The organism is Bacillus sp. F9_6S_D1_P_5 (assembly GCF_054823925.1).
In genome coordinates, this window is the sequence record NZ_JBTREW010000020.1 from 1 (window position 1) to 56,701 (window position 56,701).

A 56,701-nucleotide genomic window follows, 5' to 3' on the forward strand; every position below is an offset into this window, starting at 1 on the left:
TGTATCGAAGTTGTTCCTCCCTAATTTATAAGACATTCCCCAGTGTCTTGAACAACTTCCATCCCTAATTAAATTGACATAAATTGTCCCCTTCCTTTGACCATCATTTGTGATGGTCTTATTTTTTGTTTACTCTACCGCTTATTTAAAACTTCCTCTCTCTTTCACTCTATGTTCACATAGGGGTCACATCCACCTTTTATAGTATATGTATCGAAGTTGTTCCTCCCTAATTTATAAGACATTCCCCAGTGTCTTGAACAACTTCCATCCCTAATTAAATTGACATAAATTGTCCCCTTCCCTAGACCATCCTATGCGATGGTCTATTTTGTTTTCTAAATAGATTATTTAACTTTTTCTGCTTACTTTAGCAAAGGCAATCTATATTTAAATAGACATTATTATACAAAATATTCAGAAAAAAACTGTCAAAATAGGTAGTTTTTCGGTACAATTAATTTAGAAAGTAATTTCACAAAAATAAGGAGGGGGTTTTATTGAAACAAACAAAAGCAATCTTAATTGCATTATTTCTCGGTTTAGTTGTCGGACTCACTTTAAATTTAGCTGCACCATCCATTTTTGAACCATTAAATCAATATGTGTTCAATCCACTTGGTCAATTGTTTATTCGCCTCATTAAAATGCTAGTTGTTCCTGTTGTATTCATTTCTATCGTACTTGGAGCTGCTGGGCTTGGGGACCCGAAGCAACTTGGAAGAATCGGCTTAAAATCAATTTCATTCTTTCTTGTAACTACAGCCGTTGCCATCTCTATTGCAGTTACATTTGCACTTATTATACAACCAGGATCTGGTGGTAATTTTAAAACCGAAGGGCTTAAATATGAAGGTGCAAAAACCGAAACATCTTTCGTCGATACATTGCTAAATATCGTACCAGATAACCCAGCAAAAGCGATGGCGGATGGAAACATGTTACAAATTATTGCCTTTGCCGTATTAATTGGACTTGGTATAGCTATTTTAGGAAAACGGGTCCAAGGTATTCATTCATTACTTGAACAGGGCAACGAATTAATGATGTATCTTGTTAATCTCGTTATGAAATTAGCTCCAATCGGAACATTTGGGTTGCTTGCTTCATCCGTTGGTAAAATGGGTCTTGCAGGCGTCGCTGCGATGTTCAAGTATATGATTGTCGTTATGCTAGTACTTATTATTCACGGCGTCTTCGTCTATGGCGGATTATTAAAGGTATTAGCAAAAGAAAGCATTGTCCGTTTCTTTAAACATTTCGGACCGGTAATGGCAATTGGATTTAGTACATCTAGCTCTAATGCATCTCTTCCGTTTGCAATGAAAACAGCACAAGAAAAACTTGGCGTTCCAAAAGCGATAAGTTCTTTTGTACAACCACTAGGTGCAACGATTAATATGGATGGTACTGCCATTATGCAAGGCGTAGCAACTGTGTTTATCGCTCAAGTATACGGGGTCGAACTTACTGTGTCCCAATTAGCTGTCGTCGTATTAACTGCTGTACTAGCTAGTATCGGCACTGCGGGTGTACCAGGTGTTGGACTCGTAATGCTGACGATGGTTTTAAATCAAGTAAATCTACCAGTAGAAGGTATTGCCTTAATTATCGGTATTGACCGTATTCTAGATATGTCACGAACAGCTGTAAACATTTCTGGTGATGCAATTTGCGCAATGATTGTTGCAAAATCAGAAGAAAAATATAATACAGATCAATCTGCAGCATCTTAAATCAAAAAAGGAGTGAATTAATTCACTCCTTTTTTGATTTACTTCCTTTTTTCGAACGATATTCTTTTCCTTTATTATCATTACCAGTCTCAAATTCAGAACTAAACTCTTGCTGAAATTGACCTGATTTCGGTGAACCTTGATTTCCGCTCCCTTTACTACCATTACGATTTGTCATATTTCTGCCCCCTTTCTTTACTAGTAGTATGTTACATATTTTCTTTTTTATAATCTTTTACATACGAAAGAAGACCTTCCTCATATAAGGAAAGTCTTCACCTTTTTCGCGTAAACGTTTTCTTACTAATAATGACTTAAATAAGTTTTTTAGAAATAGATATCATTATATTCATTTCTTCTTCTGAAAGCGTAGAAAATCTTTCTTGTAAATATTGTTTTTTCGCACCTTCCATTTTCGCAACTAAATCTTTTCCTTGTTCTGTAATCTCCAAATATACAACTCGTCGATCTGACGTAGAACGTGAACGAGTTACAAAACCTTTATTAATTAATTTTTCTGTAACAGCTGTAATATGACTATTCGACACATTTAACTCATTCGCTACACGTGATACCATTTCTTTATTCGTACGATTCAATATTCTAAGGACGATGAACTCATTCCACGGTATGTAACCACCAAATATTTTTCCGATATCATTACGCAACGTGCGGAACATAGCAAAAACATTTGTCGATAGTTCTTCCATTAATTGCTCTCGATTTTGAGACAACTTTGACAGCCCCTTTTATTTCATTTAGTTAAATAAAAACCTTATTAATAATCTTACATGAAATCTTACTTTTTGTCACCTTATTTCCCTACAATTCGTAGTTTTTTAATATACATTTCATGATACAATAAAGTTGAATTCCCAAAAAAAGGAGTTGTAATAGTGGAGGAAGAAGACAAGTTTTCTAATCTTAATCTAAAAGATAAGACTTTGATTATTGTTTTTGTTATTGTATTTCTCATTATATTTTTTGCATTTATATTTTTTGTATATGTAGGAATCTTTCAAATTACAGGTATAGAATATTCATCCAAAACAGCTCTACTACTCTTTTTTTTACTTATTCTATTATTAGATGGTATTACATATTTTATATTCATTTTCTTTAAAGCGCTCCTACATCCAATGATGGAAAGTATGCCTAATTGGCTCTCAATCGCCCTACTCTCCATCATTGAAATTACGCTAGATTGGTTTGTCATACATACCGCCGACGAATGGATAGAGAGCGTACAACTGTCCAACATAGCTGAATTATGTGTCGTACTATTCTTTTTCCTATTAAATAAATTATTAAGCGACAAGAAAGAGTAAGAATACAAGCTTTTCTATATAAAAATTGGTACAATGAAAATAAATCATACTAAAGAGGTGTTATTTATGAACTTACTACAATGGGCTGATAAAGGTATGTCCTTTGATACATATGTGAATGAAATGAAAGTAAATCAATACGAGCTACTGCATATTTACAATAACTTTTTAATTCCAAATGAGTTACTTCCTGTATTAGAAGAACGTCAAAACGATGGCTGGCGTGTTATCGTATTAACAGCTGATTGGTGTGGTGACGCTCTTTTATGCGTACCTGTTATGAAACGAATTTCTGAAGTTGCAAATATTGAAATGTCACTATTAATTCGCGATGAAAACTTAGAATTAATGGATCAATATTTAACAAATGGAACAGCTCGTGCGATTCCAATCTTTATTTTCATTAATAAAGATGGAAAGGAACAAGCCGTTTGGGGACCACGCGCTCCAAAAGTACAAGAGTTAGTAACTTCAATGCGTGCTACGTTGCCTGAAAAAGAAGATCCAACATTCGAAGAGAAACAGAAAGAAATGTACGCTAATTTCCGAGCTACGTTAGCGGATGATACTTCTCTTTGGGAACATGTAATGGAAAGCATGATGGAAAAAGTAGTAAAATAAAAAAACTGCCGAACTCGGCAGTTTTTTTATTACATAATGAAGAAATAGAATACCGCAGCTAAAATGAAACGGTAGTAAGCAAACGGTGTTAGTTTTACACGAGATAATAATTTTAAGAATGAAACAATTGCAAGCATCGCAACAATGAATGCTGTAATAAATCCTGTTGCAAATAACGGTATATCAGCCGCACTTAATATATCCCAGCTTTTAATTAAATCTAAGCCACTTGCAGCTACCATCATTGGTACTGCTAAAATGAATGTATATTCAGCTGCCGCTGTATGTGACACGCGAGCTAATAACCCACCACTTATTGTAGAACCAGAACGAGAAAATCCTGGCCAAAGCGCTAAACATTGGAACATTCCGATTGTAAATGCTTGCTTATATGTGATTTCATCTAATGTTCTTGCTGTACTTGGTTTTGAAAACTTCTCAGCAACAATCATTAAAATACCACCAGCCACTAAGCTAATGACAACTGGGCCTGGCCCAAATAAAACTTCTTTAATCGCACTATGAAACAATACGCCAAGTACGCCGGCAGGAATCATTCCGATAATAATATGTAATAAATTTAACGATGGTCCTTCTGTTACTTTCCCTATACCTACTAAAGACCATAGACGCTTCCAAAATATAACGACAACTGCTAAAATCGATCCCAATTGAATAACAACTTCGAAAACTTTCGCTCTCTCGTCGTCAAATCCAAGTAAATGACCTGTTAAAATCATATGTCCTGTTGATGATACTGGTAAAAACTCTGTTAAACCTTCAACAGCACCCATGATTATTCCAATTAACCAATCAGCCACGAGTAGTGCCTCCTTAATAACGAATATATAATTTTTCACACCTTATCATAATACCTTATCCCCTTTTAAAGTGCATCTTTTTTTTATTGATTGTACATGTTGTATACGCGTATTTCTTTTCTATTTTTTGATTAAATTGTATGATAGTAAGAGTTTGTTTTTTTTAGCGGAAAGGGGATTTTATGAAAGAAACTAATTCATTCTCACAAAAATTAAAGCAATTTGTATTACTATTTTTCCCGATTTTCGTAACGCAAATGTCATTATTTGCAATGAGTTTTTTCGATACGACAATGTCAGGACATGCAAGCCCTATTGATTTAGCAGGTGTCGCGATTGGAACAAGTATATGGATTCCAGTTAGTACGGGATTAACAGGAATTTTGATGGCCACTACTCCAATTGTTGCACAACTCATTGGATCTAAGAAAAAAGAGGATGTTCCTCACGTTGTTATACAAGCAGTATATTTAGCAATCTGTGCTAGTTTTGTTGTTATCCTTATCGGATTCTTCGCTGTTTCGCCTATTTTAAACGGCATGCGATTAGAAGAACCTGTGGAACGTATTGCAGCACAGTTTTTAAGTATTATTGCAATTGGAATTATTCCTTTATTTACTTACACTGTTTTACGCGGATTTATTGATGCATTAGGAAAAACTCGCACAACGATGATTATTACATTACTATCTTTACCAATTAACGTAGTATTAAATTATGTATTAATTTTCGGTCATTTCGGTTTTCCAAAACTCGGTGGTGTCGGAGCAGCAATTGCTTCTGCCGCAACCTATTGGTGCATTTTAATTATTACCGTTATAATTATTCGTACGAAAGAGCCTTTCGCATCTTTCCATATCTTTAAACAATTATATCGTCCTTCTCTTTCAAGTTGGAAAGAATTCTTGCAACTTGGCGTTCCTATCGGATTTGCTATCTTTTTTGAAACGAGTATTTTCGCTGCGGTAACACTTATGATGAGTAATTTTAGTACGACAACAATTGCAGCCCACCAAGCAGCTATGAACTTCGCTTCCTTGTTATATATGACTCCTTTAAGTTTAGCAATGGCAATGACCATCGCTGTTGGATTCGAAGTTGGAGCAAAGCGATATAATAACGCAAAACAATATGGATTTATCGGGATTGTCTTAGCACTTGCATTCGCGCTATTGTATTCCATTCTTCTTTACTTCTTTGATGATGAAATTGCTTCTATTTATACGACAGATGTACAAGTTCATCATTTAGCAAAAGAATTTCTTATATTTGCGATTTTATTTCAAATTTCAGATGCAATTGCAACGCCTGTACAAGGAGCTCTACGTGGTTATAAAGACGTAAACGTTGCCTTAATTATGACATTAATCGCTTATTGGGTAATCGGTCTCCCTCTCGGTTACATATTAGCAACGTATACGGACTGGGCAGCAAAAGGATACTGGATCGGTCTTATTATCGGTCTAGCATTTGGCGCCATCTTCCTTCTTGTCCGTCTCTTTCAAGTGCAAAGACAATATACAACAGAAAACCACCACTCACGATAGAGGGTGGTTTTCTTTATGCATATTTTTTCTATGAACGTATAACATAATGAAAAAGAAAGGTGGATGTATATGGACGAAAAAGAAAAGAAGCAATCATTCGATGAAGAATTCGCCCCTGAAATTTCACCTGGATATCGGCAAGATGTACATAAGCCACCGAAATATAAAAACACTTCGTTTTTAATGGGTATTACCATCTTTGCTGCTGTATTACTCGTGCTTATCATTTTCGTTTATTTTTGATGGAAGGTGATTTATTATTATGAAGAAACAAAATTCCAATCGTTCAAAAAGAACTGTAAAAACAGAAAAAGGATATGCAGGTGATTCTGTTCTTACTCAGAAACAAGTCGAGCAAGGGAATTTATATATTGCTCAAAAAGAAATTGGTCAACAAAATGAAAACCTTTAGAATCCCTCAAAGAACTGGGGGATTTTTTTATCCCGCTATTTATGATACTGATTCATATTTCACTTTATTGTACATACTGTTTTTGTTCTAACACCTTAAATGTATGATTAACCTTTACAATTTTCATTTCATAATTCAATTTCATTTCGCTTCTCTTACCATTTTCAATACCCGCCACGTACGCTACAGTTTGATAGAGAAAACTTTCATCCGTCACTTCACGTATCTCCTCGTTTGTAAATTTATACTCTAAATCCCGAAAACGATTTGGATAATAATTTTTCATTAATTGTTCATACCCACTATTCACAAATATTTCTTCACCTTTTCGTTTCACATCTTCTTTATCATGAAATTCAAACACTGATAGTTGTTCTGTCACAAAATGTTCTCCTACCTTTTTCATTTCATTATGAGTTAAAGTTTCTATGCTTTTGTTCTTTAATTCCTTATTTAATCCGTACTGATCAATCGGTTTATAGCTAGCAAAAACTTCTCCTTTATATGACCAAAACAGTCCAAAAACGATACATAGAGAAATGATTACTATTCTTTTCTTCGTAATACTCCCACCCTTCTTCATAATGATAGTTATATTTTAACATATAGAAAGAAAATTCTGATATCATAAAGCAGAATAACTTAAATCAGAAACGAGGAACAAGTATGGACTCTTACAAACAATATATAAAAGAAGCTTTGCCTAATCTTTCTATACACTCATATAAACAAAATGAAGAAGGATGGGATAATGTAGCGGTTATTGTAAATGATGAGCTATTGTTTCGTTTCCCGCGAAAACAGGAATATGCAATGCGAATTCCGTTAGAAAAAGAACTATGCACACTCCTCTCTTATTCACTACATGAAATTAAGGTTCCACACTATCACCTATTATATAGAAATGATGCTGATGCGGTTCCACTTTGTAGTTACTACACGCTCATTCATGGTGAACCATTAAAAACAGACACAGTTACCAAGCTTGAGGATAAAGAACTGAAAACTATTATTACACAATTAGCTGCCTTCCTTGCAACTCTACATAGTATTCCTTTAAAACAAGGTACAACGTTAGGGTTCCCTGTTGAAAAAACACTTACCTACTGGAAAGAGCTACAAACTAAGTTAAATCAGTATGTTACTAACAGTCTTACTTCGTTACAGCATTCATCTTTAAATCGGTTATTTGAAAATTTCTTTACATGTATCGATACATCCACTTTTCAAAATACTATTATTCATGCTGACTTTACACATCATCACATTTTATTTGATAAACAAAATAAAACCATTTCAGGTATTATCGATTTTGGTGATGCTCAAATGGGAGATCCCGCCTTTGACTTTGCTGGGCTATATTATGATTTCGGACATGAATTTACTACATCAGTATATGAACAATACAACATGCTTATTTCACACCATGATCCATTACTCATTCACCGTATCACTACCTTTTATCAATACAGCCCTTTACTACATAATATTATTTATAACTTTGAAACAAAGAATGAACTTGAATTCCTAGCAGGTACTAAAAAACTGAAACTAATACTACAGGGATGAGATTATATTCTCTCCCTATACTCTCTCTCCTCATACATCATTAACTTTTTATCCATTTCAACAATGACTTTATACAGTTGAAATGCTTGTAAAATTTGTAGTTGAATCCCAAAAGGAGCATTCTGTTCTTTTAACCATTGAAATACTTTCATTTCATCTTTCATTGATTGTTCCTCCCTTAATTAAAATCTGCTACAAATATACGGTAAATGATGAAAAGCTTTTCATGTCAATAACAAAAAAGGATGCAACATTGCATCCTTTAATGTACGATATTTTTCTTCTGCTTCGCTTCTTTCTGTACTTCTTCCCTTTGGCATTCACTACGAAACGCACAACTTATACACTCAGAACGAAAATGACGCTCTGTATAATGCTCAGGCTGTTGCAACATTTCTTTCATTCTAGATAAATCAGCCATTCCAGTTATAATATCTTCCTGTTTCGGAATGTACTCATACTTAGTTCCTTCTATTAAATTAATTACTTCAATTTTCCCTGGAAGAATGCCGAAAGCTTTATAACTAAATACTGTCATTAACTTTTGACAAAGAGCAAGCATTTCCTCATCCGCATCGACAACATACTTTTTAATTACAAACGACTCAGTACTCCACTCACCAACTTCTAATGTCAATGACATGTGGACACCTAGCTCTTCCATATATGTTTGAAATTTTTCATATAAAAATAACGGCGGTGTCTGACTATCATCTCTTTCAACAAACTGTAATAAGTGATCTGTTAGCTTCGCTAACACAATATAATACTCCGCCTTCGAAGCAAACATATTAACCCTTACTTTTTTCCAATACTTTTCTATTAATATTAAAAGTACAATTTTCGTTTGTTGGCCCGCAGGTAGCGTGTAATATTCGTTAATAATTCGATTCACAATCATTTGTGCGATTTGTTGCCATTCAAACGAAGAAGGTTCTCTTCTTTTTATATGACGAAAATAAAATTTATGCGGACAACGCATAAAATCATACAAATGATAATCTGTCATCGTTTTGATTGCGATTTTCTCATGCACTTGCTCTTCATCTCCCTTCTGCCATTAAGAAAGGTGTTTTACAAATTCAGCTCCAAACTGTAAACATTTTTCTACATCTTCATCTTCTGGCGTTAATTCTACTTTTAGTCCTTCTAACACAACTGCAGCTCCGCGTTCTTGTAGCTTTTCTATTAAAATGTCAACCGCCACACCGTACTTCGGATAAGCCGAATCACATGATCCGAAGACTGCCGCTTTTTTCCCAGTTAAATCAATAGAATCCATTGCTTCATAAAAATCTAAGAAATCATCAGGAAGGTCACCGTCTCCCCAAGTGTATGCACCTAAAATAATTCCATCATACTGTTCTAATATAGAAGCTTCTGGTGAATCCATAATATCAATAACTTCAATTTCATTTTCTGTTTCACGAATTGCACCGGCAATATGGTCAGCCATTTCCTCTGTATTTCCACTCATACTTGCAAAAATCATTACTAACTTACTCAACTGAACCTCTCCCTTTACTTTGTATCTCTTTTTCTGTCTGAATGCTCTTCTTCTCATCTACATATTCTGAACGAATTACATTTCGTTGCCATTCCATATGCTGATCAACTTCTTTATTTTTATCTTTTAATCCCCTCCGCAGAAGGTGAAATTTTTTTCTCATTAACATGTCGCATCCATCCTATTGATAATAATTATCAATTTCAACTACTTTTAGATTAATTGACATTGATTATCAATGTCAACAACTATTTTAAAAAAAATGATTAAAAGGTACAAGCTTGTCCGTTAGCTATTCATATACTATAAATGAGCATAGTTCTTTCTCAGCCCTCTCTGACGGAAAGAAATAAAAGCAACTGCGATAGAGCGCAGTTGCCTTTTTTTATACTTTTTTATGATTTTAGTAGTCTTATCGCTGTCTCTAGAAATAATTCCACTCCATAAATTAAAGCTGATTCATCCACATCAAACTTTGGATGATGATGCGGGTAGCAAGTATCTATCGTTTCATTACCTGTTCCTAATTTAATGAAACAACCAGGTGCTTTTCTTAAATATGCTGAAAAATCTTCTCCTCCCATAGAAGGTTCCAGCTTCACAACACGCTCATTCCCAAACAAATGTAGTGCACTTTCTTCTACTACTTTCGTAATATATTCATCATTAATAACCGGATCATATCCATATCGATATGAATATGTATACTCCCCTCCATGTGCTTTTGTAATTCCTTTCACGATTTTCTCAATTTTCTCTTCTGCTTCCACCCTTAATGCTTGATTAAATGAACGAACAGTTCCCATTAAAGTTGCTGCACTAGGAATAATATTATCAGCCATTCCCCCATGAAACTGCGTAACTGAAACGACTCTTTGCATGAAAGCACTTGTATTTCTTGATACGATATGTTGTAGATTTGTAATAATCTGCGCTCCGATTGCAATAGGATCTATCGTTTCTTCTGGCCTCGCTGCATGCCCTCCTTTCCCTTGAATTTCAACTGTAAATACGTCTGGTGCCGCCATCATCGGCCCATATGCAATTCCAATCTTCCCGCTCTCAAGTCCTGACATAACATGTAAACCAATTACATAATCAACACCATCCATCACGCCTGCCTCAACCATTTCTTGTCCGCCGCCAGGATATACCTCTTCTGCATGCTGAAAAAATAGACGAATCTCACCTGCAAAATCTTCCTTTATATTTGATAGTACTTCTGCTGTACTTAACAAAATAGCGGCGTGAGCATCATGTCCACATGCATGCATCACTCCCTTATTCGCAGACGTATAAGATTTCCTTGTCTCCTCTTGAATTGGCAAAGCATCTATATCAGCCCGAATCGCAACTACTTTCCCTTGTTCCGTTCCTCTTTTAATTGCTAGTACACTATACTTCGTCGGTCTCGTTACTTCAAAAGAAGAAAATGAGCACAATGTATCATATATAAATTGCGAAGTTTCTTTTTCATGAAATGATAATTCCGGATGTTTATGAAAATACCGTCTCCATTTAATAATGTTTTCTTCTGAAATAAAATCCTTCCACATCCTCTTCATCAGAAATTCCTCCTTTTACGAAACTTTAACAATCCATACATGAACTATGAAAAGCTCAAAAATTCAAACAAATATTACATTCCTATCCATTCTCCCAGACCACTTTTATACATTCACACAATCCACTTTCTATTTACATATCAAACCCATTACAAATTGGTGCTGAATGTAATATAATTGCTAAGTTAGGGATTTTCTTTTTTAGTATTTAGTGCTAATATCAGAAAAGAGCCTTTTGACTTATTTTTACCTAAAATGTGGAATTTTGTTTTTTTCACAATAATGTAGGACATGATACCTACAAAGAGCTATTATTTCATTAAGAGAGGGAAAGACATGGAAAGATTAAAAGAGATATGGTCTCGACCACTCACACAATGGGTTGCAAAGACGGTTTATTACCTTGCAATTTTATTTGCATTACTTTGGTTGTATGGATTCCATGATACAAACACAAGTACATTTATTTACAATGAATTCTAGGGTGGGAACGTTATGAAGTTATTAGAACAAATTGAAAAGTGGGCTATTGAAACGCCTGATCAAACTGCTTTTGTTTGGCGAGATGCGAAAATTACGTACAAACAATTAAAGGAAGATTCTGATGCGTTAGCACATTGGATTTCTTCTGCGTATCCAGATGATCGTTCACCAATTATGGTGTATGGCCATATGCAACCTGAAATGATTATTAACTTTTTAGGATGTGTAAAAGCTGGACATGCTTATATTCCTGTAGATTTATCTATCCCAGTTGATCGTGTACAACGTATCGCTGAAAATTCTGGTGCGAAACTACTTTTATCAGGAACTGAAGTAACTGTAACTGATTTACCAGTTCGCATTGTAAGTGAAGACAACTTAAAAGATATTTTCTTTACTCATAAAGGGAACACTCCAAATCCTGAACATGCGGTAAAAGGTGATGAGAACTTCTACATTATTTACACATCAGGAAGCACAGGTAATCCGAAAGGGGTTCAGATTACTTATAACTGCCTTGTAAGCTTTACAAAATGGGCTGTAGAAGATTTCAACTTACAAACAGGGCAAGTATTCTTAAATCAAGCACCTTTCTCATTCGATTTATCTGTCATGGATATTTACCCATCATTAGTAACAGGTGGTACACTTTGGGCAATCGATAAAGATATGATTGCACGTCCAAAAGACTTGTTTGCTTCTTTAGAGCAATCGGATATACAAGTATGGACTTCAACACCATCTTTCGCAGAGATGTGTTTAATGGAAGCATCTTTCTCTGAGAGTATGCTACCGAACATGAAAACATTCTTATTCTGCGGTGAAGTGTTACCAAATGAAGTAGCTAGAAAATTAATTGAGCGTTTCCCGAGAGCAACAATTATGAATACGTACGGTCCAACAGAAGCTACTGTCGCTGTAACAGGTATTCACGTTACAGAAGAAGTGCTTGATCAATACAAATCACTTCCAGTTGGTTACTGTAAATCAGACTGCCGCCTTCTTATTATGAAAGAAGATGGCACGATCGCACCTGATGGTGAAAAAGGTGAAATCGTAATTGTCGGTCCAAGCGTAAGCGTTGGATATTTAGGAAGCCCTGAATTAACAGAAAAAGCATTTACTATGATTGACGGTGAGCGCGCCTATAAAACAGGCGATGCTGGCTATGTTGAAAATGGTCTTCTATTCTATAATGGTCGTCTTGATTTCCAAATTAAGCTGCATGGTTATCGAATGGAATTAGAAGAAATTGAGCATCACCTTCGTGCGTGTTCTTACGTAGAAGGAGCAGTTATCGTTCCAATTAAAAAAGGTGAGAAATACGATTATTTATTAGCGGTTGTTGTTCCTGGCGAACATTCATTTGAAAAAGAATTCAAATTAACATCTGCAATTAAAAAAGAACTCAATGAGCGATTACCAAACTACATGATTCCTCGTAAATTCATGTATCAATCTTCTATTCCAATGACACCAAATGGAAAGGTAGATCGCAAAAAATTATTGAGTGAGGTTACAGCATGACCGCATATGGATCATTTTATTTTTTCGCTATAGTGGGCATTTTATTAATACCTACTATCATAGCTGGATTAAAAGGTAAAATGTTGCGTAAATATAATGCCGTATTAACATTAGTCATGATTGCTATTATCTTCTCTGATAAACCGAAGCAAGCGATTATGTTAGCCGCATTTATTATTTGGCAATATGCCCTAATTAAAGGCTATTTAATTTTAAGAAAACAAAATAATAGTACATTCATGTTTTGCATAGCTGTTATTTTATCGATTTTGCCACTTATTTTGGCAAAAATCGCACCATTTGTACCTGAATTACATTTTATTGTTTTCGCAGGTATGTCTTACGTAACATTTAGAGCTGTACAAATGGTCTTTGAAGTTCGTGATAATTTAATTAAAGAACTTTCCTTCTTTAATTTCTGGGAGTTTGTTTTATTCTTCCCTGCGATTTCAAGTGGACCTATTGATCGTTACCGTAGATTCCAAAAAGATATTCAAAAGCCGCCTAGCGCTGAAGAATATCAAAAGTTACTATATACAGGGCTTAACCGTATTTTCCAAGGTTTCCTGTACAAATTTATAATTGCGCACTTGATAACAACATATCTTGTAAAGGCCGTATTCGCCAATCAAGATACACTTTTATCTAATGCGATTTTTATGTACGCTACTAGTATGCAGTTATTCTTTGACTTTGCAGGTTATAGTGCGTTCGTAATTGGTATCAGTTACATGATGGGAATTAAAACTCCAGAAAACTTTAATAAGCCATTCCTTAGTCGTAACATTAAAGACTTCTGGAACCGCTGGCACATGAGTTTATCATTCTGGTTCCGTGATTTTATCTACATGCGTTTCGTCTTTTTTGCAACGAAGAAAAAGTTAATTAAGAACCGTTACACAATTTCGTATATCGGTGCATTTTTAAACTTCTTCATTATGGGAATTTGGCACATCCAAGGAAGCGCTGTTGCACAATATGTTATTTATGGTCTCTATCATGCCGCACTGTTCATTTTATTCGACATTTTCGAACGAAAAAACAAGAAGCATAAGTTTTGGCCAAACAATAAATTTACACACGTCCTTGCGATTGTAATTACGTTCCACGTTGTATGTTTCGGTTTCCTAATTTTCTCTGGACACCTTAACAGATACTTTTAATGCACCCTTCTTATAACTAGTAAGAAGTTGCACATATAATATATTTCGGATATAAAGGAGATTTTAAAAATGGCAGAATTCAAAGAGCAAGTATTAGATATTTTAGAAGAAGTATGTGAAAACGATATTGTGAAAGAAAACTTAGATGTTCAATTATTTGAAGAAGGTATTCTTGATTCTTTCGCTGTAGTATCTTTATTAGTTGAATTCCAAGAGCGTTTAGATATTGAAGTTTCTATTTCTGATTTTGACCGTGACGAGTGGGCTACTCCAAACATGGTTATTAAGAAGTTGGAAGAAATCCGATGAACAAAGCAAAATTTGGTCCGATGCTTTTAGCATTGGCCCTTTTTGCTGTATTCTTACTTATTCCAACGCGCTTCCTACTTCCACTTTTAAGTGATGAAAAAGTAGAACAAGCTGCCACTTCTTTAAAAGAAGAAAAAATTCAAAGTATGATTTTACAGCAAAAGATGTTAGCAGACTCAAAATACCTTCCGATGTATGGATCATCGGAATTCGCACGTATGGATGCTTACCATCCATCAAATTATTTCAAAGTAAAGCCTGAAGGATTCACACCATTCCTACTTGGACGCGGTGGAACACAAGACCTTGTACATGTATTAAACTTTGCATCTACAATGGATCAATTGAAGGATAAGAAAATGGTATTCGTTCTTTCCCCGCAATGGTTTGTGCCACAAGGTATTGATGAAACACACTTTGCACCTAACTTTTCAAAACAGCAAGGTTACCACTTCATTTTCAACGATGATGTAAAACCTGAAATGAAAAAGCAAATTGCAAAGCGTTTATTAAACTTTGAGATTGTTAAGAAAGAAACTTTATTTAAAATTTCGCTTGAAGGTATCGTTTACGATGATACAAAGCATAAAGTAAAAGCACTTGCAGCTAAACCTTTCGCTTATATTTATCGTAACATTTTAGATCGCAAAGATTTATTTACAGCAATGTTTGATATTAAACCGCATAAAGAAAAACTTGACCCTTCATTAAAACAAATGAACTGGGATGAAACTCGTAAACATGCAGATCAAACAGGTGCAGCAGAATCTGGATCTAATGAATATGGTATCGAAGATGGTTACTTCAACAGCAAAATCAAGAAGAAATTAAAGCAACGTGAAGGCTACTTAAAAAATGATGCTTATGATCAATCGCCAGAATATGAAGATTTACAAATTGTACTTGATTTATTAAAACAATCTGGTGCAAAACCGCTCTTCATTTCTGTTCCTGTAAAAGGTCCTTGGTACGATTACGCTGGCTTCCCGAAAGAACGCCGCGAATTGTACTATAAAAAAGTTCATGAGCAAATTGAGAAAGCTGGCTATCCAATTGCCGACTTCTCAAATCATGAGTATGATAAATACTTCTTAAAAGATCATATGCACTTAGGTTGGAAAGGCTGGGTTTATATCGATGAGGCCGTCCAACAATTTTATAAAGCAAACTAATGAAAAGACCGCTTGAATTATTCAAGTGGTCTTTTTCTATATACATTTTGCAATTGTTCGATTACGTTATCTGCTTCTTTCATCACTCGCTCCACAACATGCTGAGCTGATTCTATTCGTGCTAATGATGACGCTTGCCCTGCCCAAAGCGACATGTATTCTCCTTTATTTTGTTTTGCTGCTTCTTGGCGTATTTTAGAGGTTAATACATTTTGCACTGGATACATCGGAAGCCCTTCTTCTTTCCCTTCATGTCTCTCTATAAATTCATTACGAATACCCCGTGCATATTTCCCGGAAAACGCACGGGTCACAGTTGTACTCGTATCTGTACTACGTAAAACTGCTTCTTTATACACATCATGCGTAATACTTTCTTCACTCGTTAAAAAGGCTGATCCCATTTGAACAGCTTCTGCCCCCAGTGTAAATGCCGCAACAAGCCCTTGTCCGTTCATTACACCACCTGCTGCAACAATTGGGATATGCGGGACTGCTGCTACTAACTGCGGAATTAATGCAAACGTCCCAATCATAGCGTCCTGTTCTTTCCCAATAAACGTTCCTCTATGCCCTCCTGCCTCACTACCTTGACCGACAATAATGTCTACTCCTAATTCAGCAAGTACTTTCGCCTCTGCCACATGAGTAGCTGTTCCAATGACTTTTATTCCTCTTCTTTTTAAGTCATCTATTTCTTCTTTTTCTAACGTTTGAAATGCAAAGCTAACGGCTGGCACGTTTTCTTCTACTAACACTTGTAATTGTTCTTTATAACTTTTCGGAAGCTTTAACTGCTCTTCTTCCTCTATACCGAATTCTCTATTCACTCCGCTAAGTAATCCTTTTGCCAAGGTTACCTTCTCTTCTTCTATCTGTATCTCTTTCGTTAACAGTAAGTTAACACCGAAAGGCTTATCCGTTCGTTCCCTTATTTTATAAATCGCCTCACGAATTTGTTCAGGGCTCATATAGCCTGCTCCAAGCGTTCCTAATCCTCCGCTATTACTTACAGCTGCAACAAGTTCTGGCGTCGTAATCGCACCTGCCATACCTGCTTGAATGATTGGATACTTAATTTGTAATATATCTAACACTCGACTTGTAAACATTATTTCTCCTCCTATTCCCCTTATATCTTCTTTATTTGACAAACTTTCCCCTTCTTTTACAAGGGTTGAATTTCCTATGAAGCGAATATATTGAAAGTGAAGGAGGCTGAAAACAATGATATATCCAAATGCGTTACAACAAGGTGATACAGTAATGATTATTGCACCGTCTGGCCCACCAACAATTGAAAATGTATTAAAAGGTGTAAACGTACTACAAGAAATGGGGTTATCTGTAGTAATCGGGAAGAGTGTTTATGAGAAATATGGATATTTAGCTGGAAGTGATCAAGTTCGTCTCGATGATATACATGAAGCTTTTTCAAATCATGAAATAAAGGCCATTTTCTGTGCACGAGGTGGTTACGGAAGTGCCCGTCTCCTCCCTCACATTCAATATGAAATCATTCGGCAAAATCCAAAAATCTTTTGGGGATATAGCGATATTACAGCTTTACATACTGCCTTTTCACGTTATGCAAAGCTCGTTACTTTTCATGGCCCAATGGTGGAAGAGTTAGGAAAAGGGGTAGATTCTCTTTCTTTATCTTCTTTCAATCAACTATTCCATCCGTATTCCACCATCTTATCTGCTTCAGAATGTATCGTCCCTACCTCTTCCTGTACCGTTACAGGCACATTGGTGGGAGGGAATTTAACTGTATTAACGAGTATAATTGGCTCATCCTATGAGCTAAATACGGCTAATAAACTTTTGCTCCTTGAAGACATTGGGGAAGAACCGTATCGCATTGACCGTATGTTAAATCAGCTATTTTTATCTGGAAAATTCAATGAGTGTAGTGGTGTTATTTTTACAAGTTGTCACGACTGTACTCCTTCTAAACCATCTCAATCATTACAAACAATACTATATGAATATTTCGCACCACATCATATACCTGTTCTATTCAGTTTACCGATCGGTCATATAAGCCCAAACATCGGGATTCCTCTTGGAACCACAGCGACAATAAATACAAATAATAAAACACTCTCTATTTCCTCTGGCATAGCCACTCCGTTTTCAAATTAAAAAGGAAAAGCGATTCCGCTTTTCCTTTTATTTATAATAATTAAAAATTCGTCCAGATGCGATATCTGCAATTTCTTCTGGAATAAATGTTTTACTTATATCAGTTCCAACATTTAATACTGCTGTAGCATCTTTCTCAATGCTACCAAATAACTCTTTCCCACGTATCGTAATAAGGGGCGTTCCTTCTGGCAACACATCTTTTACAAATTCCATTTGTGTAAAGAACGGAACAATCCATCTATCCTCTCCTTGGAAATGACGCAAACGAAGTATCCCTTCTGTTGCCCCGTCCTCTGCTTCTAGTGAACCAGCAACATAAAACTCAGTAGATAAGAGCAATTCATAAAATTCCTTTTGCTTCTGTTTATCGTTCCCTGCTACAACAAGTACTTCTTCTATTCTCTTTACCGGAATTTGCTCCATATGATGCCACCCCTATTTCAAAATGATTGTACTTAGATTATACGAAATATTCTCATTTTTTTCTACATAATTCGCAATTATTTTCTTAAAATAATTTTAATAGTTCTTTTGTCGTCACAATCGTTGCAAACTCTTCATGCAAATTTACAAGTGTCATATTGTGAATATCTTCTGCACTATACTCTTTACCATCTAGACCTTTACGGTTAAAAGTAGCCGTTGCATCACTCACTACATACGTTGTAAATCCTAAATTCCCTGCCATTCGTGTCGTAGTCTCCACACAATGATTTGTCGTTAATCCTACAACCACTACTGCATTACATTTGTTCTCTCTTAATTGTTCTTCTAAATTTGTCCCAATGAATGCGCTGTTAACGGATTTCTGAATAACCACTTCACCTGATAGTGGTTGCACCCCTTCTTTAAAGTTGACTGTTTCCACTCCCTCATAAAACATCGACTGCGCATTTTCTTTATTTACATGTTGAATATGAAAAACTGGTCGCTTCCTTTTTCTCCATTCTTCTAATAATATTCTCATGTTTTCTTCAGCAAAAAGATTATTTCTCTGGCCCCAATATGGTAACTGAAACGCCTTTTGTACATCAATTATAATAAGTGCTATTTGATTCATCATCATTTTCTCCTTTATTCGGCTGTAATTGGAACAGAAAACCAAGTTGTTGTGACGCAGTAATAAAACAAATATAAACGCAAAGCTCTACAATTTCTTTTTCCGTCCAGTATTGTTTCAACACACGAAACATATTGTCATCTATCGCTTGTTTATCATGAACAAACGTATGTGCAAAAGTAACGGCTACACTTATTTCTTCTACTTTTTGCATATCATCAGGCCTTCCCTTTGCCATACAGTACGGACATTCATTCCCGTAAGCTAATGTTCTTCTTACTTGCTCCTTCAACTCTGCCGAGAGAGTTCCTTTACTATACAGTGTACTCTCTACCATACTCCATGAATGTAATAACTCTGGAGTATGCCCTAATAACTTTTGAAACTTTGTATCTCCCATATTTGATAATGAAATTCTCTCCATCATTTCCCCTCCTATTTCCTTCTGTTTTATTGTAAAATAAATAAAGTTCACTTTACATTTCATATGAATCTTAATTTATATTTTCACTTTACAAAAATCATTATTTTACTGGAGGTATATTTACAAATGCAACTAGACCGTGTTGATCGAAAAATTTTAAATGAATTATATAATGATAGTCGCCTGTCCATGCGTGAATTGGCGAAACGAGTAAACTTATCTGCTCCATCTACTGCAGAACGTGTTCGTAAACTAGAAAGTGAAGGCGTAATTCAAAAGTACACAATCGATATCGATTATAAAAAAGCAGGACTTGTTTTAGATTGTATTTTAGAAATCACTTTAAAAAATGGTGATACGACACGTATGCAACAGTTTATTCAGTCTTATCCATCTGCAAGTTTTTGTTACCGAGTAACAGGAAGCTTATGCTACATTGTAAAAATTTCTGTCCCTTCACTCGTTGAACTTGAAGAATTTATCAATGATGTTTCCTCATATGCAACGACTGTTTCTCATATCGTATTATCAGAAGTATCTCTTACTCCTGATATCGAACATATCTTCCCAGAAGATTAATTAATTTTTATTCATAAAATATAAAAAAACCCCTTACAATAAGAATAAAAATAATATATTATGTATTAAAATACATAAAGTTCGAGAAAGGGGCTTTACATTGAAAATCTGGTTTTATGAAAAAACGGCACAATTAGATGACTTACTTGGTATTTGGGATAACGTTCCGACTATCCCTCGAATTGGTGAAAAAGTTGAAATTTTAAAAACAGTCCGCACTGTTACAGATATTAAATATGTAAAGAACGGTAATAATTTTCGTGTAGAAATTATTACAAATTAAAAAGTAGCTCTTAAGGAGCTACTTTTTAATTATCTATCAGGCGCTTTCTTTATAACGATTTTATCTTCTTCTACAGATACTGTTACATAATCATTTTCTTCTAATCGCAGCTTATTTACAGCCTCATCTGGTAGCTCTACAGCCATCAGTCTATCTGTTACGATCACTTGACTATACACTTCATTTTCTTGTAATGCACTCACTACTTTTTCCTCATTTATAAAACGCACTGGTGGCACACCCACTTCTTTTACCATGCGCCATTGTTTCCAAACATAAGGAATTAACCAAAGTAACCCAACAACTGTAAGACCGATACCGATCCATAAATTACTTTGCGCTTGTAATTCAGAAATTGAAATGGCGCTACTCTCTTCTCCACCGACAAATTGCATACTTGTTGCAATGAAATTATTTAGAGCGTGTACAGCGATATTCGTCCATATATTTTTCGTCTTTATGTATAAAAGACACATTACAACACCAAACATGAACGCACCAATAACATCAAAATGTCCTAGACCAAAAATCAGTGAAGATATGATTACAGCTTTTTTAATCCCCCATTTATGAGTCATTCGCTGTAAAAAGAACCCTCTAAAAATAACCTCTTCCATAATAGGTGCTAACACACATGCCGAAATGAAAGTAAATATCGTCATATATACGTTACTCGTGTTAATAACATTTCCGTCTTCTAACATAGTAACTAAGAAATTCGGTAATGTGTGTGCTAATATGTAAAATTGAATATGAGATATACCAACTGAAAAAATCATTCCCATTATCGTTGCTAATACAATTAATCCCCACGGTAAACGTCCTGGTTTATCAAAAAAACTATTGAATACAACATTATTTTTATTTGTTTTTACGTATAACCAAAATAACGGAAATACAAAAAATATAGTTATTTGTGAAATAACCTCCATCGTATTCTCAGAAACATTTGCTAGACTTAATGGGATCATCGTAAGGAACAATCCTATAATCATCCATCCAAAAAAGCTGCGTAGTCTTATGCGTGAAAATGCATAGTGCATATAGAACACCTCCAAAGATAGTAAAAATAAATGGTGTGATAATTAAATTATAATATGAATATAGTTGAAATTCTTCCTATTTTTCTCAAACACTTTCAGACAACATAAATAGTAATTTATTTTACACTTTTCTTTCAGGCGAAATATACGAGAAAGTTATGTAATAAAAATCCCCGTTTTTATAAGCGGGGATTTCTTTTATTATAATACGTCACGTTTTTGGAATAATGCACTTGATGCTACAAGTAATACAACAAAGTATGCAGCTACAAGTAATAAGGAAGTTGTAAATGTAAACTCTGTAAATGTCGGTTCCGTTCCGCCGCTTACTAGTTTATTGCTATCGTACACACTTAAATTTAAATGGAAAAACACTACAAATTTAGCTACACCTTTTGCAAACATCATCAGTACCATATTAATTGGTCCTTGTAAAAAGAAGAGGAACATCGTAATAATTAATGGTAATACAGACTTTCTAAATACGTTTGCTAAGAAAAATGCAAGCGTCGCAAAGAAGAACGGTGAAAGTACTTGATATAAAGTAGATTTCATTACGATTCCTATCGTTAATTCTGTTTTACTACCATCCATTACAATTCCGCCGATCATCATTGAAATGATCGTGTTAGCAAATATGATAAATACTATAGTAAGTAATACTGTAATATATTTAGAGAATAAAACGGTAATTCTTTTTCTTGGACGGATTAATAATTGCTTAATTGTACCTTTTTGGAACTCATCAGTAATCATACGAGAAGCAATCGTAATGCCAAAAATTGTTGCAAACAAAGTAATTAAACCAATCTCTGAACTTGCAAAATCTAAATATGATCCTTTAAACTCGCTTCCGTCTCCCCATTTCAGCATCGCTAAAACTCCCAAAATCTCCAATACTGCAATAACCCCAATTAAAATATACATACCTTTTTTCGCATGTAACTTTAAAAATTCATTTTGAATTAATTTAAACATTACGCTTTCACTCCCCCTGTAATCGCTAAGAACTCATCCTCTAACGTTTTATTTTGAACAGTAACTCCGTATATAAGCACATCGTCATTCACAAGTCTTTTTACAAGTTTTGGAATTTCTTCTTTCGTTACAGATACTGCAATTACATTTCCTTGCGACTTACCTTTAATGATCTCATTTGCTTTCTGTACTTGATCTACTTCAAACGCTACGACGACTGTCTCATCATGTTTCGCTTGTTCATGTAAGTTGTACTCTTGTACAAACTCACCTTGCTTAATAATAACGACGCGATCACACATAAGTTCAATTTCACTTAATAAGTGACTTGATACGATTACAGCAATATTCTCTTCTTTCGCTAAACGTTGTAAATAATCACGAATTTGGCGAATACCAGCTGGATCTAATCCATTTGTCGGCTCATCTAAAATTAAAATTTTCGGCTGATGAAGTAATGCCTGTGCAATTCCTAAACGTTGTTTCATACCAAGTGAATATGTTTTCACTTTTTTATGAATCGCATGCTCTAACTCAACAAGCTTTACAATTTCAGCAATGCGCTCTTTACTAATTGGTGTAATTGCCATGTTCGCAAAATGCTTTAAGTTTTGCATTCCTGTCATATAATCATATAGTTCAGGATTTTCTACGATCGCTCCAATTTGCTCTAGTGCCTTTTCACGCTCCGTGCGAATACTATGACCACAAATTGTAATGTCGCCCTCTGTCATTGATATAAGGCCTGTCATCATACGAATTGTCGTCGTTTTACCGCTACCGTTCGGTCCAAGGAACCCGTACACTTCCCCTTCACGAACTTCAAATGATAAACCACGGATAATTTCCGTTCCACCAATCTTTTTTCGAACATTCTCTAACTTTACTACTACATTTCCCAATGTTGATTCCTCCTTTAGACTTCTAGTTTTTTATCGATAATATAAGAAATTACATATACTATGAGGACACTAACAATTACCATAAAACTTATATTAAAAATGTTAAATCCATTTTCTTGAAACATATCAATAAACAGACCTTTCCCTTCACTACGATATTCGACCCTTCGCAATCCTTGGAAAGCTGGAGCTAATCTCCCTAGCAGTGTTGTCACTAAAGTAATCACTGTACTTACTATTAGAAGAATAATTACAATCAGTATATTTTGTATTTTTTTCTTCTTTGTAAACCATTTAGCAAGAGTAACTACTAATAAAATTTGTAACACCGCAAATAAAAATTCAAATAAATCACTCATTGCATATATTAAATTGTTTATTATACCTGTTTGCATCATCTCTTGTGCATCTCTATATACATACGTCGTAGGAAATGCTAATACATAACCTACATAGAAAAGAATTCCACATATTCCATACCATATAGCCATTACAATAAAAAAGAAGATAAGTATAGAAAAAACATATTGCTTCCCAGATATTGCTGTAACCCGCAACAATGGATTTGTTAGTAATCGCGAACACGACTTCATCGTTTGTAAAAACATATACAAAACATAAAATAGGAAGATCATAATAATGAATCCAAATATCGCCTCTTGTTTAATTAAAGCTGCCTCACTCTTTTTTACAATCATTTGTGAAAATAAAACTGCTTCAATTAACACAAAGATTAAAAAAGTAACAATATATTTTTTCTTATTCACATTCCATAAATAAGAAAGTAACGGTTTCACTTACTAAACACCTCCTTAAACACATCTGTAACAGCTTTTCCTCGCTGGAAGCGTAACTCTTCTACATTTTCATACAATACAATTTCTCCATCTTTTAAAAAGATTACTTCATCAAAAATATTTTCAACTTCATCTATTAAGTGAGTCGAGATTAATATCGTACAATCTTCTCGATAAAATTGTAGAATGAGATTCAATACGTGCTCTCTAGAAACGAGATCAATTCCACCAAGCGGTTCATCTAGTACGTATAACTTCGCTTTTCTCGAAAATGTTAAAATAATTTGTAGTTTTTCAACCATACCTTTTGATAAAGCTGTAATTTTTTCTTCTAACGGTATTTTAAATTCCGCAATCGTATCTACCGCTTTTTGAATGTCAAAGTCTTTATAAAAATCTCGATAGAAAAATAAAGAGTCTTTTACCGTCATCCAATCATCAAATACTGGTTTATCCGACATAAAAGAAACAATTTCTTTCGTTTCCAATCCTACCTTTTTACCAGCGATTGTAATACTCCCTTCGGAAGGATGCTGCAGACCGGCAATCATTTTCAATAACGTCGTTTTCCCGCTCCCGTTATCTCCAACGAGTCCTATAATTTTCCCTTCCGTAATCTCTATGTTTAATTCACGGATCACTGCTTTTAATCCGTATCTTTTCCATAAGTTTTCTATTTTTAATAACTCTGTCATTCGCTCTCCTCCCTTTTCTCATGTAATGAAGAACGAAGGATTGTAAGAATTTCTTCTTCTGAAAAACCTAAATTATCCATTCCATCTATAAAAGAATGAAGTAATTCTTTCGCCATCTCTTTGCGCAGCTCCATAATTTTCTCCCCTTCATTCGTTACATATCGTCCCATTCCTCTACGCGTTACAACAACTCCGTCTCGTTCTAGCTCTTGAAATGTACGCTGAATCGTATTTGGATTTACTTGTAATTCACTCGCTAATTCACGTACAGATGGAATTTTATCACCAGGCGATAAATGCCCTGTTACAATTTCTTTTTTTATGTATTCCATTACCTGAATGTAAATTGGTTTATTTGGAGAAAACTCTATTTTCATTTCTTCCCTCCTTTTGTATCGGTGTACTAGTTAAATAATACACTGACACAAAAAGATTGTAAATACCCATTTAATTACAAAAAAGTTCTATCCGTTAGCCGGATAGAACTTTTTAAACAAAAATCGTTATACAAAAATAATAGTGTTATGTAAACAAAATCATAAAGAAAAGCTGTCTTATCAATGAATAAGACAGCTTTTCTTTATGATCATATATTAAAAATTAAACACGAAGTCATCATCCGATAACTTTTCAACGTTCGTTGCTTTTACGTAACCATTTCCTTTTACAGAGAAGAAATCATGGTTTTTCGTATCTGTACGTAAACCATTTAAAACGATTGGGTTAATTTCTTCTTCTTCAAACTTCGGCTCAAGTCCTAAGTTCATAAGTCCTTTATTCGCATTGTAACGAACGAAACGATTTACATCTTCTACAAGACCGATAGAAGTATAAATTTCTTCTGTGTATGCCATTTCAATTTCATATAGTTCCATTAATAACTCTTGCGTTTCTTTTTGCACTTCTTTTTGATCTTCTGCAGAAAGTTCTGCGAAGAGTTGTTGTGCTAAAATACCGACGAATACGCCGTGAATTGACTCATCACGAATTATTAAGTTAATAATCTCACCACTTGCCGTTAGTTTTCCTTGACCAGCTAAGTAAAGTGGATAGAAGAATCCACTATAGAATAAGTAACTCTCTAAGAACACACTTGCTACCATTGCCATGTACAACTCTTTTTTCGTTACTTCAGGCTTTAATAATCGACGATAGTAACTCGTAATAATACCAGCCTTTTTCTCAAGTAATGGATGGTTGTCTACCCAGTCGAAAATATCGTCGATTTCTTCTTCAGTAGCTAATGTTGTGAAAATATGACTGTAACTCTTCGCATGTACTTCTTCCATAGCACCCATGAAAGCTAATACACTTTTTGCTTGTAAATTTTCAAGATGAACAAGTACAAGAGGCATCCCTTCGCCGCCTTGTTTCGTATCTAAAAGTGTTAAACCACCTAATACACGCTTATACGCAATTTGCTCTTCTTTCGATAATTGCACCCAAGTATTTTTGTCAGAAGATACTGCGATCTCTTCTTCTGTCCAAAACTGAGCGATGTTTTGCTTCCAAAACATTAAACTAAAATCATCTTCTTTTTTATTCCAGTTTACCGCACGCATTCAATCGCCCCTTCTCTAAATATGATAACTAAGCATGAGCAGGGTTCAGAAAACCCTGCTCATCATGTCTCACTTTTTATATTAAACAGTACAAGCCACGCACTCTTCCACGCTTAACTTACGTGTTCTCGTATAATACAGACTCTTTAAGCCTTTTTTATGTGCATAGATGTAGTAACGTGCCAACTCACGTGTTGAAATATCACTGTTAACGTAAAGAATTGTACTAATTCCTTGGTCAATATGTTCTTGAACTTCTGCGATTAAATCAATTAATTTAAACTGATTCATATCGTAAGACGATTTATAGTACCAGAACGTATCTTTTGATAAATACGGCATTGGATAATATGTTGTCGCATTCGCATACGTTCTTGACTCAATTTGACTTACAATCGGCATTACGCTTGAAGTTGCATTTTGAACGTAACTGATCGATTGCGTAGGAGCGATAGCAAGACGATATGAGTTGTATAAACCATTCTTCTGCACTTGCTCTTTTAAACTTGTCCAATCTTCTTTTGTTGGAATATGAATTCCTTCAAATAATTGCTGAACTTTTTCAGTTACTGGGCTGTAATCTGTCGTTTCATACTTTTCAAAGTATGTCCCATTCGCATAATCAGATTTATCGAAGTCTTTAAATGTTTCGCCTTTTTCTTTAGCGATTTCCATACTTTTCTCAATAGAGTAGTAATTTAACATCATAAAGAATGTACGAGCGAACTCTTTCGCTTCTGCACTTTCATAAGCGATTTTATTTTTTGCTAAATATCCGTGTAAGTTCATTGCGCCAAGCCCCACTGAATGAAGCTCATCATTTGCTTTTTTCACAGTTGGTGCATTCGGAATGATTGTCATATCAGAAACAGCTGTTAAAGCTTCCATTCCCGCATGAACTGCTTCACGAATTTCTTTATTTTCCATTACATTTACGATATTTAACGATCCTAAGTTACAGTTAATATCACGACGGATAATGTCATCTGTACCATAATCGTTAATTTCAGAAGTTTCTTGAAGCTGGAAGATTTCTGTACACAAGTTCGACATCTTCACAGTTCCAATATCCTTCAATGGATGTTGGTTATTTGCATTTGATTTAAACATTAAGTACGGATAACCAGACTCAAGCTGAATCATAGCAATTTTAATAAGCATATCACGCGCACTAATATCTAGCGGCTTCTTCTTCACTTTTGGATTGCTCATTAATTCATCGTACATTTCATCAATATCAATGTCATCTAAATGCTTTCCGTATTCTTTATACACCGTATAAGGCGCGAAAACATGGAAAGGTTCGTTTTTCTCAGCAAGCTCAAAGAACTTACTTGGAACGATAATTCCGATTGATAGAGACTGAATACGGCTCTTCTCATCGGCATTTATTTTTTTGGTCAACTCGTCTTCATATTTCTATGAAGGTTGGACTATATCATCAACCTGTAACTGGTTGCCTTGCACTTCGACTGGTACCTATTTCCAGCCTACTCTACTAGCTTTCGTCTAATGACGCGCGTTCGATAGTCTCTACACCTTCTTGAAAGTATTGATAATTAGGAAGATTATTAGAACTACCAATATAAAACTTCCTATTTTCCTTATTAATTATCAAATAAATTCCACAGTTCATGGAATCTCGCCTCCGGTGAATATAAGATTCCACTTCACCCAAGTAATATTTCTTTCAAGCTTGGCACGGTATTACCTGCTATCCACGTACATGGACCGTAGGCTCTCTTAGTCAGCTTCTTCGTGGGTTCTTTTTCTTTTACCCCTTATTCAACTGATACCGTTAGCCGCTAATGCGACACCCTATTGGTTAGGTTCACAAGGTTTTCTCATACACATTCCTGTGTAGAGGGACTACCAATTAATCCAAGAATTCAATAATATCCCAATGGAAAATGTTTAAGTATACTGCGCCGGCACCTTTTCGTTGGCCAAGCTGATTCGCATATGAAAACGAATCTTCAAGTAATTTCATAACAGGTACTACACCACTTGCAGCATTATCGATACCTTTAATTTGCTCACCACGTGCACGTAGCTTAGATAAGTTTAACGCTACTCCACCGCCGATTTTCGATAATTGCATTGCAGTATTAATGTTAAAGCCAATTGAATTTAAGCTATCGTCCATCTCTAACAAGAAACAAGACACCATTTCTCCTCTTCTGCTTCTTCCCGCATTTAAAAAGGTTGGTGTCGCTGGTTGGTAGTTTTGTTTTACAATCATGCTTGCGAATTGTTTTGCCTTCGCAACATCACCGCGTCCTAAGTATAATGACACAATTGCTACACGATCTTCATAGCTTTCTAAGTATTGTTTTTGATCATTTGTTTTTAGCGCATAATCTTTGTAAAACTTAGATGCTGCCATATAAGATTGGAACTCGAAGTTTTCACCATAAGCGATGTTATATACCTCTTCTACTTCCTCCAAGTTATACTCGTCCAGAACGTTGTAATAATAATCATGTTCTTTCATATACTCCATTCGCTCTGCCACGCTATTAAAATGAACGGTATTCTCTCTAGCTTCTTCCATAAAGACTTCTAATGCCTCTTTATCTTTATGAAGCTGATAAAAACCGTCCTGCATTTGCGTGATTTCATTATTCAGTTCAATGTGTCGCAATCTCCCGCACCCTTTCCTTAAAATATTCTACATCGTTATTTGTTCCTGATAACTCAAATTTTGATACAATAGGCACTTCATATTTAGCAGAAATTTTGTCAGCACTTGCACCGAACATGTCTCCCCAGTTACGATTGCCGCTTGCAGATACGCCTTTTAATTTTTCATTATTGCGCTCTAAAAATTCTAAAACACGTTCTGGTACATTGCCAAAACCTGTTGTATACGTAATTAAAACAAAGTCTTCATCTATTACTAGATCTTCACCAATTTGAACGGCCGGCATATTTAATTTGTGAATGAAACGCTTCACGTTTCCTGTCATAGAATCATATGCAACTAACATTTCCGACCCTCCCTCTCCAATCTATACTCTCTGTATGTTGTTTCTTGATTTCTCTATATATTGTATTACGTTTCAAAATAAGACACAAGATATATGTATAAATTCTTTCTTTTTTTAACTTTTACTTTTCGACAAGACAGTCGATTTTTTTCAATACAATGACTATGAAACAACATTCTAAAACTCATGTCAATAAAGTGCTTTTCAAAAAAGTTGTCAACGAATTTAACCTTATTTTTAAAAAAGTTGTCAACGAATTTAACCTTATTTTTAAAAAAGTTACCAATATATTTTGTCATAAAACGGCAAATGCTGGAGGAATATATTTCTCCAGCATCACGCAAAAAAGAACAGACATGAAACGATAATCTGTTCTAAAAAACGATTACATTTATCAATTTTAGTTTATTAAATATTATACATATACTTTCGGTTCGCGTTACATACTAAAAGATAACTATTATAGAAAAAGATTTTTATTATGGAAATTCAATTTATTTATGAAAAGATTATTCAGAGTGCTCAATGCGCAAAATATCTTTTACAAATATATGATGTGGATTTTCATCTTTATCAATCATTGTACATACAGGAGCCTCTTCATCAAAGTACACAATCATTCCTTCTACGTACTGATATGTATGTTGAACTTGTACAGTTACTTTAATTTCTACAGCCTCTTCATATGCTCTTTTTATTTTCTGAAGCATTTTTGTTGAACACTTACGTTTCTCTGGATACATGACCATCCCCATAAACCTATTGCCAGCTCTATCTTTCCACATATAATCCCAATGCGGTAATATGCCTTGTTTAAAATCGCCCATAATTCTCCTCCCCTATATTCTTCTAGTTACGAACGTGGCGTTTCTGAATATGTATAAATGACTTGTCCGCCGCGCTGCGCGTTCCCAATAATATGTTTAAAGTCTTCTCGACTTACTACAACTTCTCTGAACGTATAAAATACATCTTTCGTAACAACGTACTCCTTTATTTCACCATTTTTCAGCTGATCTAAAATTGCATTTGCTAATTGTTTATCCATGTATTTCACCTCTATGCAATATTTTATTTTATCGTATATTCTATAGGTCAACAACTGTAAAATTATCCAGGTGCTATACCTTCATTATTTTTCAAAAAAGATCTCTTTACTATATGTCCACTAAATATCATATACTAACATAGCTACTTCTCTATATCAATCATTTCGACATTCAATTATGCAAAGTTCCATACCACTATGCTACAATATATAAATAGAACTAGGAGGGATACTATGATTCGGAAAGCAAAAAAGACAGATGCGAAATCGGTAGCACCTTTATTGTATAACGCTCTGCACGAAATTGCTGAAAAAATCACAGGTAGCACAGTTGAGACAGAAGTATTACTAGGACTTGACACATGGTTCTCAAAAGAGAGAAATCGACTGAGCTATGAAAACTGTTTTGTATATGAGCAGGACGGGGATGCAGTTGGAGTTATTGTCGCTTATCACGGTAGTGAAGCAACAATGCTTGATGCACCAATTGTACATCACTTAAGAGAATTACATAAAGATAAGTCAATTACGTTAGAAAAAGAAGCTGAGCTTGATGAATATTACATTGATACATTATCAGTTTCAAGTGCATATGGCGGAAAAGGAATCGGTTCTAAATTAATTGAAGCTGCTGAAATCTATGCAACCGAAAAGGAGCATGAAAAAATTGCATTACTTGTCAATTTAGAAAACAAACGTGCCTATTCACTATACGAAAAACTAGGTTACAAAAAAGATCAAATCGTTATGCTCGTAGGCGAACCTTATGCACATCTCGTAAAACCATTAAACATCAAAGTTTCTATATCTTAAAAAGAAAGCACACGATTCTTTATATAAATCGTGTGCTTTTATGTTAAATTCGTATTCAATACATTTCCATTCATCGCCTCATGAAATGTATATGTTGTACAACCCCATGGGTTCCTATGGAAAATAGGTGAACCAGACCACCCCATTGCTCTCAGTTCAGTCCCAATCATCGTATTAAAATAACTATGACCTACAAGAGCAATACTTCCATGTACGAGAGCGTAACGGTGCAATAGATGAGCCGCTTGCTTTGCCCTCTCCCTTACTTCCTTATAAGACTCTACATCTTTATGATAGCCAAGCACCCATAATGTTCGTCCGATAAACATCCATACGTTAGGTTTGCATTTCAAGCATTTTGGAGAAAAAAATCTTGAAGGAACCTCAGCTTCTCTAAAAAGAGAATTTTGTATAAAAGATAAAGAATCCATTAATTCAGCTGCTGACTGTACAGCACGCCTTTGATTACTCGTTACGACTAATTTTGCTGATTCCATTGTTTCAATTGTTTCCATTGGTATAGAAGCTTTTGTTGTTATAGTGTGTAAGTCATATCGTTTCATCCATTCATGAAATGAAGTAATTGTCATTGGTTCCATAGTACGATCTAAGCGACCATGACGAATAAAAGAAATCCTCATTCTTTCCACTCTCCATTCATCACTTACGAACTCTATTATGTACTATTTCTTATTGCCATCATACCATGCATAAAAAGAAAGTTATACATTACCACCATTATCATGTGTTATCGATGCATGCGCACCATCCAATCCGTCAAAATATGTAGTTGTTTCATGATGCCGGATTTTCTTCAACTGTATATAAGAAAATAAAAATAATAAAATTGCTATAAAGCTCCCCACAACTTCAAACATCATTTTACCGCCCCTAGTTTCTCCCACTTTAGTAGGTCATTGTATATTTTCATTATACTCTTATATAAAAATATCTGCATTTCTCCCGTTCATCTCCTAAAAACATGTTTTTTCATATATTTTCTTACAAAAAGTGAATATTTTTCGAATTTTTACTTTGAAAACATTTACAAAACAGGAAACATAGTTCAAAATAAAGGAAAATAAAAAATCCCAAATTATTCTTTTTTGGAAAAACTGTAACAAGGAGAGTTGCTTATGCAGATCGCAGAAACTGGAGATATCATCGAATTTAAAGGTGGCATGCAAGGCCGTGTTCAAAAAGTAAATCAAAACTCTGTTATTGTTGATATAACAATTATGGAGAATTTCAGAGAACTAGATATGGAACCTCTTACAGTTGTAAGTCATAAAAACTATACTGTCATTAACCAAAATGCATAATATAATAGAAAGAAAGGGCCTGTACAGTATACAGGCCCTTTCTTTCTATTAACGATTATCAATTGTTTCTGGATATAGATCGTGGTTCATCATGCGGTAGTCTGCCATTTGTTCATATTTCGTTCCTGGGCGACCGTAGTTGCAGTAAGGATCAATTGAAATCCCTCCACGTGGTGTGAATTTCCCCCATACCTCAATGTAGCGCGGATCCATTAATTTAATTAAATCATTCATAATAACGTTCATGCAATCTTCATGGAAGTCACCGTGATTGCGGAAACTAAATAAATATAGCTTTAAAGATTTACTCTCTACCATTCTTTGTTCTGGAATGTAGCTAATATAAATTGTTGCAAAATCTGGTTGACCTGTTTTCGGACATAAGCTTGTAAATTCAGGACAATTGAATTTAACAAAATAATCACGGTTTGGATGATTGTTATCAAATACCTCTAAAATGTCTGGGCTATACTCAAATAAATATTTTGTATTTTGATTTCCTAATAATGTTACATCTTTTAAATCTTCATCTAATCTTCCTGCCATTTTAAACATCCCTTCTCATTATACTCCGCGTTTATTTCCCCATACTAACGCATGAAGCTGCGGCAATACTTTTGCATTATTCATTTCTTTACAGTTAACCGCTTTTTCAATAAGCCACTCATACTTATCCAATAGCTTTTTAATCAACATCGCATCATCCACAGTTTTTGTATCATCATTCCCTACTTGTAAGAAGAATGGTACATCTGGATAACGTTCATGCATCTTAACTGCATACTCGAAGTCATAATCGTCAAATACTACTACCTTTAAACTAATATCTTTTCCTGCTAGTTTCTGAATAATAGCATCTAACTTCTGAAAATCAGTATTCATTGCCGAACTTGGTGGTTTTGGAGAAATCGTTATCTCATCAATTTGAAGTAACCAATCTTGCCATTTACTCCCTTGCGTTTCGATTGCCGTTCGCATTCCATTCTCTTTTAATATAGAAAGGAGAAACTCAATATTTTTCAGCAATGCCGGATTTCCACCTGAAATCGTAACATGAGAAAAATTTTCCCCACCAATTTCTACAAGCTCATTCCAAACTTCCTCTGCTGTCATCTGTCTAATTTGATCTTTAGCCGATCCATCCCACGTAAAAGCAGAATCACACCAAGCACAGCTATAATCACAGCCAGCTGTACGGATAAACATCGTCTTTTGTCCTACAACCATTCCTTCACCTTGAATAGTCGGACCAAATATTTCTAAGACAGGGATTTTACTCATCGAGCATCCACTCCCGTCTTACTTCTGCATAACTAGTCGGAGTCTCAAATAGACGAACAAATTCAACACGAGCTCCTTTATATTCGTTCACACGATTATCTTTTGTTAACGCTTCTGCCATCTTTTCATAAATCCAAACGACCATATTTTCAGCAGTTGTATTCATCGCTGGTAACGTTTCGTTTAAATAACGATGGTCTAAATAAATTTCTATTTCATTCTTCCAAATTTCTTTTATATCTCCAAAGTCAATCGCAAGACCTATTTCATTTACATATCCACTAATCCCAAATACCACTTTATATGTGTGTCCATGTAAGTTTTTACATTTTCCTTCATAACAGTGTAAATGGTGGGCTGCATCAAAAGTAAATTCCTTGCTGACCATTACTCGTTTATTATGATATTTGAGCTGTTTACGCTGAATATCCTTGTCCATTTTTTGCAAATTTTCTACGATGCGAAATCCAAAGAAATTATCCATTAGTTACTCGCTCCTTCGCGTTCTTGTAGGTACGTATCTAATCCTGCTTTACGAAGTTGACATGCTGGACATTCACCGCAACCATCACCAATGATTCCGTTATAACATGTTAATGTTTTTTCTCGAACAAACTCGAATGCTCCAAGTTCATCTGATAATTTCCATGTTTCCGCTTTATCAATCCACATAAGTGGTGTATGAATTACAAACGGATAATCCATAGATAAATTTAAAGTAACGTTTAACGATTTCACAAACACGTCACGGCAATCTGGATAACCACTAAAATCAGTTTCACATACACCCGTTACAATATGACGTGCTCCAACTTGTTTTGCTAATACAGCAGCAAATGATAAGAATAGTAAATTTCGTCCATCTACAAACGTCGATGGCAATTCACCTTCTTCATGTGTAATCTCCATATCCGTTCTCGTTAACGCATTTGGAGCAAGTTGATTTAATAGACTCATATCTAGTACTGTATGTTTAATTCCTAGCTCTTTTGCAATTTCCGCTGCACAATCAATTTCTAGCTTATGACGTTGATTGTAATTAAACGTTACAGCCTCTACTTCTGCAAACTGCTCTATTGCCCAAAATAAACATGTCGTACTATCTTGTCCTCCACTAAAAACAACAACTGCTTTTTCTTTTTTCATTTCACTCATTCTCCTTCTCTACTACAAATAAGAAGAAAGAACGTTCTTGAACTGTCACAATAAAAAAACAAAACAATACCTAAAGATATTGTTGTTTCCATAGTTTTTTATAGAGGGAGTTCGCGAACCTCTCCCGCGCATTGCACGGAATTCCTTCTTTCATTGACAAAGCTTATTGTAACATATTGTATACTACCAGAAAAAATTTCTGATTTTTCCGCTATTTCTCATTTCATTTCTTTCATTTTATAGTATGATTAATTTAATATGAGAAGAGAGGAGGCATCCCACTGAAATCCTTTATTATTTATCTCTTTTTAAATATATTATTCATCCTTGTTACAATGCTCGTATACCATTTATTTTGGAATCAAAAAGGGAAACGCTCTCCTAAATTAAATTCAGCTATATTTATTGTATTATGTTGCCTCGTTACTATACTATGTATCACTTTCGCAGCAAAAACAGATTATGGATTTCAATTTGATATGCGTCATATCGTATTAGTTGTCGGTACATTAACCGGAGGTCCTATTGCCGGTGGATCAATATTAGTGGTATTAAATATATACCGCTTCTTATTAGGAGGAATAGGTGTTTTCCCATCGCTTATCGGTTCTATCCTTCTATTTATTGTTCTACTATTTACATACAAATTTTTCAATCGAACTTCTAATCGTATAAAAATAATACTTGCTATTATTTACAGTCTCACATACGGATTTAGTTGGATACCTTTCTTCCTTTCAAAGGTTACAAATAAGGCTGATTATATACCACATATTATTGTGTATGAGTTATGTACGATACTTGGTACCATCCTTATTTTATATTTATTACACATATTACAAACTCAAGTTCGTCTACAAAACGAACTTATGAATGCTGAAAAATTTCATTTAATTGGTGAAATGGCAGCATCCATCTCTCATGAAATTCGCAACCCATTAACTTCAACGAAAGGATTTTTACAACTTTTACAATCAGATACATGCACTGAGCAAGAGCGAAAATTATATATTGACATAGCCATCAACGGAATCGAACAAGCAAACCACGTTCTTACAGATTATTTAACCTTTGCAAAACCAAGTATTGAAAAAGAACAAAGATTACAGTTAGAAGAAGAACTATTACATGCATTATCGCTAATTACACCGCTTGCTAATTTAGCAAATGTGCGTACTCATTATATAAAGCAAAGTACTTCTTTTTTTATCGCGGGAGAAAAACAAAAACTAAATCAATGCTTGTTAAATATTTTAAAAAACTGCATTGAGGCCATGCCAAAAGGCGGTGATCTTTATTTCACATTAGTTCCTGATCATAAGCATATTCAATTATATATAAAAGATACAGGAGTTGGCATGGATCAAGAACAAGTAAAACGCCTTGGATCCCCTTTCTACTCAACAAAAGACAAAGGTACTGGTCTTGGAATGATGGTCGTATTCAGCGTTATGCAAGCTATGAATGGAAAAATTGATATTATAAGTGAAAAAGGTACTGGTACAACCTTCTTATTAACTTTTCCACTCATACAAAAAACGTGATGAGTATTTCATCACGTTTTTTCTGTTCCTTCAACTAATTCAGCAAAAGCTTTCACTTTTCCATGTGGTTTTTGATTTTCTTTACGTGCTTTCCACGCGCGCTCTTCTTCTTTCTTTTTCTTGGACATACTTTTCAACTCCTTCTTTTCTTTCTCCATGTAGTATTCCAAAATAAGAAAGAAAACTATGCACGTATCAAAAAAGAAGTGGTCTCCCACTTCCTTCTGATTATCGTTGCAAAATTGCGTGTTTCGCCTCTTTTAACTGCGTAAGATGTCTTTGTTCATGCAAATCAAGAAATTGAACCCACTGATACAAATTCAAATCATTAAAAATAGGATGCTTTAATCCATTTTCAAATAGATCTTTTTCATCTATCACACTATGAAGTGCGTGTAATAGTTCTTGTCGTGAATGTTCTAGTAATTGAATTCCTTGCTGTTTTTTCATTAACGTTTCTGTTGGTTGCATTTGCTGAGGAGCTTCTCGTTTATATGTGCGATCAAGCGTAAGTTGGAGGTCTTTAAATGGAGTCGTGTTTCTTTCATTTTTTTGTAAAGCATATACAAGGGCAGACGTCACTGATTGTTCAACTAAATGCAAATGATGCAAAATTTGAATAATACTCCATTTATCACGGCGTGGCTTTACATTCACCTCTGTATCATTTAACATTTCAATTTCTGATAATAGCGTGCTTCGAGTAGACTGTAATGAGTTCACCAAACTTTCTAAACTCACATCCATATTAGATTGAAGCATACTTCTTTCCCCCCTTTTTGTTGGTGAAAAGAGGTGCTCCTTATTAGAAACACCTCTTTAGTATTCTGAATTTTCTTTTATTATCTCATCATTTTCGCTTTATGTCGATGTTAAACATGTGAAAAAAAGCGCATGTTTTTTACAATTTTGTGTCGTCAATTGCATGTAGCCACGCTTCAATTTCTGTAATAACACTTTTCACACAGCCTTCAGCAAATGGAGATGTTAAATTTGCAATTTCTACTAATTCTAAGAATGATTTACTTCCACCTTGTTGGCATAGATTCACATAATCTTCCCACGCCTCTTGTCTATTATCTCTTGCACGTTTCCAAAATTGCAGTGCACAGATTTGAGCTAACGTGTAGTCGATATAGTAGAACGGCGAGCTATATATATGCCCTTGACGTTGCCAGAATCCACCGCGCTCTAAATAATCATTATCCTCATAATCACGATGCGGCAAATACTTTTTCTCTATATTACGCCATGCTGTCTTACGCTCTTCTGGTGATGCTTCAGGATTTTCATATACATAATGTTGATATTCATCAACAGATACACCATACGGTAAAAACAGAAGTGCTGAACTTAAGTGAGAGAAGTAATATTTATCTGCATCTTCTTCAAAGAATAGCTTCATCCATGGCCATGTGAAGAATTCCATACTCATAGAGTGAATTTCACACGCTTCATATGTTGGCCAATTATATTCTGGAATTTCAAATTTACGACTCTCGTACACTTGGAAAGCATGGCCCGCTTCATGTGTTAATACGTCAATATCGCCAGATGTTCCGTTAAAGTTTGAGAAAATAAACGGTGCTTTATAATTCTCAATATATGTACAATATCCACCGCCAGCTTTTCCTTTTTTCGCAACTAAATCTAATAAATCATTATCTAACATGAAATTGAAAAATTCATCTGTTTCAGCCGATAACTCTTTATACATCGTTTTCCCATGATTAACAATCCAATCCGCATCTCCTTTTGGAGTTGGGTTACCTGTAGGGAATTCAAAGTTTTCGTCGTAATACGCTAACTTCTCTACACCGATGCGTGCTTGTTGTCGTTTTCTTAATTCCGTCGTAACAGGAACGATATAATCTAGCACTTGCTGACGATAATTCGCCACCATTTCCGCATTATAATCTGTACGGTACATTCGTGCATATCCAAGTTCAACAAAGTTTTTGAAACCTAAAGATTTTGCGATTTTCGTTCTCACTTTAACAAGCTCGTCATAAATACGATCTAACTCTTCCTCATTCTCAGCTAAAAATCCGTAATATGCTTCACTTGCTGCTTTACGTTCAATTCTTTCTTTCCCTTGCATAAATGGAATAAGCTGCGATAATGTTCTTTCTTCTCCTGCAAAGTCAATTTTGGCAGATGCTAATAACTGCGTATATTGTGAAGACAATTTATTCTCTAATTGTAAATCTTTCACGACTTCATCAGAATATGTTTTTAAATCACACTCCGCAAGAGCAAATAATTGCTTCCCATAATACTCTTCTAATTCTTCACGGAATGGAGAATGTATTAACGCATTATAATACTTTGTACCATATCCTTGTACAACTGGAGAGAATTCATCAAAGAAATCCTGCTCTTCCTTATAAAAAGCATCTGTCGTATCAACAGAATGACGAATGTAACAAAGGTTCCCCATTGTACCGAAGTCATTGCGAATTTCGTTAATTGAATTGATGACTTGTTTTTGTTCTTCTACAGTTTTTGCGTTATCAAACTTCTCTAAAGCAACCGTAAACTTCTCTTTTAATTCTTCAATATTTGGCCGTTTATATTCATAGTCTTTAAATGACATGAACGAGCCTCCTCTCCATTATATGCATCCTTACTATAATTCAATGCTTACTTACAAATCTCCTCTTATTCTACAGCAAAATACGGCATATACTGTCATCATTACATATAAACAAAAAAGCTTTGGATTTCTTTATCCAAAGCTCCTTTGGAACATATTATTACTTTTCATACTTTCCAATCTTTTTTAATAGATCAAGTAATTCATCCTTTTCCTCTTTCGTTAACATTTCAAACGACTGATGTATAACTTGCTCATGCCCTGGAAAAATAGAAGCAATAAAGTTCTCTCCAGACTCAGTTAATTGTGCATAAATAACACGTCTGTCATTCGGGCACGGAATTCTCTTTACTAGTCCCTTTTTCTCTAGCTTATCTACAACATATGTAATGCTGCCACTAGCGATTAAAATACGTTCACCAATTTGCTGAAGTGGTTGACCGCCTTTATGATATAGCAGTTCTAATACAGCAAATTCAGTTGGATTTAACCCGTTACTTTGTATAGATTTATTTGTAGTATCCATAACAGAACGATGTACACGAGATAAGGCAATAAATACTTTTAGAGATTGAGAAATATCTTCTCGTTCATTATTTGATGTCATACAACTTTCAACCCTTCACTTAAATTCTCAGTAATAAAAAGAAAAAATAGCTTAGTACTTCATGTAATTTCCGAATGAGTGTTCACTCATTCATTTCCTCTCCCCAAATATATTATGAATGATTCTTGAATAAAAACATGACAATTTTAACATAGTTTATATATAATGATAATAAAAAAGAAGGAGTACCAAATTTGAAAGTCAAATTCCACAGCATAGTTTTATATATAGTGCTTGTTATCCTACCAACGATAGGGATTGGTGCTACATTTTATTCCTATCATTCGTATAAAATGAAGCAGGAAAATAAACTATCTGCTCACACGGTTCTCTTTTTATATAGAGACTATTTAGATCATCACCTTGGTGAAGCAATTTCTGCATTAGAAATGCTATCAAAGGTCGTAGGAACCGAGACTGGAAATATAAATGGAGTGAAACAAATTGTACATGATACAGATGGAAACGATGCCCGTTTTTCTGGATTATATTATGCTACACCAAAAGGCATCATTACAATCGCATCGGAAGGCGACCGACCACCTGTTGATGTCTCAGATCGCAAATATATTCAAAACGTATTACAAACGAAGAAAACAACTGTATCATCAGTCATTACAGATCGTGTTCTTGGACATCAAGCCATTATGATTGCTTCTCCCATTTTCAATAAACAGAAGGAGCTATCAGGCTTATTGTTAGCAAGTTTACGATTTGATTACATTTCATCATCTTTAAATGCTATTAAACCACAATACCATTTTGAAGTAACTGATAAACATGATGTAGTTTTTTTAAATGATGATAATAACGAAACAAGTGATGCGCATTCTAATATGCTTACTACTCCACTCCAAAGATTAAATTGGAAGGTCTCTGTTTCTCCGTTACCAATTCATCAAAAAACTTTATACCAGTGGGTTGCCGTAGAATGTATAGCTACTTTATTTTTAATGTCAATTTTATTTTTACTAGCTCAATATATGTTGTTAAAACGTCAAACTAAACTAGAAAGACAACAAAATGAACTACAAAAAATTGAATTAGTTGGAACTTTTGCAGCTAGTACAGCCCACGAAATCCGTAATCCTCTTACCGGAATTAAAGGGCTCGTCGCTCTATTAAAAGAGAAATATAAAGATGAACAAGATCAGTTCTATTTTTCCATCATCGAACAAGAAATAGAACGGATTAATGAAATTGTAAGTGAATTTCTTATTCTTGGAAAGCCAACTGCTATCATTGAACAAACATATGATGTGAGAAACATTCTAAATGAGGTAGCATTAATTATTCAATCTGAGGCGAATCTACATAACATTGTATTCCATTTACATTTGCCAGACCACCCTGTTCATATCCGTTGTTCAAAAGACCATATGAAACAAGTGGTTTTAAACATTACTAAAAATGCAATTGAAGCCATGACTTCTAGTGACACACTAACTATTTCCGTGACAAACAATGAAACACACGCACAATTGCAAATTATAGATACTGGAAAAGGGATTCCAAAACATATTCAAAAACACCTCTTTCATCCGTTCTTTACTAATAAAGATACTGGAACAGGTCTTGGACTTATCATATGTAAACGAATTGTAGAGATGTACAATGGGCATATTTTTATCGACAGTATAGAAAACGAAGGAACGACAGTTCATATCGAAATTCCGTTACACATAGTATAATTATCCTTATCCCAAAAGGGTAATTATACTTATTTCATAAAACCAGACACAAGCATTCGCCAAAAATTACTTGATTTCCCTTCATACCCAATTTGAAAAATAGGTACCTTTATAATTGATAACCATTTTGGTGTTTGCTTTTCTTTATAACACTGGTACTGTAAAATCAGCTTGTCCAATTCTTGACTAACTTGAATTGTCTCCATACTATTTAACCCACTTGTTAAACCTAATTGAATCATTTCTTCACGTTTCATATGAATATCACGTGAAAGCTTTTCTAATGTGTACTTCCTTTTTACAGTAAACATTCATATCCCCCTTATTATACTTCCATGCTCTCAACTTCACTTCTCCATTGGCCTTTTAACTGCTTAATCATATTTGAATTTGAAGAATCAGAAAATTTAACATTTTCTCCCTGTAATTTACAAATCTTTACCCTCACTTTGAGAATTATTACAAATTATTCTATCTTTGTAAATACATTCGCAATAATAGACATTTTTTTCATCTTCTTTTTTTACAAATACCAATTAAATAGCGGATTCTCTATTTCCCATATACTTTTCTTCGACATTTTTTGTTTAATTTATATAAAAACGCAAAACATAATAATGATTGATAAAGTGCAAATTTAATCATTGGGGATTTAGTTCATTCCCCAATGCCCACACATAGTGGGATAAAATAGAAAGGAAATATTTATATGCGCAAATATACGATTGCATTGGTTATGTTTACGATGTTCTTACCATCCTTCTTGTTTCCTGTTCAAGCAAAGGCTCATACAAACAAAGTAGCTATTGTCATTGATGACTTCGGCAATAATATGAAGGGGACTGATAAAATGTTATCACTTCCTATTCCACTTACTGTTGCCGTTATGCCTTTCCTCCCTTCCACAAAGGAAGATGCAATAGCAGCTCATAAGAAAGGGCACGAAGTTATTATACATATGCCAATGGAGCCTATTAAAGGTAAAAAAGAATGGCTTGGACCAAAAGCAATTACAACTGATTTAAGCGACGAAGAAATAAATAACCGACTCGAACAAGCCATTCAAGAAGTACCACATGCAATTGGGATGAACAATCATATGGGATCAAAAGTGACCGCGGACGAAAGAATTGTACGACTTATACTTACGGCTTGTAAAAAACACGGTTTATTTTATTTAGATAGCAAAACAAATCCTAAGAGTGTCGTCCCAAAAATCGGGAAAGAATTAGGAGTGCCTATTATTGAAAACCAATTATTTTTTGATGATATATATACAGCGGCACACATTTCAAAACAAGCCCAATTACTCATTAAAAAGATTCAAGAGAAACCGATTATGGTAGCTATCGGACATGTTGGGCCTCCAGGTGAAATCACATCACGTGTTATAGAAACTTCTATTCCTAACATTCGTGAACATGCAGATTTTATTTTTTTATCGGATTTAGCATTATCTCCACCTCCTGTTTCAAAATAAGATTTATTACTCAAACTAAAAAAGAGAGCAATCTGCATATAGCAAATTGCTCTCTTTCTTTTTCCCCTTAAATATGATCTACATGACTCACCCTGAATCCTTTTTTCTCTATTTTTTCGATTAATTGCTTTAATCTTTTTTCATTTAACTCATCTGTTATATTTACAATAACGCGACGAATATATTGATCACCGTTATCTAGCGTAAATAGTCCACCGATATGAAATGCTTTCAGCAATGTCCCAAGTTCTTTAATCGTTCCCTTACAATCTTGTGTTGCAATTGTTAATATATAACCACCCGTCCGCATACCGAATGAATCTTCAATAACATCAAATATATTGGAATGCGTTAAAATACCGACAAATTCATTATAATCATTTAGTACAGCTAAAAATGGAAGGCGACGAATAACATAAAATGCCCTGAAAAAAGAGTCCTTTTCAAAAATAAATGCAGCGGAATCTTCCAGCATATGTTCCGTACTTAATTCCTCTAATCCGCTATTACACTTCTTTTCTAAAAGATCTACTTTATAAATAATTCCCATGAATTTCTTTTCATCTTCTGCTAATACAGGGATTGCTCGAAATCCCGTTTCATTCATAATTTGCAGAGCCTTTTCACCTGAATCGTTCATGTTACAAAATGTTACTTGCTGTTTTGGCAGAAAATGATATTTAACTCGCAAAATATGTTCCTCCTTACATGTCAACATGTAATCTATATATAATAAGGAGACCTATATTTTATGAGTAAATTTATTTTTAAAACGCTTTCATTTATTTATTAACTCGTAACGACATTACAAACATTTTATATAACAGAGCTCTTTGCACCTTTTATCATTAACAACTTCACATGATAATTCATTAAATATTCTATACCCTCTAGCCATTTTTTCGCGTATTCTGGAGTTTTCCCCCACACAATCATGCCATAATTATGAACGAGAACTACTCCTCCACCTTCGATAAAATTCGGCACTTTATTTTCTAATAAATCAGCGAATTTTTTCTCATCTTCTACAATAGGAATTGTCATTTCTGTTATACCTTCTTTTCCAAAAACACGTTCCACGCTACGCTTATCGAATGTTACTTCTCCTATTTCTCCATACAACTCTGATATTAAATGACTATCTACAGTTTGCACTTGTAAAATACATTCTGCACTACTTTTTTTATAAATATCCGCATGCATAAATGATTCGACAGCTGGTTTTTCTTCATTTTCAAATACTGGCTCACACATACAATTTACAACAATAAAATCCTCTTCTGAAAATAACCCTTTATCTCTTCCCTCAACGTTTACTAAAAAAGTTAACGGCTCTTTTGACGTACAGAGTGATAAACTAATCTTTGTACCATAAAACCAATCACGAAGTGCCAATTCAGATTTCACATCTTTTAATTCATTCCATTTCTTTAGAAAAAATAACATTTCGTCACCCCCGGCGTAATATTTATATAATGTTCGAATCCTTTCTATGTAAAAGGAGTATTTTTTGATTATTCTAAAAATTTAATTGAATTATCACATGAGAACGCTTTTTTGTCAATATAGTTTCACAGCTCTTCTTTAAAATAGGCTATTCATATGTCTATACTTCTGTCTATTGCCTATTTCATTTTATACATAAAAAATACGCTATTCTTTTTCAATCAAAGAATAGCGTATTTTCTCATCTTTTATTTCGTTATTGCGTTATATAAAAACTGTGCATATTGTTCACGTGTTACGAAATCATCACCTAAAAAGTTTCCATTTCCATCACCTTTTGATATATTATTATCCGCTAACGTTTTCACATAACCCTCTGCCCAATGACCAGTTGGTACATCTTTAAAGTTCACTTTATTATTTCCATCTTCTTTTAACTGAAATACTTTATGCAATACTACAGACATTTCATATCGAGTTAATACTCCCTCTGGACGAAACTCCCCAGTACCATCGCCTTGCATAATGCCAGCTTGCGCAACTGCAGCAATATCTTGCTCAAACATATGCCCTTTCGTATCTGTAAATCTCTCTTTCTGCTCTACTTTATTTTCTAATTTCAAGTACCTTTGTACTAAAGACGCAACTTGTCCACGAGTAATACTATCCCCAAATCCAAATTGTCCATTTCCATATCCCTTGAAAATATTTTCTTTCGCTAAATAATTAATTGCTTCTTCTGACCAATGTCCTTTTGGTACATCTTTAAATTCCACTACTTCTACTTTTTCATCTTCTTTAGAAGTGTTATCCCCTTTACTTTCTACCACATTTTGAATGACAGATCCCGTAAAGAAGATTCCTGTATCCGCAAATGGATCTTTCACACCAAATTCATATACTTTCTCACCTGGTGTACTCCACTTAACTGCATCGTTACTATACGTACCACCTTCGCTCTTCAAACGAATTTTTGTAGAGATTTTACCATCTTTTTCGTATACAGGTACTTTTACTTCTTTATTTACTTCCGTACCCTCTAAAAATACTTTTTGGTTTTGAACATTGATATAAGCTGTTTTACTTAGTTCTATAACTGGTCGAACATCACGAATTTCATTTGCAACAAAACTTAGAAATACTAACTTTTTCAAATTACTAACTGGTGTTAAGTCTGAAATATAATTTGCTTCTAAATCAAGCTTTTGTAAGTTTACTAGACTTGATAATGGAGTAATATCCTTTAACTCATTGTTAGGTAAATCTAATTCTGTAAGTTGAGTCATTTTAGTAAGTGGTGTCACATCTTCTATTTGATTTTTCCCGATAAATAATTTACTTAATTGATTCATTTGATCAATACCCGATAAATCTTTAACTTTATTACGTGTTAATACTAAGTCTTTTAAAGGTAATGAATATAACGGTTTAATATCTTCAATTTGATTACCAGCTAAAGTTAAGTATGTTACATTTTTTAACGCGCTTAATGGAGCAACATTTGTAATTTTATTATTTGCTAAATTCAAGTAATCTAGTTGTTCCATTTTCGCTAATGCTGTTACATCTTCTATTTGGTTGCCCGATAGATATAAACTTTTTACATTTTTCATTTCAACTAATGGTGCAACGTTTGTAATTTTATTATTACTTAAATCAAGAGATTCTAAATTATTCATCTTAACAAGTGGCGTTACATCTGAAAATTCATTACCACGCAAAGCTAAATGATTTAATTGCTTTAAGTTCGCAAAGAATGACGGATCTGTTATCTTCGCATTCGCAACTGTTAAAGATTTTAAATTCGGCATATATTTTAATGCACTATAATCAAGAATCTCATTCGTATTTAAAAACAAATCCTTTACTTGTAATAACTCTTCTTTCGTAATCGGTGTATTTAAATCTTTTCTATTAAATACTTTTTTATTAACAAGTTCTCTTAATTTGTTATCTGTTATCATATTTTGACTATCAACTGGATGATCCGTTTCCGTATTGCCTGAATTAGAGTTATCATCTGGTTTCTCTGTTTCTTTGTCACCTGCAGTTGGATCTTTAATTTCAAATTGAACTTGATATTTGTGATCATATCCGATGGCCGGAATAAGTATATGCATTTGCATATTATGCTTCTTCTCAAATTCGCCAATTTCAAATTGGACTACTTTCGTTCCATTTTTCCTCTTATCTTCTGATAAAACTTTCACATCTTGAAATACACCAGGTTGGTTTTTATCCTCTATTCTAAGATATTGAAAATAATCGCTATCTTGTATTGTTACAGTAACAATTTTTTTCCCATCTTCAATTGCTACTTTAGGATTTTTTATGTACTGAGAAACCATAGATGGCTCATCTTTTTGATCCTTATATATTTTAATCTCAGTATCGTATGTACGTTCACTAGCTGCTGCCACCGACTGGTTTGCTTCAGCTTTTAGTGCTGCTAATGCTGGAGTAGAGTATGTAGCAAATGGAATTGCTAATGTTGTGGCTACTACTAGCGCCTTAATATAACTTTTTTTCAAAATAATATCCCCTATCATATATATTTTTTATAATTGATAATAATTATCAATTACTTACAAATAAATGATAATGAATCTCATTATCATTGTCAATGATAATATTACATTAAGTTTATATTTTCATAGATAAAAAATAAAAAGCCCTTTATTCACAGGGCTTTTTTTCCTATCGTATGCAGAATTTCACTTTTTTCTTTTTCATTAATAAAACCAATTTTTTGTAAAATATTTGCATACAATACAAGTTTATTATATATCCGTTCTGACATGCTTCTCCCTTCTTTCCTTCGACCAACTTTTTTTGTATTGGTAAATTATATGAAAGAGATGAGAAAATGTGTCCACTTTTTGCATAAATACAAATCTTTTATCCCCGCTATTTACAAGCAGTAAAACTCCCACCTCAAAATCAGGTGGGAGTTCAATTTATTCAGCAAATTGTCCATTGAATATTATGCTTTTTGACTTCCTCTTCAAAACTATAAGGCATTTTTTTATCACAAATTACATGTTGAATACGCGAAAATGCTGCTATTCGGTAATTTCCTTTTACCCCTACTTTTGTATGATCACATAAAATATATGTTTTCTCCGCTAATTTCAGCATCGCTTCTGACAATTTCGCCTTTTCTAATTCAAAACTAGAAACCCCAAAACCGGGTAACAATCCATCAATCGAAACAAATGCTTTATGAAAATGAAATTGCTGGATTACTTGCTGCGAAATAGACCCTGACACACGTGAATGTTTTGAAGATACTTTTCCACCAATAAATAAAACTTCACCGTGAAACATCTTTTTATTAATAGAAGAAATTAATTGTGTTGCTACTGGAAATGAACTTGTTACAATCGTTAAATTTTTACGATGAACAAGATATGGCAACATTTGAAGTGGTGTACTTCCATCATCAATCGCAATCACATCTCCATCTTCCACAAACGTTGCTGCCTTATACCCAATTCTCTTCTTCTCTTCTATATGCAGCATCTCTCGTTCTAACATTGGTGCCTCTATTCCAGCTCCCGGAAGTTGGACGGCTCCACCATACACTTTCTTCAACTTCTTTTCACGATCCAATTCTTCTAAATAACGGCGAATCGTCTCTGTTGATACAGCAAACTCTCTCGCTAACTCTGAAACTTTTACTTTCCCTTTAAACTCTACCTTCTCAAGAATGGTTCGCTTTCTTTCTTCACCTACTACAGACATAGCCTCACCCCATTGATTTCTACCTCATAAACTACCTTACTTATACAAAGTTATAACTTTCCTTTTCAGTGAAAATTTCTTCATGAATATGAATACCACGCTTTTTTAGTTCATCAAAAATAATTTGTGGTTTGACAAAAGCTTCCTCAGGTGTCACAACACCAACTTGATTTACATTCCCTTTTGCGATTAACTCTGTAGCAATCCCAAATGGAATACCGACGTTTCTCGTATAAGCTCTTAATTTTTCCCATCCTGCAACAGATCCATCAGATAACGGGTGTGTATGATATAATACGTGCCTTTGTCTCTCATTATTTTTCATACCTATTACTTCTACATGAAGTGCATAACCGTAAATTTCTGTTTCTTGTCCTTCTTTCGATTGTAATAAATACTTCGAGATACAATCCATAATGCCGATTGCTTCCCCATTTATTTCAACTTGATCATTACGCAATATACCATAATCATATAAAGCACGTACGAGCTGCATATTTTGCTTTGGCCAAGTTCCTCTCGTCTCTATCAGCTTGACGCCTTTATTTTCTAGTGCCTTCGCTAACGTAATCGTTTCAGAGTGCGGGATTATATACTGCGTTGCCTTACCATAAGGCGCCGGTAATTCAATTTCTCTCGGACGCGCAAACGGAGGTACTTGCTTAAACTCACCATCTTCATACACTGTACGCGATGGTAAATGTGGATCATATTCATATGTCGTTGTTTCTGTAATTGATGCAGAAAAAGCAATCGGACGATATGAACCGTGACTGACACGAACTGATTCTACAGTATGTAACTGATTTGCTGCATGCATCGCCATCATTTGCGTTACACCTGGCGTCATACCAAATCCAGGTAAACACGTTTTTCCGTTTTGAGCAAATATAGAATGCGAATCATTTTCTTCACCAAATCCATTTAAATTCACACCGTGACAACCTGCTTCTGCAATACATCGAGTGGATAATCCATTTAACTTAATTGTCGTACCATCCATTACAATGTCATAGCCTTTCATTTTTGCAACCGTATCCTCGTGATTTGTTACGTCTACTTTCACAAAATCTACGCGAGGATCGTTGAGCCATTCTACTACTTTCAGGGCCTCTTCTTCATTAAAATCCGCTACTGTAATTGTCTCAAAAGATGAAAATTGTACTAAATCTAAAATTGCTTCACGACAAATTTTACCTGCTCCACCTAAGCAAAATACTTTCAACCTATAACAACTCCTTTAGCGATACTATCAACTAAGCGATTAATATCTGCCTCATGTACATCACCGATATTTCCAATACGGAATGTATCTACTTTTGAAATTTTACCTGGATAAATAACAAATCCATCACACTTTAATTCATTATATAACTGTCTAAAATCGAAACACTCTTCTGGATAAATGAAGGATGTAATAATAGGCGATTGATACTTTTCATCTACTAGTGGCTTAAATCCGATTTCTCTCATTCTATTCACTAATAGTTTTTGATTGTTATAATATCGATTGTAACGCGCTTTTACTCCGCCCTCTTTTTCTAATTCAAGTAGTGCTTGATAAAAAGCGTGTACAACATGTGTAGGTGACGTAAAACGCCATTTCCCATTTTGATTTTCCATCGTTTCCCACTGATCAAATAAATCTAATGATAATGAACGTGCCTGCCCTTTACATTTCACCAATTCATCGCGCTTTGCAATAACAAAGCCGAATCCAGGAACACCTTGGATACATTTATTCGCACTACTAATCAGAAAGTCAATTTGCAACTCCGCGATATCTATTTCAATACCACCAAAACTACTCATTGCATCAACTAGTGTTACTTTTCCATATCGCTTCCCTAATTTACATACATCTACAATTGGGTTGATAATACCTGTTGTTGTTTCACAATGAACAACTGCAATATGTGTAATCTCTTTATCTTGTTGTAATATCTTTTCTACTTCTGTAATATTAGTAGGCTCCCATTCTTCCGTTTGACTAACCACCACATCTATATGTAACATCTCTGCCATTTGTACAATTCGCTTACCATACGCACCATTTGTACAAACGAGCAGTTTTCCATTTTTAGGAATAACAGAACCAATTACTGCTTCAACTGAAAACGTACCGCTTCCTTGCATGAGAACAGTCGTATATTTCTCTTCTTCTTTCGTTGCTAACGATACAAGTTTAGCTCTTACATCTTGCACCATCGTGTTATATTCAGCATCCCACGTACACCAATCGTATAACATAACTTCTTTTACCGTTTTTGTTGTCGTTAATGGTCCTGGTGTTAATAATAAGTAGTGATTTTCAGTCATGATCCTATTCCCCTTTTATGAAATAATAAGTTCTTGTTTCTCGATATGTTCCATTACGCTTTCGAGTTCCTGCATCGTTTCTATCGTAAAGTGCGCCCCATTTTCAACGAAACGATTGCGAACTACTTCTATTTTTTCACGAAGTTCTGCCGAATCCATATTCTCCACTTCCTCTTCAGTTAAACCGAGCTCGCTACTGCCAAGGATTACACCAACTGTCCACATTCCAGCATTTCTTCCCTCTTTCATATCCGATACCGTGTCTCCAACTTTTATCATATGATTCATTGGATATACACCAAGTTCCATCGCATTTTTATAACACATCCACGGATATGGACGACCTGCTGGAACATCATCTGGCGTTACAAGAAAATCAGGTTTATACCCTTGTAGCGCTGCTTCTTTTGCTACAATGTCCATCATTTCTCTCGTATAACCAGTCGTTGAACCAATTTTAATTCCTCTTTCACGTAAAGAAGCAATCACTTCTTTTACTCCTTTAATCGGCGACGCATAGCGCGGTAAGATAGCGAAGAGAATTTCTTCAAATTCTTCATACATCTCCTGAATGTCTGCTTCTATTGGTAATTGTCCGAAAACACGATTCCACTCACTCGCAATACGAGGCATCTCTGTAAGTGCCCTTACATGATCAATTTTTAATAACCCCATTGGCTTACGAGCTTCTTCTGCTGTAATCTCAACACCGCGTTTATGGAAAATCTCCATAAATACTTCCAGTGGCGCAAAACATCCATAATCAACTGTCGTACCTGCCCAATCAAAAATAACTGCTTCTATTTTCATTCAATCCATCACCCTTCTTATTTATCTTATTCATCTTATTTATCTTATTTATCTTTTTTGCCATTGTGAAGTTCGGTTACGAAGTGCTTTCGTTCCCCATTCATATACAACTCTTACTACAATATTTGTAACAACAATCAGTACACTCATTGCAGCTGCTGGTGCTACATTTCCTGCATCATCCATGTTTACAATTGATACAGCAGCTAGTTTAAAATCAGCTGCGTATAGGAATACGACTGCCGAAACAGTTACCATTGAATTTACGAAGTAGTACATTACCATTTCTAAAATCGCCGGTAAACACATCGGTACTGTTACTCGAAAGAATGTTTTATAAAACGGAATCCCCATCGACTGGGAAACAAGTTCAAACTCTCGATCTAATTTCTTTAAAGCTGTCGTTGCTGTAACAAATGTTACAGAATAAAAATGAATGATATTGACTAGTACTAGCACAGCGATTGTTCCGTATAGAGAATGAAACGGATTCGTTACGGAAAGTCCAAAGATTTGTATTGTTGGTTGACTAAAGAAGAAGACATAGCCTAACCCAAGTACTAAACCTGGTATCGCTAAAGGGACTATAGAGAAAAAGTAACCTGCTTTTCGGAAAAATTGTAGCTGATCTATTTTCTCAATCGCATAAGCGAACATAAATGTTAAAACCGCTCCAATAACCGCAGTAATTGCTGAAACAATTACGCTATTTTTAAACGCTTCAAGTCCATCTCCTGTCAAACTTGAAAAATTAAAATGCTCAAATGTAAAGCTCATATTATATGGCCATACTTTCACACTTGCAGCAATACCAACTGCCACAAATAATAGAATGATCATAAGCGTTACTACGCTACAATATACGAATGAAATAACATCTCTTTTCTTATTATTTATTATTCTGTAAGGTACTGATTTGGAAGATAAGAGATTCGCCTGCTTTCTTTGCGTAATGCGATCAACTGCAAATGCAAAAATAGCTGGGATTAATAAAATCATCCCGACAGTTGCACCCATCGGCATATTTTGCTGTCCAATTACTTGCTTATATACGTCAGTAGCAAGTACATTATATTGTCCACCAACAATTTTTGGTGCCCCAAAATCAGTGAAACTAAGTGTAAACACAACGAACATCGCACTAATTAATCCGTACTTTACACTAGGTAAAGTAACAGTGAAGAATTGCTTTGTTTTACTCGCTCCTAACATATTAGAAGCTTCATATAAACGATAATCAGATCCTTGAAAAGCAATTAATAATATAAGAAATGCTTGCGGAAATGTATACATGACCTCAGCCATTACAATTCCTACTGGTCCATATAAAGGGATTTGTATCCCTTCAAACAAACCAAACATTCCTTTCGTTACTAACCCTTGATTACCAAATAAATATGTCAGTGCGATACCGTGCATCATCGTTGGTGCGAATAGTGGTAACAACGCGACATATTGAAATACACGCTTCCCAAACACATTCGTACGAGCAATCGCATAGGCGTAAGCGAAAGCGAGTGTCACTGCAATACTTGTTGTCGCACCCGAAATCCATATCGTATTTTGTAATGATTGAACTAGCGTTGGTGTTGTGAAATATTTACTGAAATTCGCAACACCAATGAAAGCTCCATCTTTATCGTAAAAAGCTTGTGTAAACAATTGTAATAGGGGTAATACAAGCATGATCAAAAAAGCAAGAAGCATACCAATAATTAATAGTCTTTGTATCCACCCTTCTTTACCAATACGTCTCTTAATCTTTTTTTTCGTACTTTCTACCTTGAAATTCTCTAACATCTCCATCTATACAATGACCTTCTTTCCATATGACAACATATGATTTTCTGAGAAAGAGATTTGAATCGGCTTTCCTTTTCTAATAGCGGTTTTTTCTACTTCTGATGCCAATATATCCACTACAATTTTCTCGTTATAAAGATGTGTTTTTTCTTCTACGACTCGCACTTCTGTCCGATATACAGATCCACGGAATTCCATACTTTCCACAACCGTTTTAATACCATCGTTTTGTACAACTGTTACATGTTCAGGACGAATTGCATGTTCTTCATTATTTTTCGAAAAGAAATTAATAGAACCAATAAAATCTGCCACAAACGGATTGGCTGGTCTTTGATAAATCTCCTCTGGTGTTCCAATCTGCATAATTTCCGCATGATTCATTACAACAATTTTATCAGCCATCGTTAATGCCTCTTCTTGATCATGCGTGACCATAATAGTTGTTACTCCTACTTTTTCTTGCAAATCACGCATTTCTCTACGTAACTTTTCACGTACTTTTGCATCTAAAGCAGATAACGGCTCATCGAGTAACAAAATATCCGGAGACAGAGCGAGCGCACGTGCAAGTGCCACTCGCTGCTGTTGTCCACCAGACATTTGAGCAGGGTATTTATCTTTTACATTCAGTAAATCAACTAGTTCTAACGCCTCTAGCGCTTTCTCTTTTACTTCTGCTTTTCCATATTTTTTTGTCTTTAAGCCGTATTCAATATTTTCAAGTGCTGTTAAATTCGGAAATAATGCATACGATTGAAACACCATTCCGAAGTTCCTCTTTCCAGGAGGTAATGCTGTAATATCTTTTCCATCCACAGCTATACTACCTGTTGTTGCCTCTTCTAGCCCTGCTAAAATTCGAAGCAATGTCGTTTTCCCACAACCACTTGGGCCTAATAAACATACAAACTCATTTTTTTTCACAGTAAAAGAAATATCTTTTAACGCTGTAAATGCATCAAACTGTTTTTGAATGTGTTGAATTGATAAATATTCGCTCATTTTTTCTCTCTCCCACTCACTTACTTTTTCGGTTCTGCTTTTTGACCAAACTCTTTTTCCCATTTTTCTAAAATTTCGTCGCGATTTTCTGCTGCCCACTTAAAGTCATTCTTTTTGTATAACTTTTCTGTTACGTCTTTAGGGAATCCATCTGGAAGTTTATAATCATTTTTAATTGTCGCAAATCCATTTTTCTCGAAGTATAACTTCATTACATCATCAGTAATTGCCCAATCTAAAAATGCTTGCGCTAATTTTTCATTTTTTGCGTTATCTTTTTTAATAAGTGCGTTCGCTTCTACTTCCCAACCTAATCCTTCTTTCGGTAACACTACTTCAACTGGTGCACCTTTTTGTTTCTCTTTTAAAGCACTATAAACCATTGATACACCAACTGGATATTCACCTGCGCCTGCTAATTTCGCTGGTTTTGAACCTGAATGAGTATAAGTTGCCATATTCTCATGAAGTTTCTTCATGTAATCCCAGCCTTTATCTTCACCCATAATTTGTAACCATGCAGAAACTGTTAAAAATCCTGTTCCAGAAGAAGCCGGATGTGGCATAACAAGCGTTCCTTTATATTCTGGTTTCGTTAAGTCTTCGTATGATTCTGGCATCGGTAAATTTTTCTTCTTTAATTCTTCTTTATTTATAGCAATCCCCGTCATAAATGCCGTATTACCTACCCATTTTTCTGGTTGCTTATCATCTTTAAATTGCGGAAGAACACGATCCGCTCCTTTTGGAGAGTACCCTTTTAACATATCTTTTTTATCTAAAGCTAATAGACTAGACGCTGCTGTTCCCCATACAACATCTGCTTGTGTATTTTTTCCTTCAGCTAGCAATTTCGCTGTAATAACTCCAGTTGAATCACGAACAATGTTCAGGTTTACATCTGGATACTTCTGTTTAAATGAATCAAGATAAATTGGTACAAGTTCTTCTTCGATCGCTGTGTAAACAGTTAATGATCCAGATAATTTATCATCTTTCACTTTTGCCCCAGCACTTTCTTCTTTCTTTGCACCACACCCCATTAATAACGAAAATACCATTCCAGTTGCTACAGCTTTAAAGATTGTTTTTTTCACTGTCTCTCTCTCCTTTTACAAATCTTATGTACAATTCAAATATAAACAACTAGTGTAAAAGCAGTATTAAACCAACATTAATCTTTTGTTTGTTGTTTGTTTTTGTGTAATACGTTGCTACTTCTATGTTTTTTCGCATTTTTCTGCTAATAACGAACCCTAAATTTACAAATAATTAAAAAAACCTTTATAATCCCACAAAAAAATGAGGCGTTTGTAAAAAACGCCTCATTTTTGTTTACCTTTTTTTGAATTACGATTTGCATACTTCGCGCTATTCTCTCCTTCATACTCTAATGCAAATTCTGCATCTGGTAAGCTTTCTTTCGGAGTTTTATTATTATTGATTGCCGCATTTTGTTTCACTTTTCTTTTTACCAATACATTCACCTACTCTCAAGAATTCACTTTCTACTCTAGTTTGAAGCAAGCTGAAATAATTATTACTGGCAAGTGTTAACAAGTACATAAGAGCCGCTAGATGGAAATACTACCTATGAAGGAAGCATTAGAAAAGGAGCGATTATTTTGAAGAAAAAAGATAAAATACAGTCACCCATTTTAGATGAAACGCTCCCGCATCAAATGAATTTTCCATCTTTTAAAGGAACAGGAAAGAAGATGCAACAACCTTTCATCAATCAATATGACGTCGTAATCGGAGACAGTAAATATGATTCCGAGAATAGTCCACTTCACAATTGGAGTGATGAAGTAGATCCTGCCATTATGGCTGGAGAAGAATGGATTCATCCTACAAATGATATTGGGTGGATTTCAGAAGAAAATCAAGAGTTGCTAAAAAAAGAAGTAGATAATAAGAATGATGCTTTTATGCATCCGCAATTTGGCATTAACGACTAAAAAACCATTCTACCTCACATAGGTAGAATGGTTTCATACTATCCAATAATAATTCTCTCTTTCGGGTATTTATAGCGAGGTGGCTGTTCTCTTCCGCCACTAGCTAGTATAAATGTTAAAATACCGACACGCCCGATAAACATAAGTACAATGAGCACAAGTTTACCAACAGTTGTTAAATCTGGCGTAATACCTGTCGATAGTCCTGTCGTCCCGAAAGCAGAACACACTTCAACAATTAAACTCATAAGCGGTACATTTTCCGTAATAGATAAGATAAATAGTGCTGTAGCACATAATAAAATCCCCATCGTCATAACGACAGATGCTTTCAGCACGTCCTCTTCATGTAGCTGACGTTTGAAGACTCTAACCGTTCTCCCGCCTCTTGCAAAAGTGTATAGCGATAATATACTAACAGCAAATGTTGTTGTACGTATTCCGCCCCCAACCGAACTTGGAGATGCTCCTATAAACATTAATATACTCATAAATAAAAGCGTCGGTTGTGACAATTCACGTATATCCATTGTAGCAAGTCCACCACTTCGCGTCGTCACAGATTGGAATAATGTATAGAAAACTGTTTCATGCCATGATTTCCTCGCTAAAAACTGATTTCGTTCTAGTAAAAAAATCATAATTGTTCCAACGATAACGAGTGCAAAAAATGTCGTTGTCGTCAATTTTGTAAACAACGAAAAGCGGAATAGTTGCTGTCGCCTTTTACTAAAGAATTGCTTTACTTCCATTAATACAGGGAAACCGATTGCTCCTAAAATAATAAGCAACATATGAATCATTTGCACAATATAATCTTTTTTGTACGGAATTAACGATTGTCCTGTTAAA

General features: G+C 34.7%; 68 protein-coding genes, 2 pseudogenes and 1 riboswitch (1 of these 71 cut by a window edge). Of the genes and pseudogenes, 21 read left to right on the forward strand and 49 right to left on the reverse strand.

Features of this window, described 5'->3' with window-relative positions; translation table 11 throughout:
- The first annotated feature begins 500 nt into the window (after nt 1–500).
- Nucleotides 501–1,736 (forward strand): dicarboxylate/amino acid:cation symporter, encoded by a 1,236-nt coding sequence (locus tag ACUXEY_RS21310; protein WP_166704831.1) that lies wholly within the window; start codon nt 501–503, stop codon nt 1,734–1,736.
- Nucleotides 1,737–1,758: 22 nt separating this feature from the next.
- On the opposite strand, the gene ACUXEY_RS21315 is transcribed toward ACUXEY_RS21310, so the two are convergent.
- Nucleotides 1,759–1,914 carry a hypothetical protein gene (locus ACUXEY_RS21315; RefSeq protein WP_042982698.1) on the reverse strand — a complete coding sequence of 52 codons (156 nt, stop codon included), beginning with the start codon at nt 1,912–1,914 and terminating at the stop codon, nt 1,759–1,761.
- 136 nt (nt 1,915–2,050) lie between these two features.
- Nucleotides 2,051–2,470 carry a MarR family winged helix-turn-helix transcriptional regulator gene (locus ACUXEY_RS21320; RefSeq protein ID WP_000081439.1) on the reverse strand — a complete coding sequence of 140 codons (420 nt, stop codon included), beginning with the start codon at nt 2,468–2,470 and terminating at the stop codon, nt 2,051–2,053.
- A 162-nt stretch (nt 2,471–2,632) separates the two neighbouring features.
- Here ACUXEY_RS21320 and ACUXEY_RS21325 point away from each other — a divergent pair, with 162 nt between their 5' ends.
- Nucleotides 2,633–3,064 (forward strand): YrvL family regulatory protein, encoded by a 432-nt coding sequence (locus tag ACUXEY_RS21325; protein ID WP_461301550.1) that lies wholly within the window; start codon nt 2,633–2,635, stop codon nt 3,062–3,064.
- A 33-nt stretch (nt 3,065–3,097) separates the two neighbouring features.
- Complete coding sequence (locus tag ACUXEY_RS21330) at nt 3,098–3,685, forward strand: thioredoxin family protein (protein ID WP_461301551.1); 588 nt, start codon at nt 3,098–3,100, stop codon at nt 3,683–3,685.
- A gap of 29 nt (nt 3,686–3,714) precedes the next feature.
- Here ACUXEY_RS21330 and uppP read toward each other — a convergent pair whose 3' ends face one another.
- The gene (uppP, locus tag ACUXEY_RS21335; RefSeq protein ID WP_166704834.1) at nt 3,715–4,506 is read right to left on the reverse strand and encodes a bacitracin resistance undecaprenyl-diphosphatase; all 792 of its coding nucleotides are present in this window, start codon (nt 4,504–4,506) and stop codon (nt 3,715–3,717) included.
- A gap of 182 nt (nt 4,507–4,688) precedes the next feature.
- On the opposite strand from uppP, the gene ACUXEY_RS21340 reads away from it, so the two are divergent.
- The 3 genes from ACUXEY_RS21340 to ACUXEY_RS21350 all read left to right on the forward strand — a co-directional run bounded on the left by ACUXEY_RS21340 (nt 4,689) and on the right by ACUXEY_RS21350 (nt 6,465).
- Nucleotides 4,689–6,053 (forward strand): MATE family efflux transporter, encoded by a 1,365-nt coding sequence (locus ACUXEY_RS21340; protein WP_461301552.1) that lies wholly within the window; start codon nt 4,689–4,691, stop codon nt 6,051–6,053.
- A gap of 69 nt (nt 6,054–6,122) precedes the next feature.
- Nucleotides 6,123–6,296, forward strand: coding sequence for a hypothetical protein (locus ACUXEY_RS21345; RefSeq protein ID WP_000343559.1), 174 nt, complete (start codon nt 6,123–6,125; stop codon nt 6,294–6,296).
- A gap of 19 nt (nt 6,297–6,315) precedes the next feature.
- Complete coding sequence (locus ACUXEY_RS21350; RefSeq protein WP_044792831.1) at nt 6,316–6,465, forward strand: hypothetical protein; 150 nt, start codon at nt 6,316–6,318, stop codon at nt 6,463–6,465.
- A gap of 64 nt (nt 6,466–6,529) precedes the next feature.
- Here ACUXEY_RS21350 and ACUXEY_RS21355 read toward each other — a convergent pair whose 3' ends face one another.
- Nucleotides 6,530–7,048, reverse strand: coding sequence for a biotin transporter BioY (locus tag ACUXEY_RS21355; protein ID WP_166704836.1), 519 nt, complete (start codon nt 7,046–7,048; stop codon nt 6,530–6,532).
- Nucleotides 7,049–7,131: 83 nt separating this feature from the next.
- On the opposite strand from ACUXEY_RS21355, the gene ACUXEY_RS21360 reads away from it, so the two are divergent.
- On the forward strand, nt 7,132–8,034 hold the full coding sequence (locus ACUXEY_RS21360; RefSeq protein ID WP_429598908.1) for an aminoglycoside phosphotransferase family protein: 903 nt from the start codon (nt 7,132–7,134) through the stop codon (nt 8,032–8,034).
- A 2-nt stretch (nt 8,035–8,036) separates the two neighbouring features.
- Here the strand turns inward: ACUXEY_RS21360 and ACUXEY_RS21365 are convergent, their stop codons facing one another.
- From ACUXEY_RS21365 to amaA, 5 genes are all read right to left on the reverse strand, one after another.
- Nucleotides 8,037–8,198, reverse strand: a complete 162-nt coding sequence (locus ACUXEY_RS21365) for a hypothetical protein (protein ID WP_000651005.1) — start codon at nt 8,196–8,198, stop codon at nt 8,037–8,039.
- Between the two features lie 98 nt (nt 8,199–8,296).
- Nucleotides 8,297–9,070, reverse strand: coding sequence for a hypothetical protein (locus tag ACUXEY_RS21370; protein ID WP_166704838.1), 774 nt, complete (start codon nt 9,068–9,070; stop codon nt 8,297–8,299).
- A 24-nt stretch (nt 9,071–9,094) separates the two neighbouring features.
- Nucleotides 9,095–9,541, reverse strand: coding sequence for a flavodoxin (locus ACUXEY_RS21375; RefSeq protein WP_461301553.1), 447 nt, complete (start codon nt 9,539–9,541; stop codon nt 9,095–9,097).
- Entirely contained in the window at nt 9,534–9,710 is a 177-nt protein-coding gene (locus tag ACUXEY_RS21380; protein WP_000929012.1) for a hypothetical protein, read from the reverse strand. Before ACUXEY_RS21380 ends, ACUXEY_RS21375 begins: the two co-directional genes overlap by 8 nt.
- A 226-nt stretch (nt 9,711–9,936) precedes the next feature.
- The gene (gene amaA / locus ACUXEY_RS21385) at nt 9,937–11,106 is read right to left on the reverse strand and encodes an N-acyl-aliphatic-L-amino acid amidohydrolase (RefSeq protein ID WP_429598902.1); all 1,170 of its coding nucleotides are present in this window, start codon (nt 11,104–11,106) and stop codon (nt 9,937–9,939) included.
- A gap of 336 nt (nt 11,107–11,442) precedes the next feature.
- Between amaA and ACUXEY_RS21390 the strand changes: the two genes are divergently transcribed.
- From ACUXEY_RS21390 to dltD, 5 genes are all read left to right on the forward strand, one after another.
- Nucleotides 11,443–11,589 (forward strand): teichoic acid D-Ala incorporation-associated protein DltX, encoded by a 147-nt coding sequence (locus tag ACUXEY_RS21390; RefSeq protein WP_000440293.1) that lies wholly within the window; start codon nt 11,443–11,445, stop codon nt 11,587–11,589.
- Between the two features lie 12 nt (nt 11,590–11,601).
- The gene (gene dltA, locus ACUXEY_RS21395; protein WP_461301554.1) at nt 11,602–13,116 is read left to right on the forward strand and encodes a D-alanine--poly(phosphoribitol) ligase subunit DltA; all 1,515 of its coding nucleotides are present in this window, start codon (nt 11,602–11,604) and stop codon (nt 13,114–13,116) included.
- Nucleotides 13,113–14,279, forward strand: coding sequence for a D-alanyl-lipoteichoic acid biosynthesis protein DltB (gene dltB, locus ACUXEY_RS21400; protein ID WP_000127922.1), 1,167 nt, complete (start codon nt 13,113–13,115; stop codon nt 14,277–14,279). Before dltA ends, dltB begins: the two co-directional genes overlap by 4 nt.
- 69 nt (nt 14,280–14,348) lie before the next feature.
- Nucleotides 14,349–14,588 carry a D-alanine--poly(phosphoribitol) ligase subunit DltC gene (dltC, locus tag ACUXEY_RS21405; protein WP_000807310.1) on the forward strand — a complete coding sequence of 80 codons (240 nt, stop codon included), beginning with the start codon at nt 14,349–14,351 and terminating at the stop codon, nt 14,586–14,588.
- Nucleotides 14,585–15,760, forward strand: a complete 1,176-nt coding sequence (dltD, locus tag ACUXEY_RS21410) for a D-alanyl-lipoteichoic acid biosynthesis protein DltD (protein WP_461301555.1) — start codon at nt 14,585–14,587, stop codon at nt 15,758–15,760. Before dltC ends, dltD begins: the two co-directional genes overlap by 4 nt.
- A 17-nt stretch (nt 15,761–15,777) precedes the next feature.
- Here the strand turns inward: dltD and ACUXEY_RS21415 are convergent, their stop codons facing one another.
- Nucleotides 15,778–16,872, reverse strand: coding sequence for an NAD(P)H-dependent flavin oxidoreductase (locus ACUXEY_RS21415; protein WP_461301556.1), 1,095 nt, complete (start codon nt 16,870–16,872; stop codon nt 15,778–15,780).
- 115 nt (nt 16,873–16,987) lie between these two features.
- On the opposite strand from ACUXEY_RS21415, the gene ACUXEY_RS21420 reads away from it, so the two are divergent.
- Nucleotides 16,988–17,908, forward strand: a complete 921-nt coding sequence (locus ACUXEY_RS21420; protein WP_461301557.1) for a S66 peptidase family protein — start codon at nt 16,988–16,990, stop codon at nt 17,906–17,908.
- Between the two features lie 27 nt (nt 17,909–17,935).
- Here ACUXEY_RS21420 and ACUXEY_RS21425 read toward each other — a convergent pair whose 3' ends face one another.
- The 3 genes from ACUXEY_RS21425 to ACUXEY_RS21435 form a co-directional block, all read right to left on the reverse strand.
- Nucleotides 17,936–18,334 carry an SseB family protein gene (locus ACUXEY_RS21425; RefSeq protein WP_087958001.1) on the reverse strand — a complete coding sequence of 133 codons (399 nt, stop codon included), beginning with the start codon at nt 18,332–18,334 and terminating at the stop codon, nt 17,936–17,938.
- 85 nt (nt 18,335–18,419) lie between these two features.
- Nucleotides 18,420–18,974: a cysteine hydrolase family protein gene (locus ACUXEY_RS21430; protein WP_429598885.1), complete on the reverse strand. Its 555-nt coding sequence runs from the start codon at nt 18,972–18,974 to the stop codon at nt 18,420–18,422.
- Nucleotides 18,943–19,458, reverse strand: coding sequence for a carboxymuconolactone decarboxylase family protein (locus tag ACUXEY_RS21435; RefSeq protein ID WP_461301558.1), 516 nt, complete (start codon nt 19,456–19,458; stop codon nt 18,943–18,945). The genes ACUXEY_RS21430 and ACUXEY_RS21435 overlap by 32 nt, the downstream gene beginning before the upstream one ends.
- Before the next feature lie 63 nt (nt 19,459–19,521).
- Here ACUXEY_RS21435 and ACUXEY_RS21440 point away from each other — a divergent pair, with 63 nt between their 5' ends.
- Nucleotides 19,522–19,974 (forward strand): Lrp/AsnC family transcriptional regulator, encoded by a 453-nt coding sequence (locus ACUXEY_RS21440; RefSeq protein WP_001175498.1) that lies wholly within the window; start codon nt 19,522–19,524, stop codon nt 19,972–19,974.
- A gap of 100 nt (nt 19,975–20,074) precedes the next feature.
- A complete protein-coding gene (locus ACUXEY_RS21445) occupies nt 20,075–20,257 on the forward strand; it encodes a DUF3913 family protein (RefSeq protein WP_000707107.1) in 183 nt (60 codons plus the stop codon).
- Nucleotides 20,258–20,286: 29 nt separating this feature from the next.
- On the opposite strand, the gene ACUXEY_RS21450 is transcribed toward ACUXEY_RS21445, so the two are convergent.
- The 13 genes and pseudogenes from ACUXEY_RS21450 to ACUXEY_RS21510 form a co-directional block, all read right to left on the reverse strand.
- Nucleotides 20,287–21,300, reverse strand: a complete 1,014-nt coding sequence (locus ACUXEY_RS21450; RefSeq protein ID WP_429598880.1) for a CPBP family glutamic-type intramembrane protease — start codon at nt 21,298–21,300, stop codon at nt 20,287–20,289.
- Between the two features lie 201 nt (nt 21,301–21,501).
- On the reverse strand, nt 21,502–22,278 hold the full coding sequence (locus ACUXEY_RS21455) for an ABC transporter permease (protein WP_461301559.1): 777 nt from the start codon (nt 22,276–22,278) through the stop codon (nt 21,502–21,504).
- Complete coding sequence (locus ACUXEY_RS21460; protein ID WP_461301560.1) at nt 22,278–23,180, reverse strand: ABC transporter ATP-binding protein; 903 nt, start codon at nt 23,178–23,180, stop codon at nt 22,278–22,280. Before ACUXEY_RS21460 ends, ACUXEY_RS21455 begins: the two co-directional genes overlap by 1 nt.
- A 14-nt stretch (nt 23,181–23,194) precedes the next feature.
- On the reverse strand, nt 23,195–23,977 hold the full coding sequence (locus ACUXEY_RS21465; protein WP_429598874.1) for an ABC transporter permease: 783 nt from the start codon (nt 23,975–23,977) through the stop codon (nt 23,195–23,197).
- A complete protein-coding gene (locus tag ACUXEY_RS21470; RefSeq protein WP_461301561.1) occupies nt 23,974–24,672 on the reverse strand; it encodes an ABC transporter ATP-binding protein in 699 nt (232 codons plus the stop codon). The genes ACUXEY_RS21465 and ACUXEY_RS21470 overlap by 4 nt, the downstream gene beginning before the upstream one ends.
- Nucleotides 24,669–25,049: a GntR family transcriptional regulator gene (locus tag ACUXEY_RS21475; protein ID WP_461301562.1), complete on the reverse strand. Its 381-nt coding sequence runs from the start codon at nt 25,047–25,049 to the stop codon at nt 24,669–24,671. Before ACUXEY_RS21475 ends, ACUXEY_RS21470 begins: the two co-directional genes overlap by 4 nt.
- A 216-nt stretch (nt 25,050–25,265) precedes the next feature.
- Nucleotides 25,266–26,234, reverse strand: coding sequence for a class 1b ribonucleoside-diphosphate reductase subunit beta (gene nrdF, locus ACUXEY_RS21480; RefSeq protein WP_461301563.1), 969 nt, complete (start codon nt 26,232–26,234; stop codon nt 25,266–25,268).
- Nucleotides 26,235–26,315: 81 nt separating this feature from the next.
- Nucleotides 26,316–27,635 (reverse strand): annotated as a pseudogene (locus tag ACUXEY_RS21485) (ribonucleoside-diphosphate reductase subunit alpha); the annotation flags it as partial.
- 97 nt (nt 27,636–27,732) lie between these two features.
- Nucleotides 27,733–27,870 (reverse strand): GIY-YIG nuclease family protein, encoded by a 138-nt coding sequence (locus ACUXEY_RS21490; RefSeq protein WP_078438401.1) that lies wholly within the window; start codon nt 27,868–27,870, stop codon nt 27,733–27,735.
- A gap of 243 nt (nt 27,871–28,113) precedes the next feature.
- Nucleotides 28,114–28,878 (reverse strand): annotated as a pseudogene (locus ACUXEY_RS21495) (ribonucleoside-diphosphate reductase subunit alpha); the annotation flags it as partial.
- Nucleotides 28,865–29,224 (reverse strand): class Ib ribonucleoside-diphosphate reductase assembly flavoprotein NrdI, encoded by a 360-nt coding sequence (gene nrdI, locus ACUXEY_RS21500; RefSeq protein WP_048526818.1) that lies wholly within the window; start codon nt 29,222–29,224, stop codon nt 28,865–28,867. The pseudogene ACUXEY_RS21495 and the gene nrdI, both read right to left, overlap by 14 nt.
- Nucleotides 29,225–29,733: 509 nt before the next feature.
- Nucleotides 29,734–30,051: a hypothetical protein gene (locus ACUXEY_RS21505; RefSeq protein WP_166704852.1), complete on the reverse strand. Its 318-nt coding sequence runs from the start codon at nt 30,049–30,051 to the stop codon at nt 29,734–29,736.
- Nucleotides 30,052–30,077: 26 nt separating this feature from the next.
- Nucleotides 30,078–30,272: an abortive phage infection protein gene (locus ACUXEY_RS21510; RefSeq protein WP_166704853.1), complete on the reverse strand. Its 195-nt coding sequence runs from the start codon at nt 30,270–30,272 to the stop codon at nt 30,078–30,080.
- Between the two features lie 234 nt (nt 30,273–30,506).
- Here ACUXEY_RS21510 and ACUXEY_RS21515 point away from each other — a divergent pair, with 234 nt between their 5' ends.
- Nucleotides 30,507–31,085 carry a GNAT family N-acetyltransferase gene (locus ACUXEY_RS21515; protein WP_166704854.1) on the forward strand — a complete coding sequence of 193 codons (579 nt, stop codon included), beginning with the start codon at nt 30,507–30,509 and terminating at the stop codon, nt 31,083–31,085.
- Between the two features lie 38 nt (nt 31,086–31,123).
- Here ACUXEY_RS21515 and ACUXEY_RS21520 read toward each other — a convergent pair whose 3' ends face one another.
- A complete protein-coding gene (locus ACUXEY_RS21520; RefSeq protein ID WP_461301564.1) occupies nt 31,124–31,726 on the reverse strand; it encodes a histidine phosphatase family protein in 603 nt (200 codons plus the stop codon).
- An 81-nt stretch (nt 31,727–31,807) separates the two neighbouring features.
- Nucleotides 31,808–31,966, reverse strand: coding sequence for a hypothetical protein (locus tag ACUXEY_RS21525; protein ID WP_166704856.1), 159 nt, complete (start codon nt 31,964–31,966; stop codon nt 31,808–31,810).
- Between the two features lie 255 nt (nt 31,967–32,221).
- Between ACUXEY_RS21525 and ACUXEY_RS21530 the strand changes: the two genes are divergently transcribed.
- Nucleotides 32,222–32,407: a YkvS family protein gene (locus ACUXEY_RS21530; RefSeq protein WP_001165081.1), complete on the forward strand. Its 186-nt coding sequence runs from the start codon at nt 32,222–32,224 to the stop codon at nt 32,405–32,407.
- Nucleotides 32,408–32,455: 48 nt separating this feature from the next.
- On the opposite strand, the gene queF is transcribed toward ACUXEY_RS21530, so the two are convergent.
- From queF to queC, 4 genes are read right to left on the reverse strand one after another with little or no spacing between them, the layout of a single operon-like run.
- On the reverse strand, nt 32,456–32,953 hold the full coding sequence (queF, locus tag ACUXEY_RS21535) for a preQ(1) synthase (protein WP_166704857.1): 498 nt from the start codon (nt 32,951–32,953) through the stop codon (nt 32,456–32,458).
- An 18-nt stretch (nt 32,954–32,971) separates the two neighbouring features.
- On the reverse strand, nt 32,972–33,688 hold the full coding sequence (gene queE, locus ACUXEY_RS21540) for a 7-carboxy-7-deazaguanine synthase QueE (RefSeq protein ID WP_166704858.1): 717 nt from the start codon (nt 33,686–33,688) through the stop codon (nt 32,972–32,974).
- The gene (gene queD, locus ACUXEY_RS21545) at nt 33,681–34,172 is read right to left on the reverse strand and encodes a 6-carboxytetrahydropterin synthase QueD (protein WP_000368413.1); all 492 of its coding nucleotides are present in this window, start codon (nt 34,170–34,172) and stop codon (nt 33,681–33,683) included. Before queD ends, queE begins: the two co-directional genes overlap by 8 nt.
- Nucleotides 34,172–34,834 (reverse strand): 7-cyano-7-deazaguanine synthase QueC, encoded by a 663-nt coding sequence (gene queC / locus ACUXEY_RS21550; RefSeq protein ID WP_000711596.1) that lies wholly within the window; start codon nt 34,832–34,834, stop codon nt 34,172–34,174. The genes queD and queC overlap by 1 nt, the downstream gene beginning before the upstream one ends.
- A gap of 93 nt (nt 34,835–34,927) precedes the next feature.
- Nucleotides 34,928–34,971, reverse strand: a riboswitch (PreQ1 riboswitch).
- A gap of 207 nt (nt 34,972–35,178) precedes the next feature.
- On the opposite strand from queC, the gene kinB reads away from it, so the two are divergent.
- A complete protein-coding gene (gene kinB, locus ACUXEY_RS21555; RefSeq protein ID WP_166704859.1) occupies nt 35,179–36,387 on the forward strand; it encodes a sporulation sensor histidine kinase KinB in 1,209 nt (402 codons plus the stop codon).
- 11 nt (nt 36,388–36,398) lie between these two features.
- Here kinB and ACUXEY_RS21560 read toward each other — a convergent pair whose 3' ends face one another.
- From ACUXEY_RS21560 to ACUXEY_RS21575, 4 genes are all read right to left on the reverse strand, one after another.
- Complete coding sequence (locus tag ACUXEY_RS21560; protein WP_000038254.1) at nt 36,399–36,515, reverse strand: DUF6254 family protein; 117 nt, start codon at nt 36,513–36,515, stop codon at nt 36,399–36,401.
- A 100-nt stretch (nt 36,516–36,615) separates the two neighbouring features.
- On the reverse strand, nt 36,616–37,149 hold the full coding sequence (locus ACUXEY_RS21565; RefSeq protein WP_087979889.1) for a DinB family protein: 534 nt from the start codon (nt 37,147–37,149) through the stop codon (nt 36,616–36,618).
- Between the two features lie 139 nt (nt 37,150–37,288).
- Nucleotides 37,289–38,983, reverse strand: coding sequence for a M3 family oligoendopeptidase (locus ACUXEY_RS21570; protein WP_429598856.1), 1,695 nt, complete (start codon nt 38,981–38,983; stop codon nt 37,289–37,291).
- 160 nt (nt 38,984–39,143) lie between these two features.
- Nucleotides 39,144–39,590, reverse strand: coding sequence for a MarR family winged helix-turn-helix transcriptional regulator (locus tag ACUXEY_RS21575; RefSeq protein ID WP_000203340.1), 447 nt, complete (start codon nt 39,588–39,590; stop codon nt 39,144–39,146).
- 194 nt (nt 39,591–39,784) lie between these two features.
- Here ACUXEY_RS21575 and ACUXEY_RS21580 point away from each other — a divergent pair, with 194 nt between their 5' ends.
- Nucleotides 39,785–41,281, forward strand: coding sequence for a DUF3149 domain-containing protein (locus ACUXEY_RS21580; RefSeq protein WP_166704861.1), 1,497 nt, complete (start codon nt 39,785–39,787; stop codon nt 41,279–41,281).
- 29 nt (nt 41,282–41,310) lie between these two features.
- Here ACUXEY_RS21580 and ACUXEY_RS21585 read toward each other — a convergent pair whose 3' ends face one another.
- Nucleotides 41,311–41,592, reverse strand: coding sequence for an aspartyl-phosphate phosphatase Spo0E family protein (locus tag ACUXEY_RS21585; RefSeq protein WP_166704862.1), 282 nt, complete (start codon nt 41,590–41,592; stop codon nt 41,311–41,313).
- A 398-nt stretch (nt 41,593–41,990) separates the two neighbouring features.
- Between ACUXEY_RS21585 and ACUXEY_RS21590 the strand changes: the two genes are divergently transcribed.
- Nucleotides 41,991–42,761: a divergent polysaccharide deacetylase family protein gene (locus ACUXEY_RS21590; RefSeq protein ID WP_166704863.1), complete on the forward strand. Its 771-nt coding sequence runs from the start codon at nt 41,991–41,993 to the stop codon at nt 42,759–42,761.
- A 67-nt stretch (nt 42,762–42,828) separates the two neighbouring features.
- On the opposite strand, the gene cbpA is transcribed toward ACUXEY_RS21590, so the two are convergent.
- The 11 genes from cbpA to ACUXEY_RS21645 all read right to left on the reverse strand — a co-directional run bounded on the left by cbpA (nt 42,829) and on the right by ACUXEY_RS21645 (nt 55,366).
- Nucleotides 42,829–43,452, reverse strand: a complete 624-nt coding sequence (cbpA, locus tag ACUXEY_RS21595; RefSeq protein WP_166704864.1) for a cyclic di-AMP binding protein CbpA — start codon at nt 43,450–43,452, stop codon at nt 42,829–42,831.
- Nucleotides 43,453–43,577: 125 nt separating this feature from the next.
- The gene (locus tag ACUXEY_RS21600; protein WP_048526804.1) at nt 43,578–44,207 is read right to left on the reverse strand and encodes a class II aldolase/adducin family protein; all 630 of its coding nucleotides are present in this window, start codon (nt 44,205–44,207) and stop codon (nt 43,578–43,580) included.
- A gap of 248 nt (nt 44,208–44,455) precedes the next feature.
- Nucleotides 44,456–46,738: an NEAT domain-containing leucine-rich repeat protein gene (locus tag ACUXEY_RS21605; RefSeq protein ID WP_461301565.1), complete on the reverse strand. Its 2,283-nt coding sequence runs from the start codon at nt 46,736–46,738 to the stop codon at nt 44,456–44,458.
- Nucleotides 46,739–47,168: 430 nt separating this feature from the next.
- Nucleotides 47,169–47,951, reverse strand: a complete 783-nt coding sequence (locus tag ACUXEY_RS21610; protein WP_461301566.1) for a DeoR/GlpR family DNA-binding transcription regulator — start codon at nt 47,949–47,951, stop codon at nt 47,169–47,171.
- A 40-nt stretch (nt 47,952–47,991) separates the two neighbouring features.
- On the reverse strand, nt 47,992–49,176 hold the full coding sequence (locus tag ACUXEY_RS21615) for a saccharopine dehydrogenase family protein (protein WP_429598845.1): 1,185 nt from the start codon (nt 49,174–49,176) through the stop codon (nt 47,992–47,994).
- Entirely contained in the window at nt 49,173–50,270 is a 1,098-nt protein-coding gene (gene phnW, locus ACUXEY_RS21620) for a 2-aminoethylphosphonate--pyruvate transaminase (protein ID WP_461301567.1), read from the reverse strand. Before phnW ends, ACUXEY_RS21615 begins: the two co-directional genes overlap by 4 nt.
- Before the next feature lie 15 nt (nt 50,271–50,285).
- Nucleotides 50,286–51,080: a phosphonoacetaldehyde hydrolase gene (phnX, locus tag ACUXEY_RS21625; RefSeq protein ID WP_429598838.1), complete on the reverse strand. Its 795-nt coding sequence runs from the start codon at nt 51,078–51,080 to the stop codon at nt 50,286–50,288.
- 48 nt (nt 51,081–51,128) lie between these two features.
- On the reverse strand, nt 51,129–52,886 hold the full coding sequence (locus ACUXEY_RS21630; protein WP_461301568.1) for a putative 2-aminoethylphosphonate ABC transporter permease subunit: 1,758 nt from the start codon (nt 52,884–52,886) through the stop codon (nt 51,129–51,131).
- Nucleotides 52,887–53,888 (reverse strand): putative 2-aminoethylphosphonate ABC transporter ATP-binding protein, encoded by a 1,002-nt coding sequence (locus ACUXEY_RS21635; protein ID WP_166704871.1) that lies wholly within the window; start codon nt 53,886–53,888, stop codon nt 52,887–52,889.
- Nucleotides 53,889–53,908: 20 nt separating this feature from the next.
- The gene (locus ACUXEY_RS21640; RefSeq protein WP_461301569.1) at nt 53,909–54,985 is read right to left on the reverse strand and encodes a putative 2-aminoethylphosphonate ABC transporter substrate-binding protein; all 1,077 of its coding nucleotides are present in this window, start codon (nt 54,983–54,985) and stop codon (nt 53,909–53,911) included.
- Nucleotides 54,986–55,213: 228 nt separating this feature from the next.
- Nucleotides 55,214–55,366: a hypothetical protein gene (locus ACUXEY_RS21645; protein ID WP_000240799.1), complete on the reverse strand. Its 153-nt coding sequence runs from the start codon at nt 55,364–55,366 to the stop codon at nt 55,214–55,216.
- A 147-nt stretch (nt 55,367–55,513) separates the two neighbouring features.
- Between ACUXEY_RS21645 and ACUXEY_RS21650 the strand changes: the two genes are divergently transcribed.
- The gene (locus ACUXEY_RS21650; RefSeq protein ID WP_048561442.1) at nt 55,514–55,849 is read left to right on the forward strand and encodes a DUF3905 domain-containing protein; all 336 of its coding nucleotides are present in this window, start codon (nt 55,514–55,516) and stop codon (nt 55,847–55,849) included.
- Between the two features lie 38 nt (nt 55,850–55,887).
- Here the strand turns inward: ACUXEY_RS21650 and ACUXEY_RS21655 are convergent, their stop codons facing one another.
- On the reverse strand, nt 55,888–56,701 hold the 3' portion of the coding sequence (locus ACUXEY_RS21655) for a TrkH family potassium uptake protein (protein WP_461301570.1). Its footprint extends 536 nt past the window's final position; 814 of the gene's 1,350 nt are visible here — the last part of the coding sequence; the start codon falls outside the window, past its right edge; its stop codon occupies nt 55,888–55,890.

Coding starts and splice junctions, on each gene's coding strand:
- ACUXEY_RS21315 (WP_042982698.1), bottom strand. CDS start 1,914: ATGACAAATCGTAATGGTAGTAAAGGGAGCGGAAATCAAGGTTCACCG.
- ACUXEY_RS21330 (WP_461301551.1), top strand. CDS start 3,098: ATGAAAATAAATCATACTAAAGAGGTGTTATTTATGAACTTACTACAA.
- ACUXEY_RS21340 (WP_461301552.1), top strand. CDS start 4,689: ATGAAAGAAACTAATTCATTCTCACAAAAATTAAAGCAATTTGTATTA.
- ACUXEY_RS21345 (WP_000343559.1), top strand. CDS start 6,123: ATGGACGAAAAAGAAAAGAAGCAATCATTCGATGAAGAATTCGCCCCT.
- ACUXEY_RS21350 (WP_044792831.1), top strand. CDS start 6,316: ATGAAGAAACAAAATTCCAATCGTTCAAAAAGAACTGTAAAAACAGAA.
- ACUXEY_RS21355 (WP_166704836.1), bottom strand. CDS start 7,048: ATGAAGAAGGGTGGGAGTATTACGAAGAAAAGAATAGTAATCATTTCT.
- ACUXEY_RS21360 (WP_429598908.1), top strand. CDS start 7,132: ATGGACTCTTACAAACAATATATAAAAGAAGCTTTGCCTAATCTTTCT.
- ACUXEY_RS21365 (WP_000651005.1), bottom strand. CDS start 8,198: ATGAAAGATGAAATGAAAGTATTTCAATGGTTAAAAGAACAGAATGCT.
- ACUXEY_RS21380 (WP_000929012.1), bottom strand. CDS start 9,710: ATGTTAATGAGAAAAAAATTTCACCTTCTGCGGAGGGGATTAAAAGAT.
- amaA (WP_429598902.1), bottom strand. CDS start 11,106: ATGAAGAGGATGTGGAAGGATTTTATTTCAGAAGAAAACATTATTAAA.
- ACUXEY_RS21390 (WP_000440293.1), top strand. CDS start 11,443: ATGGAAAGATTAAAAGAGATATGGTCTCGACCACTCACACAATGGGTT.
- dltA (WP_461301554.1), top strand. CDS start 11,602: ATGAAGTTATTAGAACAAATTGAAAAGTGGGCTATTGAAACGCCTGAT.
- dltB (WP_000127922.1), top strand. CDS start 13,113: ATGACCGCATATGGATCATTTTATTTTTTCGCTATAGTGGGCATTTTA.
- dltC (WP_000807310.1), top strand. CDS start 14,349: ATGGCAGAATTCAAAGAGCAAGTATTAGATATTTTAGAAGAAGTATGT.
- dltD (WP_461301555.1), top strand. CDS start 14,585: ATGAACAAAGCAAAATTTGGTCCGATGCTTTTAGCATTGGCCCTTTTT.
- ACUXEY_RS21415 (WP_461301556.1), bottom strand. CDS start 16,872: ATGTTTACAAGTCGAGTGTTAGATATATTACAAATTAAGTATCCAATC.
- ACUXEY_RS21420 (WP_461301557.1), top strand. CDS start 16,988: ATGATATATCCAAATGCGTTACAACAAGGTGATACAGTAATGATTATT.
- ACUXEY_RS21425 (WP_087958001.1), bottom strand. CDS start 18,334: ATGGAGCAAATTCCGGTAAAGAGAATAGAAGAAGTACTTGTTGTAGCA.
- ACUXEY_RS21430 (WP_429598885.1), bottom strand. CDS start 18,974: ATGATGAATCAAATAGCACTTATTATAATTGATGTACAAAAGGCGTTT.
- ACUXEY_RS21435 (WP_461301558.1), bottom strand. CDS start 19,458: ATGAAATGTAAAGTGAACTTTATTTATTTTACAATAAAACAGAAGGAA.
- ACUXEY_RS21440 (WP_001175498.1), top strand. CDS start 19,522: ATGCAACTAGACCGTGTTGATCGAAAAATTTTAAATGAATTATATAAT.
- ACUXEY_RS21450 (WP_429598880.1), bottom strand. CDS start 21,300: ATGCACTATGCATTTTCACGCATAAGACTACGCAGCTTTTTTGGATGG.
- ACUXEY_RS21455 (WP_461301559.1), bottom strand. CDS start 22,278: ATGTTTAAATTAATTCAAAATGAATTTTTAAAGTTACATGCGAAAAAA.
- ACUXEY_RS21470 (WP_461301561.1), bottom strand. CDS start 24,672: ATGACAGAGTTATTAAAAATAGAAAACTTATGGAAAAGATACGGATTA.
- ACUXEY_RS21475 (WP_461301562.1), bottom strand. CDS start 25,049: ATGAAAATAGAGTTTTCTCCAAATAAACCAATTTACATTCAGGTAATG.
- nrdF (WP_461301563.1), bottom strand. CDS start 26,234: ATGCGTGCGGTAAACTGGAATAAAAAAGAAGATGATTTTAGTTTAATG.
- ACUXEY_RS21490 (WP_078438401.1), bottom strand. CDS start 27,870: ATGAACTGTGGAATTTATTTGATAATTAATAAGGAAAATAGGAAGTTT.
- nrdI (WP_048526818.1), bottom strand. CDS start 29,224: ATGTTAGTTGCATATGATTCTATGACAGGAAACGTGAAGCGTTTCATT.
- ACUXEY_RS21505 (WP_166704852.1), bottom strand. CDS start 30,051: ATGGGCGATTTTAAACAAGGCATATTACCGCATTGGGATTATATGTGG.
- ACUXEY_RS21510 (WP_166704853.1), bottom strand. CDS start 30,272: ATGGATAAACAATTAGCAAATGCAATTTTAGATCAGCTGAAAAATGGT.
- ACUXEY_RS21515 (WP_166704854.1), top strand. CDS start 30,507: ATGATTCGGAAAGCAAAAAAGACAGATGCGAAATCGGTAGCACCTTTA.
- ACUXEY_RS21520 (WP_461301564.1), bottom strand. CDS start 31,726: ATGAGGATTTCTTTTATTCGTCATGGTCGCTTAGATCGTACTATGGAA.
- ACUXEY_RS21525 (WP_166704856.1), bottom strand. CDS start 31,966: ATGATGTTTGAAGTTGTGGGGAGCTTTATAGCAATTTTATTATTTTTA.
- ACUXEY_RS21530 (WP_001165081.1), top strand. CDS start 32,222: ATGCAGATCGCAGAAACTGGAGATATCATCGAATTTAAAGGTGGCATG.
- queF (WP_166704857.1), bottom strand. CDS start 32,953: ATGGCAGGAAGATTAGATGAAGATTTAAAAGATGTAACATTATTAGGA.
- queE (WP_166704858.1), bottom strand. CDS start 33,688: ATGAGTAAAATCCCTGTCTTAGAAATATTTGGTCCGACTATTCAAGGT.
- queD (WP_000368413.1), bottom strand. CDS start 34,172: ATGGATAATTTCTTTGGATTTCGCATCGTAGAAAATTTGCAAAAAATG.
- queC (WP_000711596.1), bottom strand. CDS start 34,834: ATGAAAAAAGAAAAAGCAGTTGTTGTTTTTAGTGGAGGACAAGATAGT.
- kinB (WP_166704859.1), top strand. CDS start 35,179: ATGCTCGTATACCATTTATTTTGGAATCAAAAAGGGAAACGCTCTCCT.
- ACUXEY_RS21560 (WP_000038254.1), bottom strand. CDS start 36,515: ATGTCCAAGAAAAAGAAAGAAGAAGAGCGCGCGTGGAAAGCACGTAAA.
- ACUXEY_RS21565 (WP_087979889.1), bottom strand. CDS start 37,149: ATGCTTCAATCTAATATGGATGTGAGTTTAGAAAGTTTGGTGAACTCA.
- ACUXEY_RS21570 (WP_429598856.1), bottom strand. CDS start 38,983: ATGTCATTTAAAGACTATGAATATAAACGGCCAAATATTGAAGAATTA.
- ACUXEY_RS21575 (WP_000203340.1), bottom strand. CDS start 39,590: ATGACATCAAATAATGAACGAGAAGATATTTCTCAATCTCTAAAAGTA.
- ACUXEY_RS21585 (WP_166704862.1), bottom strand. CDS start 41,592: ATGTTTACTGTAAAAAGGAAGTACACATTAGAAAAGCTTTCACGTGAT.
- ACUXEY_RS21590 (WP_166704863.1), top strand. CDS start 41,991: ATGCGCAAATATACGATTGCATTGGTTATGTTTACGATGTTCTTACCA.
- ACUXEY_RS21600 (WP_048526804.1), bottom strand. CDS start 44,207: ATGTTATTTTTTCTAAAGAAATGGAATGAATTAAAAGATGTGAAATCT.
- ACUXEY_RS21610 (WP_461301566.1), bottom strand. CDS start 47,951: ATGTCTGTAGTAGGTGAAGAAAGAAAGCGAACCATTCTTGAGAAGGTA.
- phnW (WP_461301567.1), bottom strand. CDS start 50,270: ATGACTGAAAATCACTACTTATTATTAACACCAGGACCATTAACGACA.
- phnX (WP_429598838.1), bottom strand. CDS start 51,080: ATGAAAATAGAAGCAGTTATTTTTGATTGGGCAGGTACGACAGTTGAT.
- ACUXEY_RS21630 (WP_461301568.1), bottom strand. CDS start 52,886: ATGGAGATGTTAGAGAATTTCAAGGTAGAAAGTACGAAAAAAAAGATT.
- ACUXEY_RS21635 (WP_166704871.1), bottom strand. CDS start 53,888: ATGAGCGAATATTTATCAATTCAACACATTCAAAAACAGTTTGATGCA.